This is a genomic window from Rhodococcus aetherivorans (genome assembly GCF_025722975.1).
Lineage (GTDB): Bacteria > Actinomycetota > Actinomycetes > Mycobacteriales > Mycobacteriaceae > Rhodococcus > Rhodococcus aetherivorans.
The window spans coordinates 169,273-226,943 of sequence record NZ_CP106982.1; the positions used below are offsets into that span (position 1 = coordinate 169,273).

49 protein-coding genes and 1 tRNA gene (1 of these 50 running past the window's edge) are annotated in these 57,671 nt (G+C 69.4%); 31 read left to right on the forward strand and 19 right to left on the reverse strand.

What is annotated here, in order from left to right; translation table 11 throughout:
• The 3 genes from OCS65_RS00830 to OCS65_RS00840 all read right to left on the reverse strand — a co-directional run.
• Positions 1-686: the 5' portion of an MFS transporter gene (locus OCS65_RS00830; RefSeq protein WP_263508456.1), read on the reverse strand. Its footprint begins 124 nt before the window's first position; the window shows 686 of its 810 coding nt (coding positions 1-686); the start codon lies at positions 684-686; the stop codon falls past the left edge of the window.
• Between the two features lie 96 nt (positions 687-782).
• A complete protein-coding gene (locus OCS65_RS00835) occupies positions 783-1,529 on the reverse strand; it encodes a GntR family transcriptional regulator (RefSeq protein ID WP_251549985.1) in 747 nt (248 codons plus the stop codon).
• Between the two features lie 9 nt (positions 1,530-1,538).
• Positions 1,539-2,825, reverse strand: coding sequence for an MFS transporter (locus OCS65_RS00840; RefSeq protein WP_263508458.1), 1,287 nt, complete (start codon positions 2,823-2,825; stop codon positions 1,539-1,541).
• Positions 2,826-3,371: 546 nt separating this feature from the next.
• Between OCS65_RS00840 and OCS65_RS00845 the strand changes: the two genes are divergently transcribed.
• The 5 genes from OCS65_RS00845 (at position 3,372) to OCS65_RS00865 (ending at position 9,817) form a co-directional block, all read left to right on the forward strand.
• On the forward strand, positions 3,372-4,742 hold the full coding sequence (locus OCS65_RS00845; protein ID WP_081637024.1) for an MmgE/PrpD family protein: 1,371 nt from the start codon (positions 3,372-3,374) through the stop codon (positions 4,740-4,742).
• Positions 4,743-4,860: 118 nt separating this feature from the next.
• A complete protein-coding gene (locus OCS65_RS00850) occupies positions 4,861-6,375 on the forward strand; it encodes an aldehyde dehydrogenase (RefSeq protein WP_006942120.1) in 1,515 nt (504 codons plus the stop codon).
• Positions 6,376-6,395: 20 nt separating this feature from the next.
• Positions 6,396-7,547, forward strand: coding sequence for a zinc-binding dehydrogenase (locus tag OCS65_RS00855; RefSeq protein WP_006942121.1), 1,152 nt, complete (start codon positions 6,396-6,398; stop codon positions 7,545-7,547).
• A 1-nt stretch (position 7,548) separates the two neighbouring features.
• Positions 7,549-8,715, forward strand: a complete 1,167-nt coding sequence (locus OCS65_RS00860; protein ID WP_006942122.1) for a CaiB/BaiF CoA transferase family protein — start codon at positions 7,549-7,551, stop codon at positions 8,713-8,715.
• A 343-nt stretch (positions 8,716-9,058) separates the two neighbouring features.
• A complete protein-coding gene (locus tag OCS65_RS00865; protein ID WP_006942123.1) occupies positions 9,059-9,817 on the forward strand; it encodes a GntR family transcriptional regulator in 759 nt (252 codons plus the stop codon).
• A 7-nt stretch (positions 9,818-9,824) separates the two neighbouring features.
• On the opposite strand, the gene OCS65_RS00870 is transcribed toward OCS65_RS00865, so the two are convergent.
• A complete protein-coding gene (locus tag OCS65_RS00870; protein WP_185713554.1) occupies positions 9,825-9,968 on the reverse strand; it encodes a hypothetical protein in 144 nt (47 codons plus the stop codon).
• Positions 9,969-10,427: 459 nt separating this feature from the next.
• On the opposite strand from OCS65_RS00870, the gene kdpF reads away from it, so the two are divergent.
• The 10 genes from kdpF to OCS65_RS00920 all read left to right on the forward strand — a co-directional run bounded on the left by kdpF (position 10,428) and on the right by OCS65_RS00920 (position 23,227).
• Positions 10,428-10,526: a K(+)-transporting ATPase subunit F gene (kdpF, locus tag OCS65_RS00875; protein ID WP_065923246.1), complete on the forward strand. Its 99-nt coding sequence runs from the start codon at positions 10,428-10,430 to the stop codon at positions 10,524-10,526.
• Positions 10,527-10,533: 7 nt separating this feature from the next.
• A complete protein-coding gene (kdpA, locus tag OCS65_RS00880) occupies positions 10,534-12,234 on the forward strand; it encodes a potassium-transporting ATPase subunit KdpA (protein ID WP_006942128.1) in 1,701 nt (566 codons plus the stop codon).
• Between the two features lie 62 nt (positions 12,235-12,296).
• Positions 12,297-14,387 carry a potassium-transporting ATPase subunit KdpB gene (gene kdpB, locus OCS65_RS00885; protein ID WP_373566458.1) on the forward strand — a complete coding sequence of 697 codons (2,091 nt, stop codon included), beginning with the start codon at positions 12,297-12,299 and terminating at the stop codon, positions 14,385-14,387.
• Positions 14,388-14,392: 5 nt separating this feature from the next.
• Positions 14,393-15,052, forward strand: a complete 660-nt coding sequence (locus OCS65_RS00890; protein ID WP_065923247.1) for a potassium-transporting ATPase subunit C — start codon at positions 14,393-14,395, stop codon at positions 15,050-15,052.
• A 7-nt stretch (positions 15,053-15,059) separates the two neighbouring features.
• Positions 15,060-17,606: a sensor histidine kinase gene (locus OCS65_RS00895; protein ID WP_050034278.1), complete on the forward strand. Its 2,547-nt coding sequence runs from the start codon at positions 15,060-15,062 to the stop codon at positions 17,604-17,606.
• Positions 17,603-18,283 (forward strand): response regulator, encoded by a 681-nt coding sequence (locus tag OCS65_RS00900; protein ID WP_050034277.1) that lies wholly within the window; start codon positions 17,603-17,605, stop codon positions 18,281-18,283. Before OCS65_RS00895 ends, OCS65_RS00900 begins: the two co-directional genes overlap by 4 nt.
• A 124-nt stretch (positions 18,284-18,407) precedes the next feature.
• A complete protein-coding gene (gene lysX / locus OCS65_RS00905) occupies positions 18,408-21,707 on the forward strand; it encodes a bifunctional lysylphosphatidylglycerol synthetase/lysine--tRNA ligase LysX (protein ID WP_168578838.1) in 3,300 nt (1,099 codons plus the stop codon).
• Between the two features lie 68 nt (positions 21,708-21,775).
• A complete protein-coding gene (locus tag OCS65_RS00910) occupies positions 21,776-22,375 on the forward strand; it encodes a histidine phosphatase family protein (protein WP_006942144.1) in 600 nt (199 codons plus the stop codon).
• 203 nt (positions 22,376-22,578) lie between these two features.
• On the forward strand, positions 22,579-22,923 hold the full coding sequence (locus OCS65_RS00915; RefSeq protein ID WP_029546834.1) for a YtxH domain-containing protein: 345 nt from the start codon (positions 22,579-22,581) through the stop codon (positions 22,921-22,923).
• Positions 22,924-23,071: 148 nt separating this feature from the next.
• Positions 23,072-23,227 (forward strand): hypothetical protein, encoded by a 156-nt coding sequence (locus tag OCS65_RS00920; RefSeq protein ID WP_006942148.1) that lies wholly within the window; start codon positions 23,072-23,074, stop codon positions 23,225-23,227.
• A gap of 19 nt (positions 23,228-23,246) precedes the next feature.
• Here the strand turns inward: OCS65_RS00920 and OCS65_RS00925 are convergent, their stop codons facing one another.
• Positions 23,247-23,540 (reverse strand): putative quinol monooxygenase, encoded by a 294-nt coding sequence (locus OCS65_RS00925; protein WP_006942149.1) that lies wholly within the window; start codon positions 23,538-23,540, stop codon positions 23,247-23,249.
• A gap of 62 nt (positions 23,541-23,602) precedes the next feature.
• On the opposite strand from OCS65_RS00925, the gene OCS65_RS00930 reads away from it, so the two are divergent.
• The gene (locus OCS65_RS00930; RefSeq protein WP_006942155.1) at positions 23,603-24,517 is read left to right on the forward strand and encodes an SDR family NAD(P)-dependent oxidoreductase; all 915 of its coding nucleotides are present in this window, start codon (positions 23,603-23,605) and stop codon (positions 24,515-24,517) included.
• A gap of 45 nt (positions 24,518-24,562) precedes the next feature.
• Here the strand turns inward: OCS65_RS00930 and OCS65_RS00935 are convergent, their stop codons facing one another.
• Positions 24,563-25,396, reverse strand: a complete 834-nt coding sequence (locus tag OCS65_RS00935; RefSeq protein WP_029546831.1) for an alpha/beta fold hydrolase — start codon at positions 25,394-25,396, stop codon at positions 24,563-24,565.
• Between the two features lie 281 nt (positions 25,397-25,677).
• Entirely contained in the window at positions 25,678-26,409 is a 732-nt protein-coding gene (locus OCS65_RS00940; RefSeq protein WP_263508465.1) for a MerR family transcriptional regulator, read from the reverse strand.
• Between the two features lie 54 nt (positions 26,410-26,463).
• Between OCS65_RS00940 and OCS65_RS00945 the strand changes: the two genes are divergently transcribed.
• Positions 26,464-26,772, forward strand: coding sequence for a hypothetical protein (locus tag OCS65_RS00945; protein ID WP_006942158.1), 309 nt, complete (start codon positions 26,464-26,466; stop codon positions 26,770-26,772).
• 78 nt (positions 26,773-26,850) lie between these two features.
• On the opposite strand, the gene OCS65_RS00950 is transcribed toward OCS65_RS00945, so the two are convergent.
• The 5 genes from OCS65_RS00950 to OCS65_RS00970 all read right to left on the reverse strand — a co-directional run bounded on the left by OCS65_RS00950 (position 26,851) and on the right by OCS65_RS00970 (position 35,654).
• A complete protein-coding gene (locus OCS65_RS00950; protein WP_006942159.1) occupies positions 26,851-27,765 on the reverse strand; it encodes a cutinase family protein in 915 nt (304 codons plus the stop codon).
• 91 nt (positions 27,766-27,856) lie between these two features.
• Positions 27,857-28,636: a YncE family protein gene (locus OCS65_RS00955; RefSeq protein ID WP_231385978.1), complete on the reverse strand. Its 780-nt coding sequence runs from the start codon at positions 28,634-28,636 to the stop codon at positions 27,857-27,859.
• A 106-nt stretch (positions 28,637-28,742) separates the two neighbouring features.
• Positions 28,743-30,194 (reverse strand): glutamate synthase subunit beta, encoded by a 1,452-nt coding sequence (locus OCS65_RS00960; RefSeq protein ID WP_006942164.1) that lies wholly within the window; start codon positions 30,192-30,194, stop codon positions 28,743-28,745.
• A complete protein-coding gene (gltB, locus tag OCS65_RS00965; protein WP_006942166.1) occupies positions 30,187-34,782 on the reverse strand; it encodes a glutamate synthase large subunit in 4,596 nt (1,531 codons plus the stop codon). The genes OCS65_RS00960 and gltB overlap by 8 nt, the downstream gene beginning before the upstream one ends.
• A 320-nt stretch (positions 34,783-35,102) precedes the next feature.
• Positions 35,103-35,654 carry a TetR/AcrR family transcriptional regulator gene (locus OCS65_RS00970; RefSeq protein WP_006942168.1) on the reverse strand — a complete coding sequence of 184 codons (552 nt, stop codon included), beginning with the start codon at positions 35,652-35,654 and terminating at the stop codon, positions 35,103-35,105.
• Positions 35,655-35,709: 55 nt separating this feature from the next.
• On the opposite strand from OCS65_RS00970, the gene OCS65_RS00975 reads away from it, so the two are divergent.
• From OCS65_RS00975 to OCS65_RS00985, 3 genes are all read left to right on the forward strand, one after another.
• Positions 35,710-36,741: an FAD-dependent monooxygenase gene (locus OCS65_RS00975; protein WP_029546828.1), complete on the forward strand. Its 1,032-nt coding sequence runs from the start codon at positions 35,710-35,712 to the stop codon at positions 36,739-36,741.
• A 146-nt stretch (positions 36,742-36,887) separates the two neighbouring features.
• The gene (locus OCS65_RS00980; protein ID WP_168578834.1) at positions 36,888-38,534 is read left to right on the forward strand and encodes an acetolactate synthase; all 1,647 of its coding nucleotides are present in this window, start codon (positions 36,888-36,890) and stop codon (positions 38,532-38,534) included.
• Positions 38,535-38,854: 320 nt separating this feature from the next.
• A complete protein-coding gene (locus OCS65_RS00985) occupies positions 38,855-39,187 on the forward strand; it encodes a hypothetical protein (protein ID WP_029546827.1) in 333 nt (110 codons plus the stop codon).
• A 211-nt stretch (positions 39,188-39,398) separates the two neighbouring features.
• Here the strand turns inward: OCS65_RS00985 and OCS65_RS00990 are convergent, their stop codons facing one another.
• Positions 39,399-40,142 carry a methyltransferase domain-containing protein gene (locus OCS65_RS00990; RefSeq protein ID WP_082120158.1) on the reverse strand — a complete coding sequence of 248 codons (744 nt, stop codon included), beginning with the start codon at positions 40,140-40,142 and terminating at the stop codon, positions 39,399-39,401.
• 283 nt (positions 40,143-40,425) lie between these two features.
• A tRNA-Leu gene (locus OCS65_RS00995) sits at positions 40,426-40,511 on the reverse strand.
• A gap of 138 nt (positions 40,512-40,649) precedes the next feature.
• Here OCS65_RS00995 and OCS65_RS01000 point away from each other — a divergent pair.
• The 7 genes from OCS65_RS01000 (at position 40,650) to pknB (ending at position 50,452) form a co-directional block, all read left to right on the forward strand.
• Entirely contained in the window at positions 40,650-42,011 is a 1,362-nt protein-coding gene (locus tag OCS65_RS01000) for an FhaA domain-containing protein (RefSeq protein WP_072633822.1), read from the forward strand.
• A 160-nt stretch (positions 42,012-42,171) separates the two neighbouring features.
• Positions 42,172-42,636: an FHA domain-containing protein FhaB/FipA gene (locus OCS65_RS01005; protein ID WP_006942182.1), complete on the forward strand. Its 465-nt coding sequence runs from the start codon at positions 42,172-42,174 to the stop codon at positions 42,634-42,636.
• On the forward strand, positions 42,633-44,084 hold the full coding sequence (locus OCS65_RS01010) for a PP2C family protein-serine/threonine phosphatase (RefSeq protein ID WP_029546826.1): 1,452 nt from the start codon (positions 42,633-42,635) through the stop codon (positions 44,082-44,084). Before OCS65_RS01005 ends, OCS65_RS01010 begins: the two co-directional genes overlap by 4 nt.
• Entirely contained in the window at positions 44,084-45,535 is a 1,452-nt protein-coding gene (locus tag OCS65_RS01015; protein ID WP_029546825.1) for an FtsW/RodA/SpoVE family cell cycle protein, read from the forward strand. Before OCS65_RS01010 ends, OCS65_RS01015 begins: the two co-directional genes overlap by 1 nt.
• Entirely contained in the window at positions 45,532-47,016 is a 1,485-nt protein-coding gene (locus OCS65_RS01020) for a peptidoglycan D,D-transpeptidase FtsI family protein (RefSeq protein ID WP_050034268.1), read from the forward strand. Before OCS65_RS01015 ends, OCS65_RS01020 begins: the two co-directional genes overlap by 4 nt.
• Positions 47,017-47,018: 2 nt before the next feature.
• Positions 47,019-48,542, forward strand: a complete 1,524-nt coding sequence (locus OCS65_RS01025) for a serine/threonine-protein kinase (protein WP_044476249.1) — start codon at positions 47,019-47,021, stop codon at positions 48,540-48,542.
• Positions 48,539-50,452, forward strand: coding sequence for a Stk1 family PASTA domain-containing Ser/Thr kinase (gene pknB / locus OCS65_RS01030; protein ID WP_006942193.1), 1,914 nt, complete (start codon positions 48,539-48,541; stop codon positions 50,450-50,452). Before OCS65_RS01025 ends, pknB begins: the two co-directional genes overlap by 4 nt.
• A 34-nt stretch (positions 50,453-50,486) precedes the next feature.
• Here pknB and OCS65_RS01035 read toward each other — a convergent pair whose 3' ends face one another.
• Both OCS65_RS01035 and OCS65_RS01040 read right to left on the reverse strand, forming a co-directional pair.
• On the reverse strand, positions 50,487-51,149 hold the full coding sequence (locus OCS65_RS01035; RefSeq protein ID WP_006942196.1) for an aminodeoxychorismate/anthranilate synthase component II: 663 nt from the start codon (positions 51,147-51,149) through the stop codon (positions 50,487-50,489).
• Between the two features lie 20 nt (positions 51,150-51,169).
• Positions 51,170-51,895 (reverse strand): DUF881 domain-containing protein, encoded by a 726-nt coding sequence (locus OCS65_RS01040; protein ID WP_043799077.1) that lies wholly within the window; start codon positions 51,893-51,895, stop codon positions 51,170-51,172.
• Positions 51,896-52,009: 114 nt separating this feature from the next.
• Between OCS65_RS01040 and crgA the strand changes: the two genes are divergently transcribed.
• Both crgA and OCS65_RS01050 read left to right on the forward strand, forming a co-directional pair.
• Entirely contained in the window at positions 52,010-52,273 is a 264-nt protein-coding gene (gene crgA, locus OCS65_RS01045; RefSeq protein ID WP_006942200.1) for a cell division protein CrgA, read from the forward strand.
• A 45-nt stretch (positions 52,274-52,318) separates the two neighbouring features.
• Positions 52,319-52,789, forward strand: a complete 471-nt coding sequence (locus OCS65_RS01050; protein WP_263508478.1) for a PH domain-containing protein — start codon at positions 52,319-52,321, stop codon at positions 52,787-52,789.
• Here the strand turns inward: OCS65_RS01050 and OCS65_RS01055 are convergent.
• Both OCS65_RS01055 and OCS65_RS01060 read right to left on the reverse strand, forming a co-directional pair.
• Positions 52,774-53,700, reverse strand: a complete 927-nt coding sequence (locus OCS65_RS01055) for a rhomboid family intramembrane serine protease (protein WP_050034265.1) — start codon at positions 53,698-53,700, stop codon at positions 52,774-52,776. The genes OCS65_RS01050 and OCS65_RS01055 overlap by 16 nt on opposite strands.
• A gap of 19 nt (positions 53,701-53,719) precedes the next feature.
• Positions 53,720-54,247, reverse strand: a complete 528-nt coding sequence (locus OCS65_RS01060) for a peptidylprolyl isomerase (protein WP_006942206.1) — start codon at positions 54,245-54,247, stop codon at positions 53,720-53,722.
• 89 nt (positions 54,248-54,336) lie between these two features.
• On the opposite strand from OCS65_RS01060, the gene OCS65_RS01065 reads away from it, so the two are divergent.
• A complete protein-coding gene (locus OCS65_RS01065; protein WP_263508481.1) occupies positions 54,337-55,251 on the forward strand; it encodes an alginate biosynthesis protein AlgP in 915 nt (304 codons plus the stop codon).
• 13 nt (positions 55,252-55,264) lie between these two features.
• Here the strand turns inward: OCS65_RS01065 and OCS65_RS01070 are convergent, their stop codons facing one another.
• Positions 55,265-55,432: a hypothetical protein gene (locus tag OCS65_RS01070; RefSeq protein ID WP_164528058.1), complete on the reverse strand. Its 168-nt coding sequence runs from the start codon at positions 55,430-55,432 to the stop codon at positions 55,265-55,267.
• Between the two features lie 242 nt (positions 55,433-55,674).
• Between OCS65_RS01070 and OCS65_RS01075 the strand changes: the two genes are divergently transcribed.
• On the forward strand, positions 55,675-57,618 hold the full coding sequence (locus OCS65_RS01075; RefSeq protein ID WP_029546820.1) for an acyl-CoA dehydrogenase family protein: 1,944 nt from the start codon (positions 55,675-55,677) through the stop codon (positions 57,616-57,618).
• Positions 57,619-57,671: the final 53 nt, after the last annotated feature.

Consider the following 57,671-nt stretch of genomic DNA (forward strand, 5'->3'; position numbering starts at 1 on the left):
AGCGCGACCAACCGCCACCTGCCCAGAATCGTCACCAAGACCCCGAAGAGCCGCGCACCACGGGGGTGGCGGATGGCCCGCGCCCTCGGAACGAACACAACAACGACCACGGCGGCCACCGCGAGCGCACCCGCACCGAGCACAAAGACCGCGCGCCAACCGGCCGCAACAGCGATCACCTGTGCGGCGACGGGAACGACTGCCGCCGCTCCGAGGAAACCGCTGGTCAAACAGCTCAAAGCCAGCAGACGCTGGCGCGGATCGATGTTCTCGGCAATATACGTGAACGCGGCGGGGGCGAAGGCGGCTGCCGCGCAGCCCTGCCCCGCGCGAGCGATCAGTTCGAGAAGCAGCGTGGAAGGAAGGGCTGCCAGCAGCGTGGTGACGGCAGCGGTGCACAGACCCACAGACATCACGGTATGGGAACCGAATCGCGACGCCAGCGGCCCCGCCGCGAGGAACCCGACAGCATAGGCGACGCCGAACACAGTGGAGGTCGCCGTCACCTGTGCAGGGTTGACATCGAAGGAAGCGGCCATCTGCGGTAACAGCGCCAATACCGAGTACATCTGTCCTACCGCGGTGACAGCCGTGGCGGTGAGAATGATAATCACTCGCCGGGGCGGGACATACCGATCCCGGACGACGTCGATCGAACCGATATCGGTGCTCGTCTCTCGACCCACACCGCCTCCTTCGTGCGTTCCTGGTAGGTCAACCGTGTAATCGATTGCCACCCCGACCACTTCGTGGTGGCTCGGAGCGGACCGCGGACGTCCCGATCAGCGGTGCCGGCCCAGGTCCATCCGGTAGCTGTAGCGGCGGGGATTGAAGCGGGAGGCGGTGAACTCGACCGGCCGCCCACCGGCGTCGTGGTACAGCCGCTCGATGAGCAAGACGGCGTCCCCTACCGAGCATCCGATCAGTTCGCTCTCAGTTTCTTCGGCTCGAGTGGCGTGGATGCTCTGGGTCGCCGAGACGATGCCCTCGGGCAGTAACCGCTCCGCCGATTGAATGATCGTGCTGTCGGTCTCCCATGCTGCCCGATCGATCACGTTGTCCGCCAATGAGGAAACCATGTAGTGCCGAGTCAGGGCGAAGGGCGCATCGTTGTAGCAGCGTTGGACGAGGGCACAGCGGACATCTGAGATGTCCGCGCCGAGGTCACGAGCGATCGCAGGCTCGCTCACCCCCCGCCGGAAAGGCTCGAGCAACCGAGTGGTGGTACCGGGCCAGCTCATGATCTCGTCGAGCGATCCGATCGCACGCTGATAGCGAACGGAGTTCGTCTCGTACCCAATCAAATACGTGCCGCTGCCCTGAACACGGTGCACCATGCCCACCTCGACCAGGTGTCCGATTGCTTGCCGGATCGTGTGCCTGCTGACGCCGAAAGTGTGCCGAAGTTGATCCTCGGTAGGCAACTTGTCACCCACGGCGTACTCACCGCGTTCGGCTCGCCGCCGAAGTTGTTCGGCGACGAGCCGGTACGCGGGACGCTTCAGATACGAATGCGTCTCCACAATCATGCCTGCCTGTCAGTCCCTCACCGAGGGTGCTTCGTCACTGAACAGCGACACTCCGCGAGTCTCGGGGAGATACCGCAGCAGGATCAAGAACGACAGCGATGCAACCGCGACCAGATAGAAGGCGGGAGCGACGATGAGCGCGGCCGCCGCCGCGATGGCGGTGGCGATGAACGGGCCGGGCCCGCCGATGAGAGCCTGCGCGACGTTGAAGCCGATCGAGCTACCCGTCACCCGCAGTCGGGCCGGGAAGAGCTCGACCATGAGAACTCCGAGCATGACATTGGCCAGTGCCTCGAACGCCGCCAGGATTGCCAGACCGATCAGTGCGAGGTACCAGGTGCCGGTCGAGAGCAGCGCGAAGCAGGGGACCGCGGTCAGAGCAATGCCGACGGCGCCGAGCAGCATCGTGCGTCGGCGGCCGATGCGGTCGCCGATCATGCCTGCGACGGGGCACATGAGTGAGTAGATGAGCAATCCGAGCACCGCGAGTTCGAGGGCGGTGGTCTTGGCCATGTGGACCTCGACACTGAGGAAGGTGACCACGAAGGTTGCGAGGTAGTAGAAACCGAGGCCGGTCACCGCGGTGCAGACGAACACCAACAGGATTCCGGATCGACTGTGCTTGCCGGCGTTGCGCAGCGGGGCATGCTCGACCTCGTGAGCGCGCTGGAGCTCCTGGAACACGGGAGTGTCCTCGAGCCGGAGCCGGACGTAGAGACCCAGGACGGCCAGTGGGCCGGCGACGAGGAAGGGGACACGCCACCCCCAGCTCGTCATCTGGTCGTCGGACAGCAGGGCCGTCAACAGCAAGGTCACCGCACCCCCGGCCATGACCCCGATGCCGGCGCCGGCGGAGACCACACTGCTCCACAGCCCGCGCCGGCGGGCCGGTGCATATTCGACGAGGAAGGCAGCCGCGCCCGCGTATTCGCCACCCGCAGAGAAACCTTGGGCACACCGAAGGAGCACCAGAAGAGCGGGAGCAGCGACGCCGATTGTGGCGTACGTCGGCAGGACGCCGATGCCGATCGTGCAGATGCCCATGACGACGATCGCGAACGAGAGCGCCGCGCGGCGACCGGCACGATCGCCGAAAGCCCCGATCAGCAGCCCGCCGAGCGGACGAAAGAGGAACGCGACGCCGAAAACGGCGAGGGAGGCCAACAGCGACGTCGTGGCGTTGCCGGACGGAAAGAACAGCTGTCCGATGGTCGCGGCCAGAAACCCGTACACCGCGAAGTCGAACCACTCGAGGAAGTGGCCGATGCCCGCGGCGACGGCGACGCGTCGAGACACCCGGGGTGCCAGCGTCCCCGATGAGGTCAGCGCATCAGTCGTCGGCGCCTCTCCCGGAGTGGTGGGGGGTGACGGCAATACGGGGGGTGGGTTCGTCATCGAGGTCTCCTCGGGAAGCGTCGTGGACTTCTTTCGCCACGACGTGAATTTGGTCCTGCGCGAATCTGATGGTGTTTCTGGCGCGCCCATGATCCTCCGCCCTGGCGGCCCACAGTGAGATGAGCCACAGTTGTACGGATGATTGGAAGGTAGTCATGGTCGACGCTTGCGTCAACCCCTGGAGTGGGCGGGTTCGCCGCTACGTGGAACTTGGACAACGGAAACGTCTTGAACAGGCAATTACCGTCAAATAACGGGACCGTCGTGGTCGGATCCTGGAGGTGGGCGGGTTCGATTCGCGTCGTGATTGACAGACGCATCGTTGCGCAATAGTGTCTCAAGTCATACGGACAAATTGTGAAACGGTGGTGGTCGGATCCGCTTCCGCGGGCAGCTCCGGCAGGAACTGCAACTGACGTGTCCACGAATCACGGAAGGGATGTGCGCATGGCTGGCAGCACGATCGCCGAACGACTCGGCGCCTTCGCCGCAGATCTGGAGGTCGATGCGCTTCCGCTACCAGTCGTCGAGCGGGCGAAGGGGTGCCTCATCCACGCTTTGGCGGTGGGGATGGCCGGCTCGGCCGCTGGCTTCGGGCGACGGGCCGAGCAGGTTACCCCCGGAGTGAGCTCGCCACCGAACCGCCGGGGATACGCCCGCTCGCTGGTGACCGGCCAGTGGCATCCGGCCTCGACGGCGGCCTTCATCAACGGAGTGCATCTACATGCCCGGGCGCAGGAGGACACACATGGCACGTTCCATCCAGGCGTAAGCGTCGTACCCGCCGCTCTGGCGGCAGCAGAGGCCAGCGCTGTCGACGGTCGGACTCTGCTTGCAGCGGTCGTCGCGGGTTACGAGGTGGGCATCGCGCTGTCGAAGCCACTCACGGACCTGACCACCCCGCCCTTTCGCGCCACGGCGGTGTTCGGACCGGTAGCTGCCGCTGCCGCCGTCGCACGAATCCGCGGCCTGAGCGGCGAACGCACGACCTCCGCGCTGGCGATCGCCGCATCGATCTCCGGTGGCACGTCCGAATCGTTCGGTGCCGGAACTGACGAATGGCATTTCCAGTCGGGAATTGCGGCGACGAGTGGACTGATGGCAGCGCAACTTGCCGAAGCCGGAGTTGCGGGCTCGCGGGCCGCTTTCGAAGCCGAAGCGGGATTCCTCGACTGCTTCTCGCGATCGCGTGAGGCAGCGGAAATGATCGCCCGCGACCTCGGGCGGTCCTGGAACATGCTCGAAGTAACCTTCAAGCCCTACCCGGTGTGTGCGTTCAATCAGGCGCCGGCCATGCTCGCGGTGCGGCTGCGCGAGTCCGGTCTCCACGCCGACGAGGTCGCATCGATCCGGCTGCAGATGAACGAACGCGAGGCAACCTATCCGGGCATGCCCTCGCGCGGGCCCTTCACCAGTACCTCACAGACACTGATGAGCGCCAGATTCGCCTTCGCAACCGGGCTCGTCCACGGCGACATCACCTACGGCCTGTTGCAACACTTCACCGATCCGCAGGTGCTCGACCTCATCGGCAAGATCGACCTCGTCGCCGAGTCGGCACGCCCGGCGAAAACCGCACACGCCACTGTGGGCTTGGTCGACGGGACCGCGGTCCAAGACGCCATCGAGGACTCCGATGCGATGCTGTCGTGGGACACCGACGGCGTCGTACGCAATGCCGAACGCCTCGCAGACGAAATTCCGCTGTCCACAAAGGAACTGGAAACCTTGATCGACAGCGTGGCCACGTTGCCCGACGCGCCGTCCATCGACCCGTTGATCCGTGCGACTTTGGCGGGCATCTCCGTCAGAACGTGAGGACAGCTCTTTTCCAGTCGTCCCCCTCGACATGCGGGGTACATCGAAACCCGAAACCGACGCTCCCAATTCAACAGTGCCGGGCACTCGATCCGGCCGAGAAACGAGAAAGAGCACTATGACCGAGAACGTCGCCATCGCCGAACGGCGAAACAGCGAACTCCAACACCGAAAGATGTACATCGACGGCGAATGGGTCGACGCCATCTCCGGTGAGATTTTCGAGACCGTCAACCCCTACAACGGGCGGGCCTGGGCCACTGCCCCACTCGCCGGACCGGAAGATGTCAAGAATGCTGTCGCGGCCGCGCGACGCGCGCTGTCCGGGCCGTGGGGATCGATGTCCGCGGCGCAGCGAGGCGCCCTGATCCGTAGACTGGCGGCGCTGATCGAGCCCCACGCAGACGAGCTCGCGCGTATCGAGACCACCGACAACGGCAAGGTCATCCGCGAGACGCGCGGCCAGATGGCCGGATTGCCGGCGACCTACGAGTTCTTCGCCGGCGCTGCCGACAAGATCTTCGGTGACACCATCTCCGCGCCCCAGACGAACTTCTTCACCTACACTCGCCGCGAGCCAGTCGGCGTGGTCGCCGCGATCCTTCCCTGGAACAGCCCTCTGTTCCTGCTGGCGAGCAAGCTCGCGCCCGCCTTGGCCGCCGGCTGCACATTTGTCGCCAAGCCCGCAGAGCAGACGCCGACGTCGACCCTCGAATTCGCCAAGCTCGTCGATGAAGCCGGTTTCCCGCCCGGAGTGTTCAACGTCGTCACCGGCGCGGGGAACACAGGAGCCGCACTGACCGCCGAACCCGGCGTGGACAAAGTCACCTTCACCGGCTCCACTGCCACCGGAATCGCGGTCATGAAGAGCGCCGCCGACCACATCGCAGAGGTCACCCTCGAACTCGGCGGCAAGTCCCCCAACATCATCTTCCCCGACGCCGACATCGATGCGGCCGTCAACGGGGTGATGGCAGGAATCTTCGCCGCCACCGGCCAGACCTGCATCGCCGGAAGCCGTTTGCTGGTCCACGAATCGATCCGCGATACCGTCGTCGAGCGACTCGCACGACGCGCACCCCAGATCAAGATGGGGGATCCGCTCGACATCGAAACCGAGATGGGCCCCATCGCCTTCGCCGAGCAACTCGAGAAGGTCCGCTACTACGTCGACCTCGGAGTCGACGAAGGAGCCACAGTGGTGTGCGGCGGAGAGCGTCCGCAGGACACCGAACTGGCCGACGGGTACTTCTTCCAGCCCACCATCCTCAGCGGCGTCGACAATTCGATGCGCGTGGCACGGGAAGAAATCTTCGGACCCGTGCTGTCGGTCATCACCTTCACCTCGGAAGAAGAGGCGGTCCAACTCGGCAACGACACGACCTACGGACTCGCCGCGGCGGTGTGGACGAAGGACGTCCAACGCGCGCACCGCGTGGCGCACCGGCTCAATGCCGGCACGATTTGGATCAACTCCTACCGTGTGCTCGCCAACAACGTCCCGTACGGCGGCTTCGGGCAGAGCGGAATCGGCCGCGAAAACGGCATCGAAGGCCTCGACGCGTATCTGCAGACCAAATCCATCTGGGTCGAACTCACCGGTGAAAGCCGTGACCCGTTCAAGCTCGGCTGAACCAACAGGAGCAGAAACTGATGACCACCACATTCGACATCCCCAAGACCAGCCAGGCGGCGGTGCTCACCAAGCACAGTGAGCCGCTCGAGATCCGCGAAATTCCGGTACCCCAGACCCTGGAACCGGGCGCACTCCTGGTCCGTATCGAAGCAGCGACGGTGTGCGGCTCGGACCTGCACCTATGGGACGGCTCCCTCGGCGGCAGCCAGGCGCTGGACCTACCCGTCATTCCCGGACACGAAATGGTCGGGCGGGTGATCGCATTCGGTGACGGCGCCGAGCGAGACACCTTCGGGACACCGCTCGAAATCGGCGATCGCATCTGCTTCACCCACGCTTCATGCAACCAATGTGACCACTGCCGGTTCGACAACCAGCCCACCCTGTGCACCAACCGGCAGTACTACATGTTCACCAACTGCGAGCGTCCCCCGTACCTGGTCGGCGGCTTCGCCGAGTACGCCTATGTCTTCCCCAATTCGGGACGAGTGCGCGTGCCGGACGAGGTGGAAACCTCTTGGGCATCGGCGGCCAGCTGCGCACTGCGCACAGTTGTGCACTCTTTCGAACGCATCGGCAAGATGAATCCCTGGGAAACCGTCGTTATCCAGGGAGCGGGCCCGCTCGGCCTGTTCGCTACCGCCCTCGCCGATCATCTCGGCGCCGGACGAATCATCACCGTCGGCGCTCCCGATACCCGCCTTGCCATTGCCAAGCAGTACGGGGCAACCGACCTCGTCTCTGTCGCCGAACATCCCGAACCCGAAGACCGGGTCGCCGCGGTCCGCGAATTGCTCGGCGGGCACGGCGCCGAAGTCGTCTTCGAGTTCTCCGGCGCACGCACCGCGTTCCCAGAAGGTCTGGGAATGATCAAGGAAGGCGGCCGCTACATGGTCACCGGCCAGATCGACGGTCCAGGCAAGGAAGTCCCGGTCCGGCCCGGCTTCATCACCCGACAGCAGCTGACCATCATGGGAACCTGGTCCGGGCACATCGCCGAATATCGCAAGGCTCTCGACTTCATGAAGAACACACATGGTAAGTACGACTTCGGCGCACTGGTCCCGAACCGGTACCGGCTCGACCAGGCGACCGAGGCACTGACGCGGATGCGGGCACAGGAGGACATCAAGCCGATGCTCGTCCCGCACGCAACCGAAGGAATCTGACGTGAGGCCCCTCGACGGCATTCGGGTGCTCGAGATGGGCCAGTACATCGCCGCCCCCTACTGTGCGATGATGCTGGCCGACCTGGGCGCGGAGGTCATCAAGATCGAGAAGCCCGACGGCGGCGATCCGCGCAGAATCTACGATCCGCTCGAGCAGACCGAGACCGGATCTATGAGCGGCGGGTTCCTGAGCTACAACCGCAACAAGAAGTCCGTCACGCTGGACTTGAGCACAGAAGGCGACCGAGCCCGATACCGGACCCTTGCGGCGACCGCGGACGTAGTCGTGGAAAACCTCCGTCCCGGTGCCGTCGACCGTATGGGAGTCGGATACGAAGCGCTCAAGGAGGCCAATCCACGCCTGATCTACTGCGCCATCAGCGGCTACGGACGGTTGCGGACGCATCGAGGTGAATTTGCCGAACGGCCGGCCTTCGACACCGCCATCCAGGCAGTCGGCGGATTGATGTCGGTGACCGGAGAACCCGGGGGCCCGCCGCTGCCGACGGTGACCGGTTTCGCGGACGTCTTCACCGCGGTCCACGCCACCGTCAGCGTGCTCGCCGCTCTACAGGGACGTCAGAATACCGGTGTGGGCGCGTTCGTCGATCAGAGCATGTACGACTCCGTGGCGTCCCTGCTCGAACGCGAACTGATGCTGTGGGATTTCACGGGCGAGCATCGAGTGCGCGGGGTGGATCGCTACTCTCCACTCGGTGCCCTCGAGGCCGAGGATGGTTATGTTGCACTGATTCTGCCCACCCACGAAATGTGGCGGCGGCTGTGTGTGGCAATCGAGCGGACCGACCTGCTCGACCATCCACTGTTGGACACCGTCGTTCACCGGGCCGAGAACTTTGCATCGGTGATCCGCCCCGAAGTCGAACGGTGGACACGGTCGCGCACCCGCCGCGAGATCGTCGAACGTTTCGCCGCCCATGGGCTTCCCGCCGGGGAAACCCAGACCGTGGACGAGCTCTACCGGTGCCCTCACCTTGACGCGCGTCGCATGTTCCTCGAGATCGACGATCCGTATGCCGGTCGCCGAAGGATGATCCGGACACCGTTCCTGACCGACACCTACGAGGAGCCACGCACCGACTCGGCGCCCCAGCTCGGCGCCCACAACGACGAACTGCTTGCTGAGGTGGAACCGACCACGGCCTGAGGCGCCCGCCGACATAGATGGCGGGGACACCAGCACCACCGCGACAGGGCCCACATCCGTATCGGGTCCGTCGTGCTGCGGTGACAGACGTCCATCGGTCGCCCAACTCCGGCGCCGGAAGGACCGAGTGTGGAGGTGTGATCGCAGACGGTCACACCTCCACACTCGATTCATCAGTATCAATTTGCGAGGTAGCAGAAGTAGTATGCAATCTGACGCCACGAATATGCTGTTGTTGCAGTCAATTCCCGTTACCGAGTCTCCCACGTTGAAGATTCATCCGTACGAGCGCTAGTGTGGTGGATGACACCCTGCCGATCGCATCAAGGAGAAGGAGGAGCCCGTGGTGACGAAGAAGGCCGCTCCCGCGGAGCGTGGTGTCCCAGCGTACCGAGAGTTGGCCGAGAAGTTGCGGGCCGACATCGAGGCAGGTGTCTACTCGGTGGGACGGAAAATGCCCACCGAAAGCGTGTTGCAGTCGGTCCACAACGTCAGCCGCCACACGGTGCGTGAGGCGCTCCAGATACTGCTCTCGGACGGGTTGATCTACCGCGTCCAAGGCAGCGGAACCTATGTGAGCGGGCGTCAACAGGACACCCGGGGCCGCTATGTCCGCTCGATCGGCTCCCTCGACGAAATTATCGTCTGGCCCGATACGAACACCGAGGTGATCGAACCATTCACCGTCGTCGTCGAGCCCTCCATCGCGGCCCGATTGGAATTGCCGTACATCGAGGTCAGCAAGGCCACCGTTCGACGTTCCTATGAGGGACTCCCCTTCGTCCTGACACGTCACTACGTCGAACCCGAACTCGGTGCGAAACTGGCCGCGGACGGGGTCCCGTCGGTCGGCGAAGGAACCGTGATCGGGGCGGCCGAAAAACTCCTCACCAAGCCGATCATGGGCGCGCGCCAGGAGATCACCGCCATGAACGCCCCCGAGCACGAGGCTGAGCTGATCGGATGTCAAGCTGGAGACGCCATACTGCTGATCGAGCGTCTTTATTACGACGCGGACGGCAAGTTCGTCGAGTTCACATCCTCTCATTTCAATCCACGTCGGTACTCGTACCGCATGGAACTGAGGCGGCGAGGAGCCTGAACAGGTCCTATTCCTTCTCGGCCTCGAAGTAGAAGGTAGTCACGTCGTAGAGCAGCAGGTTCAGATCACCGGCTGCAACAACATGTTCGAAGCAGCACTCCGCGATTCGGTCGCGGTAGCCGCGGTCGGTGCAGCGGTGCGGTGTCCGCACGAACGTGTTGATCTGCTGGGCGGGCGCACCTGCACACCGATCGGCGCCGGCTGCTCGGGCACCTGCGCACCCGCTACTCGTACGACCGTGAGCAGCTCCCCCCGCTCGACGAGGTGGCCGACGTGCGTGCGCGCCTGGTCGACGTGGCGCTGCGGTGATGCCGGCGGCCCCGAGCCGTTCCGGCGTCGGGGCCCGCGGGCGCTGCGCCGCAGGGACGCCGGACCCGGGGTGTAAAGAATTCGTCAGGACATCGGCCGCGGGCGTCAAGATTCCGTATGGATCGCGGTCCACGGACGGGCGCGGTGCGACAGTGTGGTGCGGGGCGCCGATCGGCGCCTGATTCGTGTCTACGACAAGGGAAGACGACATGGCCGACACCGCGTACGTGGTGCTAATCCTGGCAGGGTTCCTGGTATGCGCTCTGGTCCTGCGCGCGCTGCATGTGCGAGGTGAGAGCCGATGACCTGGGCAGGGGTGGCGAGCGTCGCGCTCGTCGTGCTCACGACGGCACTGGTGGTGTACCTGCTGATCGCGCTGCTCGATCCGGAGAGGTTCTGACGATCCGATGACTCCAGCTGTTGCCGCGGGACTGCAGATCGGCCTGGTCGTTGCAGTCCTGGCGTTGGCCTACGTTCCACTCGGCGACTACATGGCGAGGGTGTACACGACCGACACCGACCTGAGGTGGAAGGACCTGCGGATCGAGTCCCTGATGTACCGGCTGTGCCGGATCGATCCGCGCGCAGAACAGACCTGGTACGGATACGCCGCGAGTGTGCTCGGTTTCTCGCTCGCGAGCGTGCTCTTGCTGTACACGGTGCAGCGACTGCAGGGTGTCCTGCCGCTCGGCCGGGACCTGGGTGGAGTGAGTCCGGCGGTGGCATTCAACACCGCGGTCTCGTTCGTCACCAACACCAACTGGCAGTCCTACGTGCCCGAGACGACGATGAGCCCACTCACCCAGTCCGCCGGCCTCGCGGTGCAGAACTTCGTCTCGGCGGCGGTCGGCATGGCGGTCGCGATCGCCCTGATCCGCGGCCTGGTGCGCGTCGGGCGCGGCGGCGAGATCGGCAACTTCTGGGTGGACCTGGTGCGCGGGACCCTGCGGATTCTCTTGCCGCTGGCGTTCGTGATCGCGTTGATTCTGTTGTCCCAGGGCGTGATCCAGTCGTACCGCAGCGGCTTCTCCGCCACCGGACTGGACGGCAACGCGGTCACCACCGCGCTGGCGCCGGTCGCCTCACAGGAGGCGATCAAGGAACTGGGCACCAACGGCGGCGGCATCCTCGCCGCGAACTCGGCCCACCCGTTCGAGAACCCCACCCCCGTCACCAATATCGTCGAGATCCTCGCGATCCTGCTGATCCCGGTGACGCTGACGCGCACGTTCGGCACGATGATCGGCAACCGACGGCAGGGCCTGACCGTCCTCGGCGTGATGGCGTTGCTCTACGGCACCGTCCTGGCGGTGGCGCTGGCCGCCGAATCCGGCACGCGGGGCGTGGCGGCGAACGCCGCCGGCGCGATGATGGAGGGCAAGGAAGTCCGGTTCGGGATCCCCGGTTCGGTGCTGTTCGCGGTGTCGACCACCGGCACGAGCACCGGTGCGGTGAACTCGGCGCACGACAGCATGTCCCCGCTCGGCGGTGGGGCCGTCCTGCTGAACATCCTGCTCGGCGAGATCGCGCCGGGCGGAGTCGGCACCGGCCTGTACAGCATGCTGGTGCTCGCGGTGATCGCCGTGTTCGTCGGGGGCCTGCTCGTGGGGCGCACGCCCGAGTTCCTCGGCAAGAAGCTGCGCAGGCGCGAGATCACCCTTGCCGCGCTGGCGGTGCTGGTGATGCCGGCGCTGGTGCTGACCGGCACCGCGATCACCGTGATCCTGTCCACCACCACCGGGTACCTCGGCAACTCTGGGGATCCGGGCACTCCGGGCGCGATCCACGGGTTCACCGAGGTGCTCTACGCCTATGCCTCGGCGTCGAACAACAACGGCAGCGCGTTCGGAGGGCTGACCGTGACCAGCGACTGGTTCCAGTCCTCGCTGGGCATGTGCATGCTGCTCGGGCGGTTCCTGCCGATCGTGTTCGTCCTGGCCCTGGCCGGATCGCTGGCCGCGCAGCGTCGCACCCCGGCCGGTGCGGGCACGCTGCCCACCACCGGTGCGGCCTTCGCCGGGCTGCTCACCGGAACGGCCGTCCTCGTTGCGGCTCTCACCTTCTTCCCGGCCCTCGCTCTGGGCCCCGTCGCGGAAGCACTGCATTGACGCCGGCGCCGCGACCACGGCTCGTCCTCCCGCCCCGCGGCGGAGATCACGGAGATACTTCGGTGACCATCGACCTTCATTCCCACCGGGAGACCATCACCTCCCACCCGCATCGTGTCGGCGGGGGCGTGTTCAGCCCCCGTCAGCTGGCAGAGGCCCTGCCGGGAGCGATCCGCAAGCTCGATCCCCGGCATGTGGCGCGGAATCCGGTGATGTTCGTCGTGCTGGTCGGATCGGCGGTCGCCACCGTCGCGGCGATGGTCGAACCCACGCTGTTCGCGTGGTCGATCGCGGCGTGGCTGTGGTTCACCGTGCTGTTCGCCAACCTCGCCGAGTCGGTCGCCGAGGGGCGCGGCAAGGCGCAGGCGGCGAGCCTGCGAAAGGTCAAGCAGGACACGACAGCCCGTCGCCTCACCGGTCCGGCCGCCGAGGAATCCGTATCGGCCACCGAGCTGCGCATGGGCGATCTCGTCGTGGTGGAGACCGGTCAGACGATCCCCGGTGACGGCGACGTGATCGAGGGCATCGCCACGGTCGACGAGTCGGCGATCACCGGAGAATCGGCGCCGGTGATCCGCGAGTCGGGTGGCGACCGATGCGCCGTCACCGGCGGCACCACCGTGCTCTCCGACCGCATCGTCGTGCGGATCACCGCACCACCCGGGCAGACCTTCGTGGACCGGATGATCGCTCTCGTCGAGGGGGCCGCCCGGCAGAAGACCCCCAACGAGATCGCCCTGAACATCCTTCTCGCGGCGTTGACGATCGTGTTCCTGCTCGCGGTCGTCGCGATCGGTCCGATGAGTGCGTACGCCGGCGCCGAGCAGGGACCGGTCGAGCTGATCGCGCTGCTGGTGTGCCTGATTCCCACCACGATCGGTGCCCTGCTCTCCGCGATCGGCATCGCCGGGATGGACCGGCTGGTGCAGCGTAACGTGCTGGCCATGTCCGGTCGTGCCGTCGAGGCGGCCGGGGACATCGACACCCTGCTGTTGGACAAGACCGGCACCATCACCTACGGCAACCGGCGCGCCACCGCACTGCACCCCGCTCCCGGCGTCACGGATCTCGAAATGGCTTCTGCGGCAAGGCTGTCGAGCCTGTCCGACGAAACCCCCGAGGGGCGCAGCATCGTCGAGTTGTGCGCCGAGCGGTTCCACCTCGATCCGAGCCCGTCGGGCGCCGAGCGCTCCGCCGAGTTCGTCGCATTCACCGCGCACACCCGGATGAGCGGCCTCGACACCGCCGGAGACGCCGGCATCCCGGTCCGCATCCGGAAGGGCGCCGCCGACGCGGTGACCCGCTGGGTGGCCGAGCAGGGCGGACGGATCCCCGAGGCGGTGAGCACCGTCGTCGACGACATCGCCCGCGGCGGCGGAACACCGCTCGTGGTGGCCCGATCCGACGATCGCGGCGCATCGGTGGTCGGCGTCGTCGAGCTGTCCGATGTCGTCAAGCCCGGCATGGCACAGCGATTCGCCCAGCTGCGGGCGATGGGCATCCGCACGGTGATGATCACCGGGGACAACCCCCTCACCGCGAAGGCGATCGCAGCCGAGGCGGGGGTCGACGACTTCCTGGCCGAGGCGACCCCCGAGGACAAGCTGGCGCTGATCCGCTCGGAACAGCAGGGCGGACGGCTGGTCGCGATGACAGGTGACGGTACCAACGACGCGCCCGCCCTCGCCCAGGCCGACGTGGGGGTGGCGATGAACACCGGCACCTCCGCGGCCAAGGAGGCGGGGAACATGGTCGACCTCGACTCCGATCCGACGAAGCTGATCGAGGTGGTCGAGATCGGCAAGCAGCTGCTCATCACGCGCGGGGCACTGACCACCTTCTCGCTGGCGAACGATCTCGCGAAGTACTTCGCGATCCTGCCCGCGTTGTTCAGCGGGATCTACCCACAACTGGCGGGGCTGAACATCATGGGACTGGCCACCCCGCAGAGCGCGATCCTGTCGGCGGTGATCTTCAATGCCCTCGTGATCGTGGCGCTGATACCGCTGGCCCTGAAGGGTGTGCGGTACCGGCCGGCGAACGCGTCGTCGCTGCTGGGGCGGAATCTGCTCGTCTACGGCCTCGGCGGGGTGATCACCCCGTTCGTCGGGATCTGGCTGATCGACCTCGTGGTGCGTCTGGGAATCGGGTGACACTGATGGGATTCGGTAACTTCTTCGCAGGGTTGATGCGGCAGGCGCGAGCCGGCCTGCTGATGCTGGTCGCACTGACCGTGATCGTCGGAGTGGCCTATCCGGCGGCGGTGTGGGCGGTGGGACGGCTCGGTTCGGCGAGCGCCGAGGGCTCGCCACTGACCGACACGAACGGTTGCGTCGTCGGCAGCCGGCTGATCGGCGTCGACCCGCAGGTCGCGCCCGGCGAGCCCGATCCGTTCTTCCACACTCGGGTCGTCGGCTCGGTCGCCGACGCAGACGCCTTTGCGCCGGGCGACCCGGCCGCCGCGCTGCCGTCCAACCAGGGCCCGAGCAGCGAGGTGCTGGCCGCCTTCGTCGACGAACGGCGTGCCGTGATCGCCACGCGCGAGCAGGTGCCGCCGCAGGAGATTCCGGTCGATGCGGTCACCGGGTCCGGCTCCGGCGTCGATCCCCACATCTCCCCGGCCTACGCCGCGGTGCAGGTGCCGCGGGTGGCGCGGGTCACCGGCATCCCCGAGCAGCGGGTCCGGGAGCTGGTCGCCGCGCACACCGAGGGCCGGCAACTCGGGTTCCTCGGCGCCGAACGAGTGAACGTGCCCGAGCTGAACGTGGCGCTGGGACTGACCGCACCCGACTGCGACGGGGTCCCCTCGGGTGGATGATGGCGTCGTGACCGGTACTGCACGCACCGCCGCCCCCGAGGCGTCGCGCCGGGGGCGGCTGCGGATCTACCTCGGTGCCGCCCCCGGCGCGGGCAAGACGTTCGCCATGCTGGGCGAGGCCCATCGGCGGATCGCCCGGGGCGGTGACGTGGTGGTGGCGATCGTGAACACGCACGGTCGTGCCCGCACCGCCGAACAACTGGCCGGCCTGGAGACCGTCCCGCCCCGACGGATCGGCTACCGGGACGCGGTGTTCGAGGAACTGGACCTCGATGCCGTGCTGGCCCGCCGGCCGGCCGTCGCCCTGGTCGACGAGCTCGCCCACACCAACGTTCCCGGCAGCCGCCACGCGAAACGGTGGCAGGACGTCGAGGAACTGCTCGACGCGGGAATCGACGTGCTGTCGACGGTGAACATTCAGCATCTCGAGTCCCTCAACGACGTGGTCGAACAGATCACCGGCGTGGTGCAGCGCGAGACCGTCCCCGACGACGTCGTGCGCCGCGCCGACCAGGTGGAGCTGGTGGACATCACCCCGCAGGCCCTGCAGCGGCGCCTGGCGCACGGGAACGTGTATGCGCCCGAGAAGGTCGATGCCGCGCTGCGCAACTACTTTCGGGAGGGCAACCTGACCGCCCTGCGCGAGATCGCCCTGCTCTGGCTCGCCGACCAGGTCGACCTCGCGCTCGCCAAGTACCGCGGCGAACACGCCATCACCGACACCTGGGAGGCCCGCGAGCGGGTCGTCGTCGCCGTCACCGGTGGGCCCGAATCGGAGACGTTGGTGCGCCGGGCCAGCCGCATCGCCGCCAAGGCGAGTGCGGAACTGATGGTCGTGCACGTCGTCCGCGGCGACGGGCTCACCGGCGTCTCGGCGCCGCAGATGGGGAAGGTCCGGACTCTGGCGGCGAGCCTGGGGGCAAGCCTGCACAGCGTCGTCGGCGACGACGTGCCCACCACGCTGCTCGACTTCGCGCGGGAGGTGAACGCCACCCAGCTGGTGCTCGGCACGTCCCGGCGCCCGCGGTGGGCACGCATCCTCGACGAGGGCATCGGGGCGGCGGTCGTCCGCGACTCCGGCAAGATCGACGTGCACATGGTGACCCACGAGCACACCGCCCGTGGGCCGAGGATGGCGTTGCTGGGCCGCCACGAGCGGCGACTGCAGTCCTGGATCGCGGCGTTCGTCATCCCCGTCGTCGCCACCGGCGTGATGGCGCTGATCGACCACTTCACGGGCTTCGAGGGCCAGCACACGCTGTATTTCGTCGTCGTGCTCGCCGTCGCGCTGTTCGGCGGAATCGGTCCGGCCATCGTCGCGGCCCTGCTGTCGGCCCTGCTGTTGAACTTCTTCTTCACCGAGCCGCGCTACAGCTTCACCATCGCCGAGCCGGCCAATTTCGTCACCACCGTGGTGCTGCTCGTCGTCGCCGTGGCGGTCGCCGCACTGGTCGATGCCGCCGCGGCCCGGGCCCGCGAGGCCCGGCTCGCGTCCCAGGAGGCCGAACTGCTCGCGCTGTTCGCCGGCGCGGTCCTGCGGGGTGCGGACCTGCCCCGGCTGCTCGAGAAGGTCCGGGAAACCTACGCCCAGCACGGCGTCAGCCTCGTCCGCACCGACCGGGAGCCGGCACAGGTCCTGGGGACGGCCGGGTCGGCGCCACCGACGTCGATGCAGGCCGCCGACACCGTCTGCGAGGTCGACGACAGCGCGTACGCCCTCCTGCTCGGTGGTCCGCAGCTGCGCGCCCGCGACCGCCGGATCCTCACCGCGGTGGCCGGACAGGCCGCCGGACTGGTCCGGCAGCAGGAACTCGCCGCCGAGGCCGCCCAGGCGTCGGCCCTGGCCGAGACCGACCGCCTGCGGCGGCTGTTGCTGTCGGCGGTGAGCCACGACCTGCGCACCCCGCTCGCTGCCGTCAAGGCCGCGGTGTCGAGCCTGCGCAGCACCGATGTCGAGTTCTCCCCCGAGGACACCGCGGAGCTGCTCGCGACCATCGAGGAATCCACCGACCAGCTCACCGGCCTGGTGTCGAATCTACTCGACTCCTCCCGGCTCGCGGCCGGGGTGATCACGCCCGTCCTGCAGCCGGTCTACCTCGACGAGGTGGTGCACCGGGCCATGGTCACGCTTTCGAGCGGCGGTTCGGACACCGCCCGCAACGTTCGCGAACGCATCGAGGTCGACGTCGACGACACCGTGGTCGCTGCGGACAGCGGGCTGCTCGAACGGGTCCTGGCCAATCTTCTCGACAATGCCCTGCGCTACGCACCCACCGGTCCGATCCGCGTCGGCGCCGGCACCTCCGGTGACCGCACCACCGTCACCATCGCGGACTGCGGTCCCGGACTCGCACCCGGCGACACCGGCAACGTCTTCGCCGCCTTTCCCCGCGCCGGGGACCACCGCAGCAGCCGCGGGGCGGGGCTCGGGTTGACCGTCGCCCGCGGATTCGCCGAAGCGATGGGCGGGACCGTCACCGCCACCGAGACACCCGGTGGCGGGACCACCATGGTGGTCGAGCTCGCCGCCGCGCCGGCCAGGGTGCCGCGATGACCCGCATCCTCGTCGTCGACGACGAACCACAGATCCTGCGTGCGTTGCGCATCAACCTCGCCGCACGCGGGTACGAGGTGATCACCGCCGGCGACGGACACTCCGCCCTCCGTGCCGCCGCCCAGCAGCATCCCGATGTGATCGTCCTCGACCTGGGCCTGCCCGACCTCGACGGGATCGAAGTGCTCGCCGGGCTGCGCGGCTGGTGCACGGCCCCCGTCATCGTCCTCTCGGCACGCACCGACGCCCTCGACAAGGTGGCCGCCCTCGATACCGGAGCCGACGACTACGTCACGAAGCCGTTCGGGATGGAGGAGTTCCTCGCCCGCATCCGCGCCGCGGTCCGCCGGGCCGGCACCACCTCGGACACGACCGAACCGACGATCGACGCCGACGACTTCACCGTCGACCTCGTCGCGAAGAAGGTCACCCGCGACGGTGCACCGGTGCACCTGACCCCCACCGAGTGGGGGATGCTCGAGATGCTGGTGCGCAACCGCGGCAAGCTCGTCGGCCAACGGGAACTGCTCGAAGAGGTGTGGGGGCCGTCCTACACGACCCAGACCCATTACCTGCGGGTGTATCTCACGCAGCTGCGCCGCAAACTCGAACCCGATCCTGCGCACCCTCGCCACCTGCTCACCGAACCGGGAATGGGATACCGCTTCGAACCGTGAAGCCACTCGCGCGGGACGAAGCGGGGCGGTCCGAGCAGCGCCGCCGGACGTCCGGCACGACGGATTCGTAACCAAATCCCGGTTCCGAGCAGCACGACGTCCCGGGCGGCGCTACCGTCGACGCATGTCAGCGGACGTTGCTGCGGCACCTGCGGCGCACCCCCACCTGCCTGCCCGGCCCCGCGGCCGCCTGAACTCGGTCCCCCACGTGGTGGGCCTGACCCTCGGGATCTTCGCCGTCGCGGTGGCGCTGTGGTCGATCTCCCCCACCCTGCGCTACTTCGTCCATACGCCACGGGAATACGTGGACACGTACCTGTTCGACGCGCCCGACACCAGCCTGTCGTACGCGCTGGTGCTCGGCCTGCTCGCGGCGGCACTGGCGAGCCGCAAGCGGATCGCGTGGTGGATCCTCACGGTGTACCTGGCCGGATTCGCGATCTACAACGGATTCGTGGCGGTGTCGGACCGCAGCATCGACGCGGCGATCGGTCTGGTGCTGCAGGTCGCGGCGGTCGGGCTCCTGCTCGCGGCGTATCCGGAGTTCTACACGCGGGTTCGTCGCGGGGCGGTGTGGAAATCGCTGGGCGTCCTCGTCGCCGGGCTCGCCGTCGGCACCCTGATCGGGTGGGGGCTCGTGGAACTGTTCCCCGGCACCCTGCCGTCCGACGAGCGGTTGCTGTGGGCGGTCAACCGGGTGACCGCCCTGTCCCTGCTCGACAACGACCAGTTCAGCGGGCGCCCACACGGATTCGTCAACACCCTGCTCGGCCTGCTGGGGGCGCTGGCGCTGATCGCGGCGGTGATCGTGCTGTTCCGGTCGCAACGGGCGACCAACGCACTGACCGGGAGCGACGAATCCGCGATCCGGGGCCTGCTCGAGCGTGGCGGCGACGATTCGCTGGGCTACTTCGCGACCCGCCGCGACAAGGCGGTCGTCTTCGCGCCCAGCGGTAAGGCCGCGGTGACCTACCGCGTGGAGGTCGGGGTGTGCCTCGCCAGCGGTGACCCCGTCGGCAATCCGGAGGCGTGGCCGCACGCGATCGACGAGTGGCTCGCGCTCGCTCGGGGTTACGGCTGGGCGCCGGCCGTGATGGGTGCGAGCGAGGCCGGCGCCACCGCCTACCGCCGGGCCGGTCTGTCGGTACTGCAACTCGGCGACGAGGCCATCCTCCACACCGCCGGATTCTCGCTCTCCGGCCGGGAGATGCGGCCCGTGCGCCAGGCCGTCTCGCGTGCCCACAAGCAGGGGGTGACGGTGCGCATCCGCCGGCATCGGGACGTCCCCGAGGCGGAGATGACACTGGCGATGCGGTGCGCGGACGAATGGCGGGACACCGAGACCGAGCGCGGATTCTCGATGGCCCTCGGGCGTCTCGGCGACCCGCTCGACGGGAACTGCCTGCTCGTGGAGGCGATGTCCCACGACGAGGTGGTGGCGATCCTGTCGCTGGTGCCGTGGGGGGCCGACGGCGTGTCGCTCGATCTGATGCGCCGGAACCCGCAGGCGCCCAACGGTGTCGTGGAGATGATGGTGTCGGAGCTCGCCGCCCACGGCGGCGAGTTCGGGATCACGCGGATCTCGTTGAACTTCGCGGTGTTCCGCTCGGTGTTCGAGGAGGGCGCACGGATCGGCGCCGGTCCGGTGCTGCGGCTGTGGCGTTCGGTGCTCGTGTTCTTCTCCCGCTGGTGGCAGCTCGAGGCGCTGTACCGGTCGAACGTGAAGTACCAGCCCGAGTGGGCGCCGCGGTTCCTGTGCTTCGCGGACAACAGGGTGCTGCCCCGGGTCGGGATCGCGTCGGCGATCGCCGAAGGCTTCCTCACGCTGCCCAGCTTCGGCCGGGAACGAAGCGCCCGCCGCCACACCGGGACGCAGACGTCCGCTCCCCCGGCGCTCGTCGAGTCCGGAACCCTGCACGACGACGGTGCCGCCCCCGACGTCGAGCCGGCGCCGGAGTCGCGCACCGGTCCCCGGCGGCCGGAGCAGGTGCGGGTGCGGATGACGAAGCTCGAGCGGCTCGTGGAGTCGGGCGTGGACCCGTACCCGGTGGCGAACCCCCCGTCGCACACCGCCGCGACGGCCGTCGCCGCACCCGAGGGCACCGCGGTGCGGATCGCCGGCCGCATCCTGCGGCTCCGGGACTTCGGCGGCGTGCTGTTCGCGGTGCTGCGGGACTGGTCGGGTGACGTGCAGATCCTCGTCGACCGCGGCCGCGTCGGCGGCCGCCGCTTCGTGTTCGACCTCGGCGACCTCGTCGAGGTGAGCGGGGTGACGGGCCGCAGCCGCAGCGGCGAGCTCTCGGTGCTTGCGGAGGACTGGAGGCTGGACGGCAAGTGCCTGCACCCGCTGCCCGACAAGTGGCGGGGCCTGACCGATCCCGAGGCGCGGGTACGCCAACGGTACGTGGACCTCGCGATCAACCGCACCGCGCGCCGGTTGCTCACGGCTCGCAGCGCGGTGGTGCGGTCGCTGCGCGAGCAGCTGCAGGCCCGCGGCTACCTCGAGGTGGAGACACCGATCCTGCAGCCCGTGCACGGTGGCGCCAACGCCGCACCGTTCACCACCCACATCAACGCCTACGACCTGGACCTGTACCTGCGGATCGCACCCGAGCTGTACCTCAAGCGCCTGTGCGTGGCGGGTATGGAACGGGTCTTCGAGATCGGCCGGGTGTTCCGCAACGAGGGCGCGGATTTCAAGCACAACCCGGAGTTCACGATCCTCGAGGCCTACGAGGCACACGCGAACTACGAGGTCATGCGGGTGCTGGCGCGCGAGTTGATCCAGGCCGCGGCCGTCGCGGCCCACGGACGCGAGGTGATCGTCCGGCCCGGCCCCGACGGGCGGCCCGTCGAGATCGACATCTCCGGCGAGTGGCCGGTGAAGACGTTCCACGGGGCGGTCTCGGAGGCACTCGGCACCGAGATCGACGCGCAGACCCCCGTCGAGGAGTTGCGCCGGCTGTGCGACGAGCACGAGATCCCGTACAACCCCGAGTGGGACGCCGGCGCGACGGCGCAGGAGATGTACGAGCATCTCGTCGAATCCCGCACCGAGTTCCCCACCTTCTACACCGACTTCCCCACCTCGGTCTCCCCGCTCACGCGCCCGCACCCGACGAAATCGCTCGTCGCCGCCAAATGGGACCTCGTCGCGTGGGGCATCGAGCTGGGGACGGCCTACAGCGAGCTGACCGACCCGATCGATCAGCGTGCCCGGCTCACCGAGCAGTCGCTGCTCGCCGCGGGCGGCGACGAGGAGGCCATGGAGCTCGACGAGGACTTCCTGCAGGCACTCGAGCACGCCATGCCGCCCACGGGCGGCCTCGGCATGGGCGTGGACCGGATCGTCATGCTGGTCACCGGCGGCAGCATCCGCGAGTCCCTCGCATTCCCCCTCGCCAAGCCGCGCGCTCGACGCTGAGGCCCCGGTTTCACGTGAAACACCGGGTCGACCGAGCGCGCGTTCGGTCGCCGTGGGATCGTGGTGACGTGCAGCTTCTCCTTATTCGCCACGCCCTACCCGAGCTCGCGCGGGTCAGCGAGGGACGCGCCGACCCGTCGCTGACCGACGAGGGCCACGCACAGGCCGCGCGGCTGCCCACCGCGCTCGAGCCCTACCGCATCGCGCGGCTGTTCAGCAGTCCGCAGCGCCGCGCCCTCGAGACCGCGGCGCCGCTCGCCGAGATCCGGGGACTACCGATCACGCAGCTCGAGGGCCTGGCGGAGTACGACTACCACCTCGACCACTACATCCCGTTCCACGTCGCGCAGGAACTCGCGCCGGATGCCGTGGCGCGCATCCGCGCCGGTCAGCTGCCCGATTTCGTGGATGCGGAGGAATTCCGCACCCGCGTTCTCGCCGCCACGCAGCACATCGTCGACACCTGCGACCACGGGGACACCGTCGCCGTGTTCGCCCACGGGGGCGTCATCAACGTTCTGCTCCAGGATCTGCTCGGGCTCGACCGGCCGCTGATGTTCCCCATCGAGTACACGTCGGTGACCCGCATCCTCGTCTCCCGTAACGGCGCCCGGCGGGCCGCATCGGTCAACGAGACCGGGCATGTGCGCGACATGCTCCGCGTCTGAATCCGGACGGATGCCGGTAGTTCGTCGCAACCGGTGTGAAGCGGACGGGATCCGGGTATCGGTACGAGGTGGGCGGAGCCGCGACGACGCAGGCTCCGCGAGGGCGCAGCCGACCGGGCGGTGAGTATCCGTCGGGGGCGACCGCTGGCCGGCGTCGACGATGCCGGGCCTCACGACCGAGATTCGACGAGCAGGAGATTGCCATGATGAGAGTTCTGACCTTCGCCGCCGGCGCCGCCGTGGGCTTCGTGCTGGGTACCAGAGCCGGGCGCGACACCTACGAGAAGATGCGGGATCAGTCCGCGCAACTGTGGAACAAGCCTGCCGTGCAGCAGAAGGTCACCGAAGCGAGGGCGACCGTGCAGGAGAAGGCACCGCAGGTGCAGGAGAAGGCCGGCGACCTGGCGAAGAAGGCCGCCGAGAAGGCCCACCTCCCGGGTGGCGGCAACACGGCGCCCGGCGCCGCCGGGGGTGGGCCCGCCGTCACTTCCCCCGCCGCGGGCGCGCCGATCGTCCCGCCTGCTCCGGAGGGCAAGCACTCGCTGTAGGACCCCGGCCGCGAACCGGCCCGGTGCCGCATCGGCCGCGTTCCGGTGCGGCACCGGCAGGCGTACTCGCGTGCCGAACGGGTACACCGAACGCATACGGGCCGGGGCCCGAACGGCCCGGCCCGACACGATTGCCACAGGAGGCGACATGACCAGACCCGACGGCGACGGTGACCCGGCAACCGCCGACACCGACAGCGGAGCCCCGGGCGCCGACGACGACGTCCTGTCCGACCCCGCCGAGTGGTCCGGGGAAGGCGGCGCCACCGAGGAGGGCCCGTCCACCGACGTCGAGAACGGGTGAGATCGGACCGGTCGAGCCGCTAGGCCACGACCGTGAGCGGATGGATCACCGGGGCGGCCGCGAGATGCTCCCCCACGGTCGCCAAGGCGGACGTGATGTGCCGGGAGGTCATGTGCGCATCGAACGCCTCCTGACCCGTCCAGACCTCGACCGTGACGAACGTGCCGGGCGCCGAGGCGGATTCGAACAACTCGTACGAGACGCAGCCGTCCTCGTCGCGACTCGCGGCGGCCAGCGCCACCAGCGCGCCGCGCACCGCATCCTCCGACCCGGGCTTCGCCGGAATGGTCGCCACCACGCGCAGTTCCGTCATCTCTCGACGGTACCGCGCGCGCTTGCCGTGCACGAGCGGCCCGGGCGAGGAAGATGTAACCCATGGGATCGCGGATCGCGGAGATGCGCCGATGGCGCGCAGGGACAGTGGTACATCAGCGCCTGCACGACCTGACCGGGACGCTCGCCGTGGTCACCGGGGCGGGCAGCGGCATCGGCCGTGCGACGGCCCGGGCCTTCTCCGACGTGGGGGCGATCGTCGTGGTCGCCGACCGCAACCTCGACACCGCCCGCGAGACCGCCGAGATGCTCAACACGCCCGACCCCCAGGCCGGCGGCTCCCGAGCGGTGTACGGCGGTGGCGCGCACGCGTACGAACTCGACGTCGCCGACGAGGAGCAGGTGCGGCGGTTCGCCGCGACGGTCCGCTCCCAGCACGGCGTGCCGGACGTGCTCGTCAACAACGCCGGCATCGCCGTGATCGGCACCTTCACCGGCACACCGCAGGAGACGTTCGAGCACGTCATGGACGTCAACTTCTGGGGTGTGGTGTACGGGTGCCGGGCGTTCGGGGACCAGATGCTCGAGCGCGGCACCGGCGGGCACATCGTGAACGTCGCGTCGGCGGCCGCGTTCACCCCACAGAAAAGCCTCGTCGCCTACTCGACGAGCAAGGCCGCGGTACTGATGTTCACGGACTGCCTGCGGGCGGAACTGATGGGCCACGGGATCGGCGTGAGCGCGATCTGTCCGGGGCTGGTGGGCACCAACCTGGTTCCCAGCGCCGAGATGGTGGGACTCGGCGTCCGGGAGCAGCGCAAGCTCCGCGAGCGGGTCACGGCGCTGTATCGCACCCGAAGCTACCCACCGCAGAAGGTCGGTGAGGCGATCGTCGCCGCGGTGCGGCACAACCGAGCCCTGGTCACCGTGATGCCGGAAGCGAAGGCCCGGCAGTGGATCAGCCGGCTCGCCCCGCCGGCGATGCGATTCGGCGCACGCTTCGAGCCGGACCGATGAGCGCCGTGCGGGGCTGCACCGGCCGGCGCAGCCCCGCACGGCGTTCTACTTGGCGAGGAACTCGAGCAGGGCCGCGTTGACCTCTTCGCCGTGCGTCCACAGCAGCCCGTGCGGGGCGCCTTCGATCTCGACGTAGTCGGCGGCGGGCAGGCGCTTGGCGAACTCCCGAGCGGTGGCGTCGATGGGCAGGATGTTGTCGGCGGTGCCGTGGACGATCAGTGCCGGCACGTCGATCTTCGGGATGTCCTCGCGGAAGTCGGTGAGCCAGGTGGGCTGGGCGGCGACCGACGCGTACGGTGAGGCCCCCGCGGCCACCTGCCAGCTGGCTCGCAGAGCCTCCTCGCTCAGCCGGGTGCCGAGGTAGTCGTCGGTGTTGAAGAAGTTCCGGAAGAAGTCCGTGAAGAAGGCGTACCGATCCGCCTCGACCGCGGCCCGCAGTCCGTCGAAGACCTCCCGGGGTACACCGGTCGGATTGTCGTCGGTGCGCAGCAGGAACGGTTCGAGGGAGCCGAGGAAGGCCGCCTTCGCCACCCGCTGCGAGCCGTGAGTCCCCAGATAGCGGCCGACCTCACCGGTGCCCATGGAGAAACCGACGAGAACCACGTCCCGCAGATCGAGGGTGGACAGGACGGTGTGGAGGTCCGCGGCGAAGGTGTCGTAGTCGTAGCCGATCGTCGGCTTGCTCGAGCGTCCGAAGCCCCGACGGTCGTAGGTGATGACGCGGTAGCCGGCCTCGAGCAATGCGGCGGTCTGCTTCTCCCACGACGTGCCGCTCAGCGGATAGCCGTGGATGAGTACCACCGGTTGCCCGGAACCGTGGTCCTCGTAGTAGAGCTCGATCGGGGTGGAATTCTCGGTGCCGACGGCGATGTAGCCCATCATGGTCCTCTCGTAGCTGGAGACGTACCACTGGTTTTCGGAATGCCCGGTGCGAGCCTATAGCGATCTGTCGGACATCTCCGCCCGTCACCACGAATTCACCGCCGACACCGGCATACCCGTCTACTCCTGCGAGCCACACCCACCCTGGCACAGGGGAACCAGCGAGAACGCAGATCAGCTTGTGCAGCAGCACTTTCCACGAGCACCGCATCCTGCGACGTTTGCCCTGTCGTTGCGCGGCGAGCGCCGACGGATTCACCGTTGTCCGCAACGTCGAGTCACGGGTCCAGTTCTGTGCGGATGAGCGTGTCGAGTCGCTGCCATGCCGGGGACGAGGCGTTGACCGCGCCCTGGATGAGTGCGGCGATATCGGAGGCTTCATCCAGCTCCGGTAGTTCGTCCCTGCCGTAGCGTTCCCGGGTCGCCCCGGTGATCCGGCGGGCGAGGTCGTCGATGCGGGGATCGTGGGCATCGAGGTCGTGCGCGTGGTCGTAGTCGAGGAAGAGTTGCCGCAGCGCCGGGTCGGCCAGGATCTCGGCTTGGTCGTGAAACAGTGCGATCGCGCGGTCCGGGTGGGTGGCGAACACGAGGATCCACAGGTCACGTTGCAGCTCCACCCATCGAGGCGTGAAGCCCCAACGATCCAGGCGCTCCAGATGGGTACCGACCTCGGGGGGCAGCGGTGTCAGATGCCCGGCGGCGAGCTGGCGCAGGCGCCCTTGCGTTGCCCGCAGGCCACGGATGCGGGCGGTGAGCTCGTCGTCGATCTCGCGCAGCGCCTGCTGGAACTCCTCGTCGGTCGCTGATCTCAGATCACGGATACGGGCCAGAGAGACGCCGGCTTCGGCGAGCGTCCGGATCTTGATCAGGTCGATGGCGTCGTTCGCGCCGTACCGCCGGTAGCCGGACGCATCGCGGTTCGGCTCGGGAAGCAGCCCCTTGTCGTGATAGACGCGGACGGTCTTGATCGACACACCCACGTACCCGGCCAGCTGCCCGATGGTGATCACCCGGCCATCGTCCCACTTGACCTTTCCCCAGGGGCAGGGTTGCACGATGGAGTCATGGCGAACACGAACTTCGATCGGGAGACCCTGCGCGAACTGGCCGATGCGGGCAACGAGACCGCTCTGGACCGGCTGGCCGACCTCGCCGACGCAGCCGGTGACCTCGGGGAGCTGAACGAGCTGTTGGACGAGGGATCCGTGCGCGCCGGGTTCCTGCTCACTCGGCGCGCGGCCGCGGCCGGCGACCTGCGCGAGCTGCAACGGATCTCCGACGCCGGGTACGACGAGGCCGGGAACGAACTGGACCGGCTGTTGAAGGCGCCGGCCGACGAACACCGGGATCGAGGATCCGATCGCCCGCTGTAGCGGCGCTCCAGGCGCCGCCCTGCCCGCCGCGCGCGGCATCACCGTGCGCGCACGACGCGGCTCGCGGACCGGCCGGCGTCAGACCTTGGAAGCCAGCCAGTTCCGCAGCCACGTCGTCGCCGAGGTGCCGCTCACGTCGACCGCGTAGTTGGAGTAGTCCTGGTGGATCTGCGACTCGTAGAACTGCCGGAGCTTGATCTCGCGTTCGTCGTTGGCCTGCTCGGTGAGCTGGGACTGCAGGATGGGCAGACCGCCCGCGTTCATCAGGTCCAGGTAGATGGCGTCGGCCTCGGCGCGGTACCGGTCGACGGCGGACGGGTCGCCGCCGGAGGCCATCGCGAGGAATCCGGCGGCGCGGGTGACGAAATCGTCCTTGGGCGTCGAGCAGTACAGGTCACCCACGGCGCAGAAGGTGCGGACATCGCCGCTGACGAACCCGAACCCGCCGATGCGGGGCCCGCCGGCGCCGTTGCCCGCGACGGGCGGGCCGACCAGGATGTCCGCCTCGGAACGGCGCGGGTCGGAGAGCAGGCCGACCGCGGCGAGCCGGTGCGGCGGGACCACGCCGAAGCCCGTGCCGATCTCGGCGGCGAGATCGCCGGCCGCGTCGGCGCCCTGGCTGTAGCCGACGAGGGCGAACCGGGCGCCGGGGCACGCGGCCGCGGTGGCGGCGACGATGCCACGGGCGTTGTCGACGGCCTCCTGCCGCGAGGCACCGTAGACTTCACCCTCCCATGGGAACGCCGTCGCGGCGTACCGGACGTAGTCCACCCGGGTGCCGGCGGGAAGGCCGGAGGTGACCGCGGCGAGCATGCCGTTGCCCCGCTGAGGATCGGGAGTATTCGAGGTTTCCCACGTGCCGGGCACGGCGACGACCTGTAGCTTCGGGCATCCGGCCGGGTCGGCCTGGACCGCGGGCGCCGTCGCAACCGACCCCACCACGGTCGCCGCGGCGACCGCCACCAGCGTCAACGCACTTCTCAACCCCACCACGGCCCCCTGAGGTCTCCTGCCGATCTCGACTCCGTCACGAAATGATGCCTAAGAAATATGACACAAAGATGAACGGGATGGGAGAGCATCTTTACTCGCGCAGGACGGTCACCACTCCTCCGCCGATGTTGGTGACGAACACGTTCCCCGCCCCGTAGTCGACCGCCGTCCCCACCGTGCCGCGGTCCACCACGCGCTGCAGCTGCCCAGGACGGTCCACGACGGTCACCGCCGAGCCGCCGATGTTGGTGACGAAGACGTTGCCGGTCAACGGATCCGTGACCACGACACCGGGAGGCAGCAGCTCCGCCGGCAGCGGTCCGACGGTCGGATCGTGGTCCGCGATCGTCACGTTGCCGGCGCCGATGTTCGTCACGTAGACGCCGTCGGTGCCGGCGTCGAGCGTGAGTTCGGGGGTGAGGCCCGCGAGCGGGGACGCCGCCGGCCGCTCCGGGGACGGCGACGGCCCGGCGAGAGTGCGGTCGCGGTCGACGGTGACCGTGCCGACGCCGAGGTTGGTGACCGCGACGTTGCCGTTACCGCCGTCCACGCGCATCTCGACGGGCGCGCCGGAGGATTCACCGGCCGCACCGGCGGCCGGGCGCGGCGGGACGGTCACCGACACGCCGCCCGGACCCACGTTCGTGATGCACGAGTTCCCCGCTCCCCCATCGACTCCGAGGAGGCGCAGGCCGTCGTACCCGACCACCGGCGGCGCCTGCGGCGTGCCGTTCACGGTGACGGCGCCGCCGACGTTGCGCACGCACTCGCCGGGGGCCTGCGCGGCGGCGGGAGCGGCCGCCAGCGCCGCCAGGGTTCCGGCCCCGAGCATTCCTGCCGCAAGTGATCGTCTCGTGATCCGGTGACCCATGCGCACGACCATAACGCGCGAACCGTCCCGAACGGACGAAACGGGACGGGCGCGCCCACCGGATTTCCGGTGGGCGCGCCCGTCGTGGGTTCTGCTACCTCAGCGCTCAGCGCTGCGGCATCGTGGTGGTGGTGATCGGCGAAGGGAGCACCGTTGCACCCTCGAGGTACCGATCGACCGCCGCCGCGCAGGAACGACCCTCCGCGATGGCCCACACGATGAGCGACTGACCACGGCCCATGTCGCCGGCGACGAAGACGCCGTCGACGTTGGTGGCCCACTCCGTCGAGCGGGCGACGTTGCCGCGCTCGTTCAGGTCCACGCCGAGGTCGGTGAGCAGGCCCGGCTTCTCGGGGCCGACGAAGCCCATGGCGAGCAGCACCAGGTCGGCCTCGAGTTCGAAGTCGGTGCCCTCGACCTTCTCGAAGCGGCCGTTCACCATCTTCACCTCGTGCGCCTTCAGGGCGGCGACCTTGCCGTCCTTGCCGACGAACTGCTCGGTGTTGACGGAGAACACGCGCTCGCCGCCCTCCTCGTGCGCGGAGGACACGCGGTACATCAGCGGGTAGGTCGGCCACGGGGTCGACTCGGCGCGCTGCTCCGGCGGACGCGGCATGATCTCGAACTGGTGCACGCTGGCCGCGCCCTGACGGTGCGAGGTGCCGAGGCAGTCGGCGCCGGTGTCACCGCCACCGATGATGACGACCTTCTTGCCCTTCGCCGTGATGGTCGGCTCCGACAGGTCGCCGAGCTGCACGCGGTTGGCGATCGGCAGGAACTCCATCGCCTGGTGGATGCCGTCGAGCTCACGACCGGGGATCGGCAGGTCACGGGCCTCGGTGGCGCCACCGGCGAGCACGACCGCGTCGAACTGCTCGCGCAGCTCGTCGGCGGTGATGTCGACACCGACGTTGACGCCCGCCTTGAAGACGGTGCCCTCGGCCTCCATCTGCGTGAGGCGGCGGTCGATGACGGCCTTCTCCATCTTGAACTCGGGGATGCCGTAGCGCAGCAGACCACCGATGCGGTCCTCGCGTTCGAACACGGTCACCGCGTGGCCGGCGCGGGTGAGCTGCTGCGCTGCAGCCAGACCCGCCGGACCGGAGCCGACGACCGCGACCTTCTTGCCGGTCAGCTTCGACGGCATGACCGGCGCGACCCAGCCCTCGTCGAAGGCCTTCTCGATGAGCTCGACCTCGACCTGCTTGATGGTCACCGGGTCCTGGTTGATGCCCAGGACGCAGGAGGCCTCACACGGTGCGGGGCACAGCCGGCCGGTGAACTCCGGGAAGTTGTTGGTGGCGTGCAGGCGCTCGATGCCGTCGTTCCACTTGCCCTTGTAGGCCAGGTCGTTCCACTCGGGAATCAGGTTCCCGAGGGGACAACCGTTGTGGCAGAACGGGATACCGCAGTCCATGCAGCGGCTGGCCTGGACCTGGAGGGTGTCGAGCGGGAACGGCTCGTACACCTCCTTCCAGTCGAGCAGCCGCAGCGGAACCGGCCGGCGCACAGGGGTTTCGCGCGAGCCGTGCTTGAGGAAACCGGTCGGATCAGCCACGAGCCGCCTCCATGATCGCCTCGTCCACGTTCGCGCCTCGAATCTCGGCGTCCTTGATTGCCATGAGCACCTTCTTGTAATCGCGAGGCATGACCTTCGCGAAGTGACTGACCTGCTGCGACCAGTCGGCCAGAATGCGGGCTGCAACCTCGGAGCCCGTCTCGTCACGATGGCGCTCGATGGCGCCCTTGAGCCAGAGGAAGTCCTCGCCCTCGAGGTCCTCGAGATCGACCAGCTCGGTGTTCAGGTTGTCCTCGAAGTCGCGATCGGGGTTGTACACGAACGCGACACCCCCGGACATGCCGGCGCCGAAATTGCGGCCGGTCTTGCCCAGGATGACCACCTTGCCACCGGTCATGTACTCGCAGCCGTGGTCGCCGACGCCTTCGACGACGGCCGTGGCACCCGAGTTACGCACGGCGAACCGCTCACCCGCCACGCCGCGGATGAGAGCCTCGCCACTGGTGGCACCGAACAGGATCACGTTGCCGGCGACGATGTTGTCCTCGGCGACGAAGCCCGGCGCCGCGTTCAGCGGCGGGCGGACGACGATCCGGCCACCGGACAGGCCCTTTCCGACGAAGTCGTTGGCGTCGCCGAACAGCCGCAGCGTGATGCCCTTGGGCACGAACGCGCCGAAGCTGTTGCCGGCCGAACCGGTGAAGGTGATGTCGATCGTGTTGTCCGGCAAGCCCTCCCCGCCGTACACCTTGGTGAGCTCGTGGCCGAGCATGGTGCCGACGGTGCGGTTGACGTTGGCGATCTTGGTCTCGATCGTCACCGGCGTACCCGACTCGAGCGCCGGCCTCGCCTGCGTGATGAGCTCGTTGTCGAGCGCCTTGTCCAGGGCGTGGTCCTGCTCCTTGGTGCAGTGCAGGTCCTGCTCGCAGAAGATCGGCGAACGGGTCTGCTCCAGCAGCGGCGACAGGTCCAGCTTCGAGGCACGGTAGTGGTCGACGGCCTTGGTGGTGTCGAGCATGTCGACCCGGCCGATCGCCTCGTCGAGGGAGCGGAAGCCCAGCTCGGCCAGGTACTCGCGCACCTCCTCGGCGATGTAGAGCATGAAGTTCTCGACGAACTCCGGCTTGCCGGTGAACCGCTTGCGCAGCACCGGGTTCTGCGTCGCCACGCCCACCGGGCAGGTGTCGAGATGGCACACGCGCATCATGATGCAGCCGGACACCACCAGCGGAGCGGTGGCGAAGCCGAACTCCTCACCGCCGAGCAGGGCGGCGATGACCACGTCGCGGCCGGTCTTCATCTGCCCGTCCACCTGCACGACGATGCGGTCGCGCAGACCGTTGAGCAGCAGCGTCTGCTGCGTCTCGGCGAGGCCGAGCTCCCACGGCGCACCCGCGTGCTTGAGCGAGGTCAGCGGGGAGGCGCCGGTGCCACCGTCGTGACCGGAGATCAGCACCACATCGGCGTGGGCCTTCGACACACCCGCGGCGACGGTGCCGACACCGATCTCGGAGACCAGCTTCACGTGGATGCGGGCCTGCGGGTTGGCGTTCTTCAGGTCGTGGATCAGCTGCGCGAGATCCTCGATCGAGTAGATGTCGTGGTGCGGCGGCGGCGAGATCAGGCCCACGCCCGGCGTCGAACCACGCACCTCGGCGACCCACGGGTACACCTTGTGCGGGGGCAGCTGACCACCCTCACCCGGCTTGGCGCCCTGCGCCATCTTGATCTGGATGTCGGTGCAGTTCGTCAGGTAGTGCGCGGTGACACCGAACCGGCCGGAGGCGACCTGCTTGATCGCCGAGCGACGCCAGTCGCCGTTCGCGTCCGGGGTGAAGCGGTCCGGATGCTCGCCGCCCTCACCGGAGTTCGAGCGGGCGCCGAGGCGGTTCATCGCGATCGCGAGGGTCTCGTGCGCCTCCGCGGAGATCGAGCCGTAGCTCATCGCACCCGTGGAGAACCGCTTGACGATCTCGCTCGCCGGCTCGACCTCCTCGAGCGGCACCGCCGGGCGGGCACCCTTGCGGAACTCGAACAGGCCACGCAGCGACGCGAGCCGCTCCGACTGGTCGTCGACCAGCCTGGTGTACTCCTTGAAGATCGAGTACTGCCCGGTGCGGGTGGCGTGCTGGAGCTTGAACACCGTGTCCGGGTTGAACAGGTGGAACTCACCCTCGCGGCGCCACTGGTACTCGCCGCCGACCTCGAGCTCGCGGTGGGCGTGCTCCGACGGACGGTCCATGAAGGCGAGGGAGTGCCGGGCGGCGACGTCCTGGGCGATCTCGTCGAGGCCGATTCCGCCGAGCTGCGACTGCATCCCGGTGAAGTACTCGTCGACGACCTCCTGCGAGAGGCCGATCACCTGGAACAGCTGCGCACCGGTGTAGGAGGCGAGCGTGGAGATGCCCATCTTGGACATCACCTTGAGCACGCCCTTCGAGGCGGCCTTGATGTAGTTCGCGAGGGCCTTGTCGAGGGTGATGCCGTCCGGCAGGTCGCCGTTCTGCAGCAGCTCGTCGATGGTCTCGAAGGCCATGTACGGATTGACCACGGCCGCACCGAAACCGCACAGCGCGGCGATGTGGTGCACCTCGCGGGCGTCGCCGGCCTCGACGAGCAGGCCCACCTTGGTGCGGGTCTTCTCGCGGACGAGGTGGTGGTGCACCGCGGAGGTGAGCAGCAGCGACGGGATCGGCGCGAGGTTCTCGTCGGACTCGCGGTCCGACAGCAGGATCAGGCGCGCGCCCTTCTCGATGGCCTCGGAGACCTCGCCGCGGATGTTCTCGAGCGCGCGGCGCAGACCCTCGCCGCCCTCGGCGACGGGGTACAGGCCGCGGATGATGACGCTGTTGAAGCCGGGGAACTTGCCGTCGTCGTTGACGTGGATCAGCTTCTGCAGGTCGTCGTTGTCGATGACCGGCGCGGAGACGAGGATCTGCCGGCACGAGTCGGCGGTCGGGTTCAGCAGGTCGCCCTCGGGCCCGAGCATGCCGCCCAGGCTCGTGACGACCTCCTCCCGGATGGCGTCGAGCGGCGGGTTGGTGACCTGCGCGAACAGCTGCGAGAAGTAGTCGAACAGCATTCGCGGACGCGCGGAGAGCACGGCGATGGGGGTGTCGGTGCCCATCGAGCCGAGCGCCTCGCCGCCGGTCGCGGCCATCGGCTTGACCAGGAGGTTGACCTCCTCGCTGGTGTACCCGAACACCTGCTGCCGCAACACGACCCGCTCGTGCGACATGTAGGTGTACTTGCTCTCGGGCAGATCCTCGAGCCGGGCGATGCCCTGGTCGATCCACTCCTGGTAGGGGTGCTCGGCGGCGAGGGCGCTCTTGATCTCCTCGTCGTCGATGATGCGGCCCTGCGAGGTGTCGACGAGGAACATGCGACCGGGCTGCATGCGCAGCTTGCGCACGACCTTCTGCGGTTCGATGTCGAGCACGCCCACCTCGGAGGCCATGATCACGAGGCCGTCGTCGGTGACCCACACGCGCGACGGGCGCAGGCCGTTGCGGTCGAGGACCGCGCCGACGACGGTGCCGTCGGTGAAGCACACCGACGCCGGGCCGTCCCACGGCTCCATGAGCGCCGCGTGGTACTCGTAGAACGCGCGACGGGCCGGGTCCATGGACTCGTGCCGCTCCCACGCCTCGGGGATCATCATGAGCACGGCGTGCGGCAGGCTGCGGCCGCCGAGGTGCAGGAGTTCGAGCACCTCGTCGAAGCGGGCCGTGTCGGACGCGCCCTCGGTGCAGACCGGGAAGATCTTCTCGAGCTTCTCGCGGCCGCCGAACACGTCGGAGTCGATGAGCGCCTCGCGGGCACGCATCCAGTTGGCGTTGCCGGTGACGGTGTTGATCTCGCCGTTGTGGGCGACACGGCGGAACGGGTGCGCCAGCGGCCACGACGGGAAGGTGTTGGTGGAGAAGCGCGAGTGCACCAGGCCCAGCGCCGATTCGACGCGCTCGTCCTGCAGATCGCGGTAGAAGCCCTCGAGCTGCGGCGTGGTGAGCATGCCCTTGTAGACGAAGGTCGACGCCGACAGGCTCGGGAAGTACACCGTCTCGCTGCCGGGGCCGTCCTGGCCGGCGCCCTCGCGGCCGAGCTCGTGCTCGGTGCGCTTGCGGACCACGTAGGCCCGCCGCTCGAGCTCCAGGCCACCGAGGGTCCGGTCGGGCGAGGTGATGAAGATCTGGCGGAAGCTCGGCATCGCCTGCCGGGCCAGCGTTCCCAGGTCGGAGGGGTCGACGGGAACCTCGCGCCAGCCGAGGACCTGCAGGCCCTCCTCGGCGACGATCGCGTCGACCGCGGCGACGGCCTCGTCGGCGGCCTTCTCGTCCTGCGGCAGGAAGGCGATGCCGGTGGCGTAGAAGCCGATCGGCGGCAGGTCGAAGTCGACGACCTCACGGAGGTAGCGGTCCGGGACCTGGATGAGAATGCCGGCACCGTCGCCGGTGTTCGACTCGGAGCCCGCTGCGCCGCGGTGCTCGAGGTTCACCAGAGCGGTGATCGCCTTCTCCACGATGTCCCGGCTGCGGCGACCATGCATGTCGACGACGAATGCGACACCACAGGCGTCGTGCTCGTTCGCCGGGTGGTAGAGCCCTTGCGGCCCGGGAAGATGCTTCATACCTAGCCTTCGTTGCGTTAGATTGCAGCGACGACCAGCAGCGCTGATGGCCATCTACTTGCGTGAGCAAGTACCGACACGTGGTGGATCGGCACCGATCACCGTTCAGTATCCGCCCTTCCGCGACGATGCGGGTGCCAATTTTCGGCAGCTCGGGCCGGACCTCCCGGTCGGCTTGGACGTCGTGTGTCCACCGTGTTGCATACAACGATATGTCAGCCGCCGGGGGACGACGCAACCAAGGCTATCCTATCCATCCCTAACGAGCCGGTGACCGCCCGTTAACACGCGGTTGACGCACGGCCGCCCGGCGCGCCTCGTCACCGCAGCGCGCGCACCATCCGGCGGAGGTCGTCGCGCGGGTCGAGATCCACATCGTCCGAGGTCAGACGGTGCAGGATCATCCCGTCGAGGTGGTCGGTGAGCACGCGCGCCCCGGCGACGGGATCCGAGGACCCGAGGGCGGCGAGCACCGCCAGGCCCATGCCCCGCAGTTCGTCGCGGCGGCGCTGCACGGACCGTCGCAGCGACGGCGAGGCGGTGGCCTCGACGAACAGCGCGAACCGGGCGCGGGTACGTACGGCATCGGGGCCTGTCGCGAACATCACGTACCCGGCGAGCATGTCGACGAGCTCCTCCTCGGTGCGCGGGAGGTTTCCGCCGCCGAGGACGGCGACGTCGGCCCGGTCGCGCTCGACGAGGCGGTCGAGGACGCCCTCGAGCAGGGCCCGGCGGGTGCGGAAGTAGTTCGACGTGGAACCGGCCGGCACGCCGGCGGCCGCGTCCACCCCGCGATGAGTGAGCCCGCGCAACCCTTCCCGGCCGAGCAGGTCGATCGCGGCGTCGAGCACCGCTGCGCGCTTGTCGGTCACATCTCGACACTACAACAGTAGTGACATGACACTACATCCGTAGTACCTTGACTTCATGACCAGGAACAACGGCGGCAAGGCCGCGATCCTCGGCGGGGGCATCGGCGGGCTCACCGCAGCGAATGCACTGATCCGGCGGGGCTGGCACGTCGACGTGTTCGAGCGCTCCCCCGCGCTGCCGCCCACCGGGACGGCCCTGGGAATGTGGCCGGCCGCGCTCGACGCACTCGCCTCGGCAGGGCTCGGCGGCGGCGTCGAGCGGCTCGGCGTCGCACTGGACCGCGGCGCGATCATGCGGCCCGACGGCCGCGAGCTCGCACGGTTTCGCACCCGGCGTCCCGCCGTACTGCTCTCCCGGCCGGCCCTGCTGGGCCTGCTCGCCGCGGGCCTGCCCGACGAGGCGGTACGGCTCGGCCGGCCCGCTCCGCCGCTGACCGAGCTCGCCGGCTACGACATCGTGATCGGCGCGGACGGCCTGGGCAGTCCGACCCGTGACGCCCTCTTCGGCCCGGACCACCGGCCCGTCCACGCCGGCATCGCGGCGTGGCGCGGCTGGGTGGACGGCACCGTGGACACCGCGACCGAGACGTGGGGGGCGGGTGCGCTGTTCGGCATCACGCCCCGCGAGGGCGGCCTGATCAACTGGTTCGCCGCCGTCCGCGCGCCGGCCGGCACCACCGGCGGCGTCGACGACCTCGTCGCCCGGTTCGGCGACTGGCATCCGGCCGTGCGCGACGTGCTGAACCGCCTGGATCCGGCGACGGTGCTCCACCACGAGATCTACCAGTCCCCGCCGCTGCCGTCGTACGTGCGCGGCAACGTCGCACTGCTCGGCGACGCCGCCCATGCCATGACCCCCAACCTCGGCCGCGGTGCCTGCGAGGCGATCGTCGACGCGGCCACCCTCGCGGATCTGCTCGCCCGGTTCGACGTGCGCGACGCGCTCGGCCGGTACGACCGGGCCCGGCGACGCGCCACCCGGCTTCTCGTGCGGGCGTCGTACGCGGCGAGCCGGGTGACCACCGCCGAGCACTGGACGGGCCTGCGCGACGCCGTGGTCGGCCTCGCGACCCGGCGAGGGGCGTGACGCATCCACCGGTGTGTCTTTCCAGCTGTACTACAACAACTTTCGATCGGAAGCCGGCCTCCGCCCCGGACCCCCGGCCCGGCGACCACGCTCGTGTTCCCCCGAACCCGCCCCACGGCAGTGCCCTCGGCCGTACCCTTCGCGCCATGAGCCCGGACCTCGAGGGGCACGGCGGCGATCACGCCGCGGCGGTGGCCCGCTCCCACGGCGTCGAGACGATGTTCACCCTCTCCGGCGCGCACGTGTTCCCGCTGTACGACGCCGCGGTCAAGGGTGAAGCACGCATGCGGCTGATCGACGTGCGCCACGAGCAGACCGCGGTGTTCGCCGCCGAGGCCACCGGCAAGCTCCTGCGGCATCCCGGGCTGGCCGTGCTCACCGCCGGGCCGGGCGTGACGAACGGCGTCAGTGCCGTCACCCAGGCGTACTTCGCGGGGTCGCCGCTGGTGGTGCTCGGCGGCCGCGCACCCAACGCCCGCTGGGGCACGGGCAGCCTGCAGGAACTCGACCAGCCGCCGCTGCTGTCCACCGTCACGAAGCTGTCCGAGACGGCGGCGACCGTGGATCGCGTCGGCCCGCTGGTCGACGAGGCGTTCACGGCGGCCCGCACGTCGCACCGGGGGCCGGCGTTCGTGGACGTGCCGATGGACGAACTGTTCGGCCGTGCCACCCTGCCGCGTCCGTCGCCGCCGGCCGCGGTCCGGCTCGAGCCCGACTCCGAGTCGCTGGCGGAGATCGCCGCCCTGCTCGCCGGGGCACGGCGGCCGCTGCTGGTGCTGGGTACCGACGTGTGGGCCGATCACGCCGAGGAGGCGGCACTGCGGTTCGTCGACGAGGCCGGCATCCCGGTGATCACCAACGGCATGGGCCGCGGGGTGGTCCCGGGTGGCCATCCCCTCCTCGTCACCAAGGCCCGCGGCACCGCGGTGGGGACCTGCGACCTGGCGATCGTCGTGGGCACCCCACTGGACTTCCGCCTCGGCTACGGCCGGTTCGGTGGGCGCGACGGCGCGCCCGCGGCCCGGGTGGTGCACGTGGCCGACTCCCCCGGTCAGGTGTCGGCACACGCCGAACTCGCCGGCTCGGTGTCCGGCGACCTCACGGCGTGCCTCGACGGCATCCTGTCGGCGCTGTCGTCGCGCCCGGACACGGACGTCTGGGTGACCGGACTGCGCGACGAAGTAACTGCCGCCGCGGCGCGCGACGCCGCCCTGCTGGCCGCCGAGGCCGATCCGATCCACCCGGCCCGGATCTACGGCGAACTGCTGCCGCGGCTGGCCGAAGACGCCGTGGTCATCGGCGACGGCGGTGACTTCGTGTCGTTCGCGGGCAAGTTCGTCGAGCCGAAGCGGCCCGGGCAGTGGCTCGATCCGGGGCCGTACGGCTGTCTCGGCGCCGGGCTCGGCGCGGCCGTCGCGGCGCGGGTGGCGCGGCCGTCGAGTCAGGTGGTGCTGCTGCTCGGCGACGGTGCTGCCGGTCTGTCGCTGATGGACATCGACACCCTCGTGCGGCACGAGCTGCCCGTGGTGATCGTGGTGGGCAACAACTCGGCGTGGGGACTCGAGAAGGGACCGATGCAGCTGCTGTACGGGTACGACGTGGCAGCCGACCTGGCGCCGGGCACGCGGTACGACCTGGTCGCGACCGCTCTCGGGGCGGGCGGTGAGCTGGTGACGGATCCGCGGGAGCTCGGTCCGGCGCTGGACCGGGCCTTCGCGTCCGGGGTGCCGTATCTGGTGAACGTGCTGACGGACGTCACGGCGGCGTATCCGCGGGGCACCACAGGAATCTGAGAGCGGCCGGATCACCTAGCACGCGAACGTAAAAACCCCATAAATAACAACTGACCGCAGCGATTAAATCAGCTGCGGTCAGCGGTATCGAAAGGGTAACAGGGGGTGGTTAGGGTACGGAAACAAAAGTTCCGTGAAGTGAGTCACATCAGGTTTGGCCCTGTTCAGCCCCGGGAACCGTCCCCGGACGCGGATGCGCGGAGATGTCCGTCACAGGGCAACTGATTGAACACTCAACCATCTGGGCAAACGTCCCGAGTCGGGCAAAACAGTCCGTGCATCCTGCATGCAGGACGCGGGTACGTGCCAGACTGCTCGCCATGAGCACGACCCGCACGGCAACCCGCACGACCGCCCGGCCCGCGCGAGGGGGCGCGACGAACCTCGTCGACCTCGCGGCGGCCGGCGACGAGCACACCGTCGCCGACGCCCATCAGGGCCAGGTGTTCCTCGGCATCCTCCACCGCGAGAACGACAGCGTCGCCGCGGCACTCACGACCGCCGAGACCTGCGCGCGGATCGAACGCGGCAGCGGCTCCGTCGCCGCCGCACAGCGATACGAGGCGGAGGCCCGGCGGCTGCGCGAGACCCAGCGGGAACTGCACTGCATGATCGCGAACCTGCGGACGCGCTTCGCCGGCTCCGGCTCCTGAGCGGGCGCGCCGAGCGACCGGACAACGACTCGGGCCCCCGATCCGTATGGATCGGGGGCCCGAGGTGATGGTGTGCGGTTCGCGATACCTGGTCGGCAGCACTTTCTGCAGAGGCGTTCCAGAGCTTTTCCCTGAGTTCTCCGGAGCATTACCCGTCCTGCTCGGCGAGGGCCACCCTTGCGGACTTCCTGACCCGAGACGCGAGTCCGTATCAGGCCGAACCTGCAGCTTCCGGAGCATGCGAGGTGATGTGGCGGCACACCAGCATGTGGTGAGCGCCCCTTTGGAACCGGTAGTCGACCTCGACGACTTCACCGGCGATGTCGTGGTTCCGAAGGTCGGTGAGCAGCTCGTCCACGCGGGGATAGCGAACCGAGGAACCCGAGACCACGAGCGGAAAGACCCGCAGTTCACCGCGGGCGACACGCATCAGTTCCCGGATCGCGTCGAGGTGGAAGGTGTGATCGAGGCGGTCGGAATAGCTGAACAGCAGGTGCGAGCTGAGCACGAGATCGAAAGCGGCATCGGGGAACGGCAAGGACGGCAACCGCCCGGCAACGTAGCGGCGCGGATGCCGGCGGATATCTGCGGCGAATTCCTCGACTGCCTGCCGACGCACGCGTGCATGCTCGTCGGGATCGGCGAAGAACGTCCAGTCGTAATGTTCGGCGTGGGCTCGGATGTACCGGTTCCCACGATCGGTTTCAGCTACCGCAACGACGGCGAGTTGTTCGGTCTCGCGGTCGAAATAGGCCATATCGCATGCGGTCACGTCACCGCCGAGGCGGTTCACTGCGCTGGTGAACCCCGCGGCGCCGCCCGGACAGTCCAGGATTGTGCGGGACAGGTCCTCGTCGGTGAGATTGAACATCGACCGGTACTCGTCCAGTGAACGGGAGCTGATCAGCATCTCGCCGATACCTGTCGTGGGTGCGGTATCGATGTCGTGGGTCACGGGGTGGTTCCTCTCGGATCGAGGCCACCTCACCCGCCGACCGGTATCACCGTCGTACAGGAAAGTGAGCGTCACCGACCGCGGAGAAGGCGGCCGGACAACACAGTCGACAAGGCCGCTAGAAGTACGGCCACCAGGGCTGTGTCAGGGTCATCACCGCTCTATGACAACACGCCCGAAGACCGAATCCGAATCGGACCGCCCGTCCGATCGATCAACGAAACGAGGCCACGACCTCCTTCGAGTTCGTGACCTCGTCCGTCGCAGTTCGTGGAACTGCTCATGGTGGGCGAAGGGGGACTTGAACCCCCACGTCCCGAAGGACACTGGCACCTGAAGCCAGCGCGTCTGCCATTCCGCCACTCGCCCGAGCGACTGGAGAACAGTAACACACCCTCCCGCCGAACAACGATTCGCCTGCACAGAGGCCCTTTGCCGACGCTGCACCGGCCCGCCGGGGCAGCGCCGCCCCCTCCACCGGGCCGGATCGGACGAAAAGTCGATACCATGCAGAAGCGAGCTCTGCATTGCGACACGCAGACCGGAAAGGGGGTCGCCGTGGGTATCGCGCAGCGATTCGAGCGCAAGCTGCAGGCTGCCGTCAGCGACGTGTTCGCGCGCGTCTTCGGTGGCGGTGTAGTTCCGCAGGAAGTGGAGGCCGCGCTCCAGCGCGAGGCCACCGACGGCGTCCAGCAGCTCGACCGGGGCCACATGCTGGCTCCCAACCGGTACGTGATCACGATCAGCGAATCCGATCACGAAGCCCTCGCCGCGGATCGGGACTTGACGGTGAAGGCGTTCGCGCGTCACCTTGAGGACTTCATCCGCGAGCAGGGGTGGCAGACCTACGGTCAGATCCAGGTCGCATTCGAGTCGTCGGCGGCACTGCACACCGGGCAGTTCCGCACGCACGGGTCGGTCGACCCCGACGTCGGGCGCTCACCGGTGCGCGCCCCGGCCTCGCGGACACCGCACAACCGTTCAACCGTGACCCCCGACCCAGGAGTTGGCTCGATGACGCAGAATCCAGGCTACGACCCAAGCCGTGACCCCGCCGAGAGCGCCGAACCGCAGTACGCGCGGAACGGTCACGCGCACGTAGGCCAGGATCAGCGCTACCAGCAGGGCCAGCGGAACGGCGGGGCGTATCCCGCCGCGCAGGCGCCCTACGGCGGCGAGCAGCAGGGCGGTTACGACGCCGGCGGCTACGACCAGCAGGACTACGGCCGGGCCGGCGGCCACGAGGACCGGGGCTACGGCGAGGAGCGGGGCTACGGCGGCCACTCCGGACAGGCGTACAGCCAGGACTACGGGCGCGACTACTCCCCGCAGTACCCGTCGCAGCAGGCCTACGGCGACGACCGCTACCAGGGCGGGTACGCCCAGCCCGGCGGCTACGACCAGGGCTACGCCGACCAGGCTTACGGCCAGCAGGGCTACGCCGGACAGGGCTACCCCGACCAGGGCTACGCGGAGCAGGGTTACGGCCAGCAGGGCTACCCCGACCAGGGGTACGCGGATCAGGGCTATGCGGATCAGGGCTACGGCGCCGGCGCGTACCAGCCCCCGCAGGCCGGCCGGGTGCTGACCGCGACGCTCCAGCTCGAGGACGGCAGCGGGCGCTACTACCAGCTCCGGGAGGGCAGCAACATCGTCGGACGCGGGCAGGACGCCCAGTTCCGGCTGCCGGACACCGGTGTCTCCCGGCGCCACATCGACATTCGCTGGGACGGGCAGGTGGCCATGCTCTCGGATCTCGGTTCCACCAACGGCACCACCGTCAACGGCGCGCCCGTGCAGGACTGGCAGCTCGCCGACGGCGACGTGATCCGGGCGGGACACTCGGAGATCCTGGTGCGCATTCTCTGAACGCCGGGGACCGAGACCCGATCGGAACCGGCACGAGACCCATCCGACGCGTCGGCAACGCGCCGGACGATGCGTCTCGTCGCCCGGGGTCCGTATTGTGGGTGACCGCAGCGCACCGGACGACACCGCACCGGGCCGATACGCAGAAGGAGGGCGAGCCGTGCAGGGGCTGATTCTGCAGCTGACCCGGGCGGGGTTCCTGCTCCTGCTGTGGTTGTTCATCTGGGCGATCCTGCGCACGCTGCGGTCGGACATCTACGCCGGTGCCGCACGTCCGGTCCCGCGTTACTCGCCGCGCAACCAGTCGGTGCTGCCCTCGCTGGGCCGCGGCAAGTCCGCGAAGTTCCTGGTGGTGACCCAGGGCGCGCTTGCGGGCACCCGCATCACGCTCGGCACCCAACCCGTCTTGATCGGCCGGGCCGACGACTCGACCCTCGTCCTCACCGACGACTACGCCTCCACCCGGCACGCCCGCCTGTCGCCGCGCGGGTCGGACTGGTACGTCGAGGACCTGGGCTCGACCAACGGCACGTACCTGGACCGTGCCAAGGTCACCACCGCCGTCCGCGTACCCCTGGGCACACCTGTCCGGGTCGGGAAGACCGTGATCGAGCTCCGCCCGTGACCCTCGTACTGCGTTACGCCGCCCGCAGCGACCGCGGCTTGGTTCGTTCCAACAACGAAGATTCCGTGTACGCGGGGGCCCGCCTGCTCGCCCTCGCCGACGGAATGGGGGGCCACGCCGCCGGCGAGGTCGCCTCGCAGCTGATGATCGCGGCGCTCGCCCACCTCGACGACGACGAACCCGGCGGGGACCTGCTCGGCAAGCTCGCCGCCGCCGTGCGCGAGGGCAACGCCGCCATCGCCGATCAGGTCGAGGAGGAACCCGAACTCGACGGCATGGGCACCACGCTCACCGCCATCCTCTTCGCCGGCAGCAAGCTCGGCCTCGCCCACATCGGCGATTCGCGCGCCTACCTGCTGCGCGACGGCCAGCTCACCCAGATCACCCGCGACGACACCTTCGTGCAGTCCCTCGTCGACGAGGGCCGCATCACGCCCGAGCAGGCGCACAGCCACCCGCAGCGATCGCTGATCATGCGCGCCCTCACCGGCAGCGAGGTCGAACCGACCCTCACCGTGCGCGAGGCGCGCGCCGGCGACCGCTACCTCATCTGCTCCGACGGCCTGTCCGACGTCGTCAGCGACGAGACCATCGCCAACACCCTGAGCGAGGGCACGCAGGACGAGTGCGCCGACCGGCTCATCGAACTCGCGCTGCGCAGCGGCGGCCCCGACAACGTCACCGTCGTCGTCGCCGACGTCATCGACCTCGACTACGGCCAGAGCCACCCGATCGTCGCCGGCGCCGCGTCCGGGGACGACGAGGACACCCCGCCGCCCAACACCGCCGCGGGCCGCGCCGCCGCGATGCGTCCGCCGCGGGCCACGCCCAAGCGCGTCGTCGTGCAGAACGAACCCGAGCCCAAGCGCAAGCGCAGCCGGATGTGGTGGCCGCTCGTCGCGGTCGTGGTGCTCGGACTGCTCGTCGCCGGGGCAGCCGTGGGCCGCACGATGATCCGCAGCTACTACTACGTCGGCGACGACGACGGCCGCGTCACGGTGCTGCGCGGCGTACCCGGCAACATCCTCGGCTACTCGCTGCAGGAACAGTCCCTCGTCGGCTGCCTCGCCGACGACGGAACCTTGACCCTGACCTCCCCGCAGGAGGCCGACTGCCGCGTCATGCTGGTCGACGACCTGCAGCCGACCGCCCGCGAGCAGGTGCGGGCGGGCCTGCCCTCCGGATCCCTCGACGACGCGCGCACCCAGATGAACCGTCTCGCCGAGAACGACCTGCTCCCGGTGTGCGTCGAGGAACAGCCGGCCCCCGCACCGGCTCCGGCTCCGGCGCCCGAACCGGCGCCCGCACCGGCCCCGACGACGCCGCCGGCAGCTCCCGCGTCGGAGCCCGCACCCGCCGCGGCACCGGCCCCCGCACCGACCCCGACGCCCGAGCCGACGCCGGCGGTTCCGCAGGTGCCGGGCCAGAACTGCCGGGTGGGCGCCTGATGTCGGTGTCCCACGCACCCGGAGCTTCCTTCCCCAGTCCTCCCGGAGGTTTCGCCCCGGCTCCCGCCGTGTCCACCCGGCGGGGCACGGAGCTGCTGCTCATCGTCGCCGCCATCGCGATCACCACGGTGTCGCTGATGCTGGTCGAGGCGAGCCAGGAACAGACCGTGACCCTGGATCTGGCCAAGTACGGGCTGACGTATGCGGTGCTGTTCCTCGCCGCGCACCTGGCGGTGCGCCGGTTCGCGCCGTACGCCGACCCGCTGCTGCTGCCGATCGTCGCGCTGCTCAACGGCCTCGGACTGGTCCTGATCCACCGGCTCGACCTCGCCGACGAGGAGAACGCGCTCTACCTCGGGCAGCCGATCCCCTCCCCCGACGCCAACCAGCAGGTGCTGTGGACGGCGCTCGCCATCGCCGGCTTCGTCGCGGTGCTCGCGCTGCTGCACGACTACCGGCTCCTCGCCCGGTTCAGCTACACGCTGGGCCTGATCGGCCTCGTCGCCCTCGCGGTCCCGGCCCTGCTGCCGTCCCGCTTCTCCGAGGTCAACGGCGCCAAGATCTGGATCCGGCTGCCCGGGTTCAGCATCCAGCCCGGCGAGTTCGCCAAGATCCTGCTCATCATCTTCTTCGCCTCCGTGCTGGTGGCCAAGCGCGACCTGTTCACCACCGCCGGCAAACACGTGCTCGGCATGGACTTCCCCCGCGCCCGCGACCTGGGCCCGATCCTGGCCGCGTGGATCCTCTCGATCGGCGTCATGGTGTTCGAGAAGGACCTCGGCACGTCGCTGCTGCTGTTCAGCACGGTGCTGGTGATGCTGTACATCGCGACCGAGCGGGTGGGCTGGCTGCTCATCGGCGGTGCCCTGCTCGTCGTCGGCTTCTACTTCGCCTACCAGATGTTCGGGCACGTGCGGGTGCGGGTGGAGACCTGGCTCGACCCGCTGGCCGACTACAACAACACCGGCTACCAGATCTCGCAGTCGCTGTTCGGTCTCGCCACCGGCGGCGTCGCCGGCACCGGGCTCGGCAGCGGACGTCCCGCGCAGGTGCCGTTCGCCAAGACCGACTTCATCGTCGCCGCGATCGGTGAGGAACTCGGGCTCATCGGCCTCAGCGCCATCCTCCTCCTGTTCCTGATCCTGATCATGCGCGGAATGCGCACCGCGATCGCCGTCCGCGACAGCTTCGGCAAGCTGCTGGCCGCCGGCCTGTCGTTCACCATCGCGATCCAGTTGTTCGTCGTCGTCGGCGGCGTCACCAAGCTGATCCCCCTCACCGGGCTCACCACGCCGTTCATGTCCTACGGCGGCTCGTCGCTGCTGGCGAACTACCTCCTGCTGGCACTGCTGGTGAAGATCTCCAACGCGGCCCGCGAACCCGCCGCCCCACGCAAGAAGGCACCGCCACCGATCGCGGACGCGCCGACGGAAATGCTGGGGCGCGGATGAACGCACCGCTCCGCAAGGTCGCGATGGCGGTGATGTTCATGGTCGTCGCGCTGCTCGCAAACGCCACCTACGTGCAGGTCATCAAGGCCGACGACCTGCGCACCGACCCGCGCAACTCCCGGGTGCTCATCGACGAGTACTCACGCCAGCGCGGCCAGATCTCCGCGAGCGGACAGGTCCTGGCGGTGTCGGTCCCCACCGACAGCCGCTACAAGTACCTGCGCACCTACCCGGCCGCGCCCGAGCAGCCGATGAGCCCGCTCGCGTATGCACCCGTGACCGGGTTCTACTCGATGCAATACGGCAGCACCGGGCTCGAGCGCACCGAGGACGAGGTCCTCAACGGCTCCGACAACCGACTGTTCGGCCGGCGCTTCTTCGATCTGGTCTCCGGGCGGGACCCGCGCGGCGGGAACGTGGTCACCACCGTCGACCCGGTCATGCAGCAGGTGGCCTACGACGAGCTCACGTCCAAGGGCTACACCGGCTCGGTCGTGGCCATCGAGCCGAGCACCGGCCGCATCCTGGCAATGGTGAGCACCCCGAGCTACGACCCCAACCGGCTCTCGGGTCACGACGGCGCCGCCACCTCGCAGGCGTGGGAGGAACTCAACGCCGACCCCGACAAGCCCATGCTCAACCGCGCCATCTCGCAGACCTACCCGCCCGGCTCGACGTTCAAGGTCGTGGTGACCGCCGCGGCCCTCGCCGCGGGCACCACTCCCGACGACCAGTTCACCGCCGCGCCGAACATCACCCTCCCCGACACCGCGACCACGCTGGAGAACTACGGCGGCGCGACGTGCGGCGGCGGCCCCACCGCCACCCTGCGCGAGGCCTTCGCCCGCTCCTGCAACACCGCCTTCGTCGAGATGGGCCTGAAGACCGGCAAGGACGCCCTCGCCGAGCAGGCCGAGGCGCTGGGCGTCGGCGAGTCCGTGGACATCCCCGTCCCCGTCGCGGCGAGCACGATCGGGCCGATCCCCGACGGCGCCGCGCTCGGCCAGTCCAGCATCGGTCAGCGTGACGTCGCACTCACCCCGCTGCAGAACGCCGTGATTGCCGCCACAGTCGCCAACGGCGGCGTCCGGATGCAGCCGCATCTGGTGTCGCAGTTGCAGTCGCCGGACCTGTCGGTGCTGGCGGAGACCACGCCGGTGTCGGCAGGACAGGCGATGTCGCCGCAGGTCGCGGCCACCCTGACCGACCTGATGATCGGATCCGAGAACTTCTCCGGCGGCGAGGGGAAGATCCCGGGGGTCCAGATCGCGTCGAAGACCGGTACCGCCGAGCACGGCGACGACCCCCGTAACACTCCCCCGCACACGTGGTATATCGCCTTTGCGCCCGCCCAGCAGCCAACAGTTGCCGTGGCGGTCATCGTGGAGGACGGCGGCGACCGCGCACTCGCCGCCACGGGAGGCTCGGTTGCCGCGCCGATCGGACGTGCCGTGATCGCGGCGGGAATGCAGAGAGGCTGATTATGGCTTTGCACAGCGGCGCCATGATCGCCGACCGATACCGGCTGCAACGGCTCATCGCCACCGGCGGCATGGGACAGGTGTGGGAGGGGCTCGACACCCGTCTCGACCGCCGGGTGGCGGTGAAGGTCCTCAAGGCCGAGCTCTCCGGCGACGCGGACTTCCTGACCCGTTTCCGGTTCGAGGCGCGCACCACCGCGCAGCTCAACCACCCCGGCATCGCCGGCGTGTTCGACTACGGCGAGACCACCGACGCCGAGGGCCAGTCCATCGCGTACCTCGTGATGGAACTCGTGCACGGCGAGCCCCTCAACGCCGTCCTCGCCCGGGTGGGCCGGCTGTCGCTGCCGCACACCCTGGACATGCTCGAGCAGACCGGGCGGGCGCTGCAGGCTGCCCACGACGCCGGGGTCGTGCACCGCGACGTCAAACCCGGCAACATCCTCATCACCCCCACCGGCCAGGTGAAGATCACCGACTTCGGCATCGCCAAGGCCGTCGACGCGTCGCCGGTGACGCGCACCGGCATGGTCATGGGCACCGCTCAGTACATCGCGCCCGAGCAGGCTCTCGGCCAGGAGGCGACGTCGGCGAGCGACGTGTACTCGCTCGGCGTCGTCGGGTACGAGGCCCTTGCCGGCCGGCGACCGTTCCTCGGCGACAGCGTCGTCACCGTCGCGATGAAGCACGTGCAGGAGACGCCCGCGCCGCTGCCCACCGACCTGCCGGCGGGGGTGCGTGAACTCATCGAGATCGCCATGACGAAGGATCCGGCGTACCGGTACACCAGCGGCGGCGAGTTCGCCGACGCCGTCTCCGCGGTGCGCGCCGGGCGGCCGGTGCCACCGCCGGGCAACGTGCCGCCGGTCACCGGTGCCACGCGGATCCTGCCGCCCGGGGTGCCGGGCACCACCGCGCCCACCGCCGCGACCCGCGCGCTCGGTCCGACCCCGCCTCCGCCGTCGCGGCCGTACTACGCCCCGACGTACGCGAACGGCGGCGACCAGCCGCCCACCGGACCCACCCCGTCCGGCGACAAGCGCTCCCCCAGCCCGAAGACCCTCGCCTGGGCGGCCGGGGCGGCGGTGGCCCTGGCGCTCGTCGCGTTGGCGCTGGTGCTGCTGGGCGGCGACAATTCGGGTGACGCGGGCCCCGCGCGGTCCACGACGACCACGCAGGCCCCGACGACCACCACCCGCGCGACGACGACCACGCGGCCGCCGCGGACCACCACCACGACGGAGGAACCGACCACCACGGCTCCTCCCACCACGACGCAGGCGCCCACCACGACCCCCGAGCCGACGACGACCACCCCGCCGCCGCCGACGACGACGGAGGCGCCGACGACCACCGCGCCGCCGACCACGACGACGGCCACGACGACCACAGCCGCCACCACGACGACGGCCGAGACGACCACCACCACGGTCTCGTTGCCGGATGGCGGCGACGGCGGTCTCGAACCCGGAGCCATAGACAACCCGTTCACCCCGATCGAGCCAGTCACCCGAGGACAGTCATGACCACACCCCGCAAGCTCTCTTCCCGCTACGAGTTGGGTGAGATCCTCGGCTTCGGTGGCATGTCGGAGGTGCACCTGGCCCGGGATCTGCGGCTCGACCGCGACGTGGCGATCAAGGTGCTGCGCGCCGACCTCGCCCGCGACCCCACGTTCTATCTCCGGTTCCGCCGCGAAGCCCAGAACGCGGCCGCGCTGAACCATCCGGCGATCGTCGCCGTGTACGACACCGGCGAGGCGGAGACCGAGGCCGGCCCGCTGCCGTACATCGTCATGGAGTACGTCGAGGGCGATACGCTGCGCGACATCGTGCGCTCCCAGGGGCCGATGACCCCGAAGCGGGCCATGGAGGTCGTGGCCGACGTGTGCGCCGCCCTGGACTTCAGCCACCGCAACATGATCGTCCACCGCGACGTCAAGCCCGCGAACGTCATGATCACCCGTTCCGGCGCGGTCAAGGTGATGGACTTCGGCATCGCCCGGGCCATCTCCGACGCCGCGAGCCCGATGACGCAGACGGCCGCGGTGATCGGCACCGCCCAGTACCTGTCGCCGGAGCAGGCCCGCGGCGAGCAGGTCGACGCCCGCTCCGACGTGTACTCGGTCGGCTGTGTGCTGTTCGAGATCCTCACCGGCAAGCCGCCGTTCCAGGGCGACTCCCCGGTGGCCGTCGCGTACCAGCATGTCCGGGAGGATCCGCCGCTGCCCTCGTCGGTGAACTCCGCCGTCCCGCCGGAGCTGGACTCGGTGATCCTCAAGGCGATGGCGAAGAACCCCGCGAACCGCTACCAGAGCGCCGCCGAGATGCGCAGCGACCTGATCCGCGTGCTCAGCGGCCAGAAGCCCAGCGCGCCGATGGTGATGACCGACGAGGACCGCACCACCATCCTCGGGGCCGTCGACGGCGCCGGGACACCGCGCAACGGCGCGGACCGCGGGGCCGCCGGAGTCGTCGCGGGTGGGACCGCGGCCGCGCCGCAACGTTCCCGGGCACTGCGCAACACGCTGCTGGGCCTGGCCGCGGTCGTGATCGTCGGCATCGTCGGCGTGTTCCTGTGGACCTCGGGCCCCGGCTCGAGCGCCGCGCAGATCCCCGTCCCCGACGTACGCAACCTCGCCGCGGAGATCGCGGAGAGCAGGCTCCAGGATGCCGGGTTCGAGGTGTCGGTGCAGATGAAGCCCGACGCGGTGGTCGCCAGCGGCAACGTCGTCAACACCCGGCCGGTCGCCGGGGTCCAGGCCGAGGAGGGCAGCACCGTCACCCTCGAGGTCTCGAGCGGGCCCGAACAGGTGCAGATCCCGCGGCTCGCGGGCATGAACCAGCAGGAGGCGCTGCAGACCCTGGCCGAGGCCGGGCTGCGGCTCGATCCGAATGTGGCGCGGGCGCCGTCGTCGGCGGCCGAACGCGACACCGTCGTCGACCAGAGTCCCGCCGCGGGAGCGGACGCCGACCGCGACAGCGCGGTGAGCGTGACGCTCGGCAGCGGCCCCGAGCAGATCCGCGTGCCCAACGTCGTGGGTCAGGCCACCGAGGTGGCGCGCGACAACATCGAGGCCGCGGGCTTCACCGTCGTGGTCGACGAGATCGACTCCAGCCAGCCGGCCGGGACGGTCGTGTCGAGCAGCCCGGCGGGCGGAACCAGCGCCACGAAGGGCGACACGGTCACCATCCAGGTGTCCAACGGGAACCGCATCGAGATGCCGGCGTTGACGAACAGGACGGTGTCCGAGGCGCTGACGGCGCTGCGGGCGGCCGGCTGGACGGGTTCGCCGGCGCAGCTCGTGCAGAACCGTGAGGCCACCCTCGACCCGGAGCTCGTGGGCAAGGTCATCGCCCAGCAGCAGCCCCCGGGGTCGGAGATCTCCAACTCGGAGACCATCACCGTGGGCGTGGGCGTGCTGGGTATCCGCTGAGCTGCGCTCGGATATGGTCCGCGGAGCGGACGGCTCAGGCGGCGCCGCCCGCGAGCGCCTTCGCCATCTCCGCCTCCAGCCGGGCCACCAGCTGCTCGTCCGGCGCCTCGCCGCACACGGCCAGCCAGTTCGCCAGCATCCGGTGACCGCCCTGGGTGAGGACCGACTCGGGGTGGAACTGGACGCCGTGGATCGGCAGCTCGCGATGCCGCAGGGCCATGACGATGCCGCTCTCGGTGTATCCGGTCGGCACGAGCTCGTCGGGCATCGTCTGCGGCAGCACCGTGAGCGAGTGGTAGCGCGTCGCGGTGAACGGATCCGGCAGGCCGGCCAGCACACCGGTGCCGTCGTGCCACACCGAGCTGGTCTTGCCGTGCAGCAGCTCCGGGGCACGGTCGACCGTCGCGCCGAAGGCGGCACCGATCGCCTGATGGCCCAGGCAGACGCCGAGCAGCGGTGTGCTCGCGGCGGCGCAGGCACGCACGAGGTCCATGCTGGCGCCGGCCCGCTGCGGGGTGCCCGGACCGGGGCTGAGGAGGATCCCGTCGAACTCGGCCGCGATCCGGTCCGCGGCGCCGGGGCCGGTGAGCCGCTCGTCGTCGTTGCGCCACACCTCGGCGCGGGTACCGAGCTGCCCCAGGTACTGCACGAGATTGAAGACGAAGCTGTCGTAGTTGTCGACGACGAGGATGCGCATGCGGAAAGGGTACCGACCCGTCAGCGCAGCGTCGTTCCGCCCGTGTAGGCGGGTACCGACAGGGCATCCGACGCCTGCTGCGTGTAGCCCAGCCCGTAGCGGGCCGCGTACTGCCTGTACACGCGGATGCCCGGCTCGGCGGCCAGCGCCGCCTCGAGCCGGGCGGGGTCGCCCAGCGCGGTGATCACGTAGGGCGGGGAGTAGGTGCGGCCGTGCAGCAGCAGGGTGTTGCCGATGCAGCGCGGCGCCGACGTCGCGACGATCCGCTGATCCTGCATGGCGATCGCCTCCGCCCCGCCGGCCCACATCGCGTTGAGCACGCTCTGCACGTCCTGCTGGTGCACCACGAGATCGTCGGGCGACGCGTCCGCCGGATACCGGCCGTCGGCGCCGCGCGGGGCATCGGTGAGGCTGACGGTGACGCCCGGGCCACGCCGTGCGGTCAGCCCGGCGGGGTCCTCGAGGGCGGCGGTGTCGGCGAGCACCGCAGCGACGTCGTCGTCGGTGGCCGCGGCCTGCGCCTGCAGCTCGGCGACGCGTCCCGCGAGGTCGTCGCGGGTGGCGGCGAGCTCGTCGGCCTTGGCCTGCGCCGCCCGCACGAGATCGGACAGCCGCGCGGAGTCGCTCACGCGCAGTTCCGCGCCGTCGGAGACCCCGCGGGTGGTGCCGAGCAGCAACCCGGCGAGCAGACACACGGCCAGCGCGGCGGCAGTCCACCCGAGCGCGCGGGCCCGGCCGTCCGACACGTGGACCCTCCGTTCCGGATTCTGCGTTAGCGTGTACTCACACTGGCAGTACACATCAGGTAGCTGCCCAACCTACCTGTCCGCCCCGCGCGGTACCGCACGAACGAGGACGTCATGCCCAAGTCGAAGGTCCGGAAGAAGACCGACTACACGATCAACCCGGTGAGCCGAACCCCCGTGAAGGTGAAGGCGGGCCCGTCGAGCACCTGGTACGTCGCGCTGATGCTCGGCTTCATGCTCGTCGGCCTGGCCTGGCTGGTGGTGTACTACCTCGCGGCCGAGCAGATCTCGTGGATGAACGACCTCGGTGCGTACAACTTCCTCATCGGCTTCGGGTTCATGATCGTCGGCCTGATCATGACCATGAGATGGCGGTGAGGTTACAGGGATGTAGTTCATCCCCACCTGTGGACAAACCTGTGGATGAACTGGGGAAAGCTCCCCGTGGCGGCTGAATCGCTCCGCTGGTCCACACCCCCGCTCGCGATCGCCGCGCTCACGGCGGGCGGCATCGTGCTCGCCGTCGCCGCGGCGACGACGGCCGATGCCGCCGGTCGCACGCTCGTCGGGCTCGCGGCCGTGGTGGCGTTCGCGGTCGCGGCCCTCGCGGTCCGTCAGCGTCCGCGGCTCGAGGTGCTTCCGGACGGCGCCGGGCTGGCCGTCACCCGTCTGTCGGGACGACGCGAGCTGCCCCGCGCGGCCCTGATGCGGGTGCGGATCGTCGCGTATCCGCGGCTCGGCCGTCGCGTGCCGATGCTGGAGATCGACGTGCGCGATCCCCGCGGCGACGAGCAGCTGCTGATCTTCGGGCGCTGGGACCTGGGCACCGACCCCCGCACGGTGTACGACGCGCTCGCGGTGCGGGGGCTGGCGCCGGATCAGACGCCGAGCTGAGCCCGCAGGCGCAGGACCGCCAGCACGAGGACCAGCACGGTGACCACCGTGACGGCTGCCAGCGCGAGCCAGCCCGTCCGGACGAAGCGGGCACGGTCGTCGCCCGCGCCCAGCGCCCGCGGCGCGAACAACAGCGCCGCCGTCGCCGCCGCACCCGCGGCCAGGCCGCCGAGGTGTCCCCACAGGGAGATGCCCGGGATGGTGATGCTGATGAGGACGTTGAGGACGACGATCATCAGCACCGGCGCGGGGCTGCGCCGCAGCCGCATCAGGATCACCGCCTGCGCGCCCAGCAGGCCGAACACGGCGCCGGAGGCACCGGCGGTCACGGCGTCGGTCTGGAGCAGCATCACCGCGGCGGATCCGCCGAGGATGGACACCAGGTATACGGCCAGGTACCGGAGCCGGCCGAGGACGAGTTCGGTGTCACGCCCGATCACGTACAGCGCGAACATGTTGACCGCGAGGTGCAGCACACCGAAGTGCAGGAACCCGCTGCCGAGCACGCGGATGTACTCGTCGCGCACCGCGATCATCGGCGGCCACAGCGCCCACTCGAAGAACAGGCTCGACGAGCGCTCGTTGTTCATCACGCTGCCGGACTGGGCGGCGGTGATCGCGAAGATCGCGGTGTTCAGCGCGATCAGGATGTAGGTCACGAGGGGGGTGTTCGTCTGCGCCCGCATGGGCGCCCCCGCGACGGTGCGGGCCTGCGGGACATCGCGCTGGGCGGCCGCGACGCAGTCGACGCACTGCTGACCCACTGCGGCGGGCCGCAGGCAGTCGGGGCAGGCCGGTCGCCCGCATCGGCTGCACGAGAGCAGGGTCGGGCGATCGGGATGCCGGACGCACCGCGGCTGGGGCGGGTGGCCGCCCCCGCCGGCCGCGTGGCCCCAGCCGGGGTTCGTCATATCGGTCTCTTCCGGAGATTCAGGAGATGGTGATGCTCTCGATGACGACGGGCTCGACCGGGCGGTCCGCGCGGTCCGTCGCCGTCGTGGCGATCGCGTCGACGACCTTCTTCGACGCCTCGTCGGCGACCTCACCGAAGATGGTGTGGCGTCGGTTCAGGTGGGGGGTCGGCCCGACGGTGATGAAGAACTGCGAACCGTTGGTGCCCGGGCCGGCGTTGGCCATGGCCAGCAGGTAGCTGCGGTCGAACTGCAGCTCGGGGTGGAACTCGTCGGCGAACTGGTAGCCCGGGCCGCCACGACCGGTGCCGGTCGGGTCGCCGCCCTGGATCATGAAGCCGTCGATGACGCGGTGGAAAACCGCACCGTCGTAGAACGGGCCACTGGTCTCCCCCTTGGCGTTCTGGGTCTTGTACTCCTTGGTGCCGTTCGCGAGGCCGACGAAGTTCTCGACCGTCTTCGGAGCGTGGTTGCCGAAGAGCGAGATCACGATGTCGCCGCGGTTGGTGTGCAGAGTCGCGGTTGCGGTCTTTTGAGGTGAAGTCACCCCTCCATCGTGCCATCCGGGTCTGCGACACCGGGGCGGTCCGTCTCGCGAACCCCGGCCGCGGGGATCCGCTGTGCAAAAGTGGGTACATGACGAGTGTGAGCGAGTCCAGAACCAAGATCGGGTCCGGCGCCGGCAGCGAACTCGTGCGCCCCCCGAAGAAGTCCGAGGGCGCCGGTGGCTACCTGAAGCTCGCAGGGCAGGGCGCTACGGCCCTCGCGCGGGGGCCGCTCTTCACCGGCCTGCTGGTCGCCCGCAAGGGTCTCGACCTCGCCCGGAACATGGCCGGAAGCCGGGAGTGCCGCCGCGCGCGAGCCGCGGCGACGATCGAGGCAGCACCCCGCGGGCGGGGCCGCAGGATCCTGGTGACGGTCGGCGCGCTCGGCGTCGTCGCCGCCGGCGGAGTGGTGTTCTACCGCAGCCGTCTCGGGGATCATCCGCCGGTCGCGCCGGAGCCGCCGCGGATCGAGCCGGTCACCCCCGAGCCCGGGCCGGTCGCGACACCGGAGGCTGCCACACCGAAGCCGGAGGCTGCCGCCCCGAAGCCGGAGGCTGCCGCACCGAAGCCGGAGGCTGCCGCCCCGAAGCCGGAGGCTGCCGCACCGAAGCCGGAGGCTGCCGCACCCGAGGCGAAGCCCGGGCCGGCCGCGACGCCCGAGGCCGTGGCCCCGAAGCCCGAATCGGCCGCGACGAGGAAGGCCGCACCTCGGCCCGAGGGCGGGACGGCTGCCCCCGCGGTGCCCGCGCCGACGCCGAAGGCGACCCCGACGGCAGCCGCGACGCCGAAGGCCGAGCCCACCACCGCCACGAAGGGGACGGCCGAGCCCACCACCGTCCCGAAGGGGACTGCCGAGGCGCCCCCGACCGGAAAGCACGCGGCCAAGGAGGGAACGGCTCCGAAGCCGGCCGCCGAGCCGAAGAGCGAGGCCGCCGGCAGCAAGGGAACCACGGCGAAGCCGAAGCCGTCGGCCGGTCCCGCAGGGGGCCCGAAGAAGCAGGACTGAGTTCCGCCCGGGGTCACGGGACGGAATCGGATCCCGGGCAGGTCGCGTCGATCGCGGCCTGCCCTTCCTTCTGCAGTTGTCGTTCGGTGACGCGCACTTCCAGGTCGACGATCCGGCCGGCCACGACATAGATCAGGACGGTCAACAGCAGCACAACAGGTACGGACGCGAGGAATTCCATGTCGGCCTCCAGCGGTGGTCCGCGCGAGCGGGAAGGTGGAGGTGCTCGGGTACGTCGTCGATGACATGTCCAGCCTACGGACACGGGCGGGGGCTCTGTCGCGACGGCAGCCCCGTCGGACCGTGATCCGCCCCACCCCCGCGCCGTCGGTTACTCATGGGTACCGATCCGCCGAATCGCGTGATGTGCATCACAGAACAGGTGGATACTCGCCGGTAGCAGTCCTATCGGGGAGGCATCACATGGCACAACAGGTACACGCCAGCGAGGAACAGTCGCGCGCGCTCGCAGAGGAGTCCCGCGAGACCACCTGGCACAAGCCGTCGTTCGCAAAGGAGTTGTTTCTCGGACGTCTGACCCTCGACCTCATCCATCCGTTCCCGCGGCCCACCCCCGACGAGGAGGCCCGTACCGAAGGGTTCCTGGCAGAGCTTCGCCGCTTCTGCGAGGGTGTGGACGGCAGCCGCATCGAGCGCGAGGCCCGGATCCCCGACGAATACGTCGCCGGATTGGCCGAGCTCGGCTGCTTCGGCATGAAGATCTCCCAGGAGTACGGCGGCCTGGGACTGTCGCAGGTGGCCTACAACCGCGCGCTGATGCTCGTGGCCAGCGCCCACCCGAGCCTGGGCGTTCTGTTGTCGGCGCATCAATCCATCGGAGTGCCCGAACCCCTGAAGCTGGCCGGGACACCCGAACAGAAACGCGCTTTCCTCCCGCGGTGTGCGCGAGGGGCGATCTCGGCCTTCCTGCTGACCGAACCCGACGTGGGTTCCGATCCCGCCCGTCTCGCCTCGACGGCGGTGCCGGTGGAGAACGGCGACGCGTACGAACTCGACGGCCTGAAGCTGTGGACCACCAACGGAGTGGTCGCCGAACTGCTGGTGGTGATGGCGCGGGTGCCGCGCAGCGAGGGCCACCGCGGTGGCATCTCGGCGTTCGTCGTCGAGGCGAACACCCCGGGCATCACCGTCGAACGCCGCAATTCGTTCCTGGGATTGAAGGGGATCGAGAACGGCCTCACCCGGCTGTACAAGGTGCGGGTGCCGAAGGAGAACCTCATCGGCCGCGAGGGCGACGGCCTGAAGATCGCCCTGACCACCCTCAACGCCGGCCGGCTCGCGATCCCGTCGATGTGCGCCGGTGCGGGCAAGTGGGCGCTCAAGATCGCCCGGGAATGGTCCGGCACCCGCGTCCAGTGGGGTCGGCCGGTGGGCCGGCACGATGCGATCGCCGGCAAGATCGGATACATCGCCGCCACCACGTTCGCCCTCGAGGCCGTGGTGGAACTGACCGGCCAGATGTGCGACGAGGACCGCAACGACATCCGCATCGAGGCGGCCCTGGCCAAGCTGTGGTCCAGCGAGGTGGCCTGCGAGATCGCCGACGAGTTGATGCAGATCCGAGGGGGACGCGGCTACGAGACGGCGGCGTCGCTCGCGGCCCGGGGTGAGCGGATGGTGCCCGCCGAGCAGCTCCTGCGGGACCTGCGGATCAACCGGATCTTCGAGGGCTCGAGCGAGATCATGCGGCTCTTCGTCGCCCGCGAAGCCGTCGACGCCCACCTGCGGGTGGCGGGTGAGCTGGCGGATCCGAAAGCCACTCTGGACACGAAGGCCCGGGCCGCCGCCAAGGCGAGCGGCTTCTACGCCAAGTGGCTGCCCCAGTTGGTGGCGGGCAGGGGCCAGCTACCCACCTCGTACGGCGAATTCGGTCCCCTGGCACACCATCTGCGCTACGTGGAGCGGTGTTCACGCAAGCTCGCTCGGTCCACGTTCTACGGCATGGCCCGGTGGCAGGGCGGTCTGGAGAGGCGGCAGAATTTCCTGGGGCGGCTCGTCGATATCGGCGCGGAGCTGTTCGCCATGTCGGCGAGTTGCGTGCGGGCGCAGATGTACCACACCGACGGCCACCCCGATACGGACGCGGCCTACGAACTCGCCGACGTCTTCTGCCTCCAGGCGAAGCTCCGCGTGGACTCGCTGTTCGCCGCGTTGTGGACGCACACCGACGATGCCGACCGGCAGCTCACGGCCGACGTCCTCGACGGGCGCTACACCTGGCTGGAGAAGGGCGTGATCGATCCCAGCGAGGGTACGGGCCCGTGGATCGCCGAATGGTCGCCCGGGCCGTCGGTGGAGCAGAACCTCGCCCGCAGATTCCTCGGCGCCGACCATCCGGTGGTGTGAACGGGCCGCCGGCCGCGCGGGCTCCGGTCAGCCGCGACAGCAATCGCTGTCGC

What these genes read in the sequence shown, in the direction of transcription:
- OCS65_RS00835 (WP_251549985.1), bottom strand. Translation starts at nt 1,529, where the DNA reads ATGATTGTGGAGACGCATTCGTATCTGAAGCGTCCCGCGTACCGGCTC.
- OCS65_RS00845 (WP_081637024.1), top strand. Translation starts at nt 3,372, where the DNA reads ATGGCTGGCAGCACGATCGCCGAACGACTCGGCGCCTTCGCCGCAGAT.
- OCS65_RS00850 (WP_006942120.1), top strand. Translation starts at nt 4,861, where the DNA reads ATGACCGAGAACGTCGCCATCGCCGAACGGCGAAACAGCGAACTCCAA.
- OCS65_RS00855 (WP_006942121.1), top strand. Translation starts at nt 6,396, where the DNA reads ATGACCACCACATTCGACATCCCCAAGACCAGCCAGGCGGCGGTGCTC.
- kdpF (WP_065923246.1), top strand. Translation starts at nt 10,428, where the DNA reads ATGACCTGGGCAGGGGTGGCGAGCGTCGCGCTCGTCGTGCTCACGACG.
- kdpA (WP_006942128.1), top strand. Translation starts at nt 10,534, where the DNA reads ATGACTCCAGCTGTTGCCGCGGGACTGCAGATCGGCCTGGTCGTTGCA.
- OCS65_RS00890 (WP_065923247.1), top strand. Translation starts at nt 14,393, where the DNA reads ATGGGATTCGGTAACTTCTTCGCAGGGTTGATGCGGCAGGCGCGAGCC.
- OCS65_RS00900 (WP_050034277.1), top strand. Translation starts at nt 17,603, where the DNA reads ATGACCCGCATCCTCGTCGTCGACGACGAACCACAGATCCTGCGTGCG.
- lysX (WP_168578838.1), top strand. Translation starts at nt 18,408, where the DNA reads ATGTCAGCGGACGTTGCTGCGGCACCTGCGGCGCACCCCCACCTGCCT.
- OCS65_RS00915 (WP_029546834.1), top strand. Translation starts at nt 22,579, where the DNA reads ATGATGAGAGTTCTGACCTTCGCCGCCGGCGCCGCCGTGGGCTTCGTG.
- OCS65_RS00920 (WP_006942148.1), top strand. Translation starts at nt 23,072, where the DNA reads ATGACCAGACCCGACGGCGACGGTGACCCGGCAACCGCCGACACCGAC.
- OCS65_RS00925 (WP_006942149.1), bottom strand. Translation starts at nt 23,540, where the DNA reads ATGACGGAACTGCGCGTGGTGGCGACCATTCCGGCGAAGCCCGGGTCG.
- OCS65_RS00930 (WP_006942155.1), top strand. Translation starts at nt 23,603, where the DNA reads ATGGGATCGCGGATCGCGGAGATGCGCCGATGGCGCGCAGGGACAGTG.
- OCS65_RS00935 (WP_029546831.1), bottom strand. Translation starts at nt 25,396, where the DNA reads ATGGGCTACATCGCCGTCGGCACCGAGAATTCCACCCCGATCGAGCTC.
- OCS65_RS00945 (WP_006942158.1), top strand. Translation starts at nt 26,464, where the DNA reads ATGGCGAACACGAACTTCGATCGGGAGACCCTGCGCGAACTGGCCGAT.
- OCS65_RS00955 (WP_231385978.1), bottom strand. Translation starts at nt 28,636, where the DNA reads ATGGGTCACCGGATCACGAGACGATCACTTGCGGCAGGAATGCTCGGG.
- gltB (WP_006942166.1), bottom strand. Translation starts at nt 34,782, where the DNA reads ATGAAGCATCTTCCCGGGCCGCAAGGGCTCTACCACCCGGCGAACGAG.
- OCS65_RS00975 (WP_029546828.1), top strand. Translation starts at nt 35,710, where the DNA reads ATGACCAGGAACAACGGCGGCAAGGCCGCGATCCTCGGCGGGGGCATC.
- OCS65_RS00980 (WP_168578834.1), top strand. Translation starts at nt 36,888, where the DNA reads ATGAGCCCGGACCTCGAGGGGCACGGCGGCGATCACGCCGCGGCGGTG.
- OCS65_RS00985 (WP_029546827.1), top strand. Translation starts at nt 38,855, where the DNA reads ATGAGCACGACCCGCACGGCAACCCGCACGACCGCCCGGCCCGCGCGA.
- OCS65_RS01000 (WP_072633822.1), top strand. Translation starts at nt 40,650, where the DNA reads ATGCAGAAGCGAGCTCTGCATTGCGACACGCAGACCGGAAAGGGGGTC.
- OCS65_RS01015 (WP_029546825.1), top strand. Translation starts at nt 44,084, where the DNA reads ATGTCGGTGTCCCACGCACCCGGAGCTTCCTTCCCCAGTCCTCCCGGA.
- OCS65_RS01020 (WP_050034268.1), top strand. Translation starts at nt 45,532, where the DNA reads ATGAACGCACCGCTCCGCAAGGTCGCGATGGCGGTGATGTTCATGGTC.
- OCS65_RS01025 (WP_044476249.1), top strand. Translation starts at nt 47,019, where the DNA reads ATGGCTTTGCACAGCGGCGCCATGATCGCCGACCGATACCGGCTGCAA.
- pknB (WP_006942193.1), top strand. Translation starts at nt 48,539, where the DNA reads ATGACCACACCCCGCAAGCTCTCTTCCCGCTACGAGTTGGGTGAGATC.
- OCS65_RS01035 (WP_006942196.1), bottom strand. Translation starts at nt 51,149, where the DNA reads ATGCGCATCCTCGTCGTCGACAACTACGACAGCTTCGTCTTCAATCTC.
- crgA (WP_006942200.1), top strand. Translation starts at nt 52,010, where the DNA reads ATGCCCAAGTCGAAGGTCCGGAAGAAGACCGACTACACGATCAACCCG.
- OCS65_RS01050 (WP_263508478.1), top strand. Translation starts at nt 52,319, where the DNA reads ATGAACTGGGGAAAGCTCCCCGTGGCGGCTGAATCGCTCCGCTGGTCC.
- OCS65_RS01055 (WP_050034265.1), bottom strand. Translation starts at nt 53,700, where the DNA reads ATGACGAACCCCGGCTGGGGCCACGCGGCCGGCGGGGGCGGCCACCCG.
- OCS65_RS01065 (WP_263508481.1), top strand. Translation starts at nt 54,337, where the DNA reads ATGACGAGTGTGAGCGAGTCCAGAACCAAGATCGGGTCCGGCGCCGGC.
- OCS65_RS01070 (WP_164528058.1), bottom strand. Translation starts at nt 55,432, where the DNA reads ATGGAATTCCTCGCGTCCGTACCTGTTGTGCTGCTGTTGACCGTCCTG.
- OCS65_RS01075 (WP_029546820.1), top strand. Translation starts at nt 55,675, where the DNA reads ATGGCACAACAGGTACACGCCAGCGAGGAACAGTCGCGCGCGCTCGCA.